Below are 57,671 nucleotides of genomic sequence, written 5' to 3'. Positions count from 1 at the left end.
TGATCGGCTTGGTGCTGGCATCTGTGGTCAATATCTGGCTGAAGAGCAGCGCCCTGACCTGGATCGTGACCTACGCCGGCGTGCTGATTTTCGTGGGGTTGACGGCTTACGATACCCAGAAGCTGCGTGTGATGGGCGAACAACTGACGAGTGATGATCGGGACGGTTTCCGTCGTTATGCGATCATGGGAGCATTGACGCTGTATCTGGACTTTATCAACCTGTTCCTGATGCTGCTGCGTATTTTCGGCGATCGTCGCTAAACGCACGGTAGATTACGCCCGCAAAGACGACCCCAATGGCCTTTGGCCATTGGGGTTTTTTGTGCGTTTTTGCCGCCTGACGCCCGTGCGGCGTAAGGGGTTGACTATACTTACTGTCTTATCATGTGCCGTGGGGGAGTCATGAAACAGAAGATAGCAACCTATCAGGCCGCCGCTGGCGGTTGGGACGCCGTGAAGGCGGTAGCGGATGCGCTGCGCCAGCAGATGGATCTGCGGCGTGAGGTGATCGCCATGTTTGACATGAACAAGCCGGATGGTTTCGACTGCCCCGGATGTGCCTGGCCCGATCCTAAGCACAGTGCCTCGTTCGATGTGTGTGAAAACGGTGCCAAGGCGCTGGCCTGGGAGGTGACGGATAAGCGGCTGGATGCTTCCTTCTTCGCCGCGAATAGCGTGCAGTCGTTGCTGTGTTGGAACGACCATGATTTGGAGGCGGCCGGCCGCCTGACCCTACCGTTGAAATATGATGCTGCCAGCGATCGCTACCAGCCATTGAGCTGGCAGCAGGCGTTCGACGAGATTGGCTCCCGCCTGCAAGGTTATAGCGACCCGAACCAGGTTGAATTCTATACCTCGGGGCGTACCTCCAACGAGGCCGCTTTTCTGTATCAACTCTTTGCCCGCGAGTATGGCAGTAATAACTTCCCGGACTGCTCTAACATGTGCCATGAGCCGACCAGCGTCGGTCTGGCAGCCAGCATCGGCGTGGGTAAGGGGACCGTACTATTGGACGACTTCGCCCAGTGCGATCTGGTGATCTGTATCGGTCACAACCCCGGAACCAACCATCCCCGCATGCTGACTTCGCTGCGGGCCCTGGTGAAGCGCGGGGCGAAGATGATCGCCATCAACCCCCTACAGGAGCGCGGTCTGGAGCGCTTCACCGCGCCGCAGAATCCGTTGGAGATGCTGACGGCAGCCGAGACTCAACTGGCCAGTGCCTATTATCGGGTACGCATCGGAGGCGACACCGCCTTGCTCAAGGGAATGATGCGTCTGTTGATCGAGCGCGATGAGGCGGCGCGTGCCGCCGGCCAGGCGCCGCTGCTGGATGACGCCTTTATCCAAGCGCACACCGCCGGTTACGCCGAGTTGCGCCGCGATGTCCTCAACACGCGTTGGTCGGATATCGAGCGCATTTCCGGCTTGAGTCAGGCTCAGATCGGCGAACTGACCGATGCCTATGCCAGCGCCGAACGGACTATCATCTGTTATGGGATGGGGATCACACAGCACCAACACGGTACGCAGAATGTACAGCAACTGGTGAACTTGCTGTTATTGAAAGGGAATATTGGACGTCCTGGCGCTGGCATCTGCCCGCTACGTGGCCACTCCAACGTGCAGGGCGATCGTACCGTTGGCATCACCGAGCAACCGTCGGCCGAATTTTTGGCACGTCTGGGTGAGCACTTTGGCTTTACACCGCCGCAGGCTCCCGGTCATGCGGCGGTGGCCAGCATGCAGGCGATTTGTCGCGGCGAGGCGCGGGCGTTGATCTGCCTGGGCGGCAATTTCGCGCTGGCGATGCCGGATCGGCAAGCGAGCGCCATCCCGTTGACCCAATTGGATTTGGCGGTACATATCGCGACCAAGCTTAATCGTTCGCATCTGCTGACCGCGCGTCACAGCTATATCCTGCCGGTCTTGGGGCGTAGCGAGATCGACATGCAACAGAGCGGGGCTCAGGCGGTCACGGTGGAGGACTCGATGTCGATGGTTCATGCCTCGCGCGGGGTGTTAAAACCCGCCAGCGCGTTGTTGAAGTCGGAGTGTGCCGTGGTGGCCGGCATCGCCCGAGCGACATTACCGCACAGTGTGGTGGACTGGGAAAATCGGCTGGCGGATTATGACCGCATCCGCGACGATATTGCGGCGGTACTGCCGGCATTCGCCGATTTTAACCAACGTATCCGCCAGCCAGGCGGTTTCCACCTAACCAATGCAGCGGCGCAGCGGCGTTGGTTGACATCGTCGGGTAAGGCCAATTTCATTCCCTGCGAGGGCCTCCTGGAAGATCCCGTCTCGGCATTTAACAGCGAGCTGGTGTTGGCGACGCTGCGTAGCCACGATCAATACAACACCACCTTGTATGGCATGGATGACCGTTACCGTGGCGTGTTCGGCCAGCGCGATGTGGTGTTTATCAGCGCCGAGCAGGCGCAGCGCAGCGGTGTGCGAGCGGGCGATCGTGTCAATCTGATCGCCCTGACGCCGGAGGGAAAGCGTAGCACGCGCCGGATGGACGGCTTGAAGGTGGTGATCTACCCGATGGCTGATCGCTCATTGGCGACCTACTTCCCCGAATCCAACCACATGCTGACCCTAGCGAATCACGATCCGGCGAGTGGGATCCCTGCCTATAAGAGCATTCCGGTGGTGCTGGAACGGGTCGACTAGAGATCCAGTTCAATGTCCTGCTGCACTTGGCAGCAGCAGGGCAGGATCTCGTCTTGTTGCAAGAAGGCCAGTGGCGGCTGACGGTAGCTGACCCGGCCACGTAACAAGCGACAGCGGCAGGCGCCGCAAAAGCCGGCGCGGCATTGGGATTCCAGTGCTACCTGTTGCCGCTCCAGGCTCGCCAACAGGGAGCCGCCGTCCGCCAGGTGTTCGACCTGGCGTCCGCTGCGCGTTAGGTGAATACGGTAACGCCGTGGTGCGTCGCGCTCCCTCTCGCTTGCCGCCGTTGCCGCGGCGGCATCTCTGGTCTGCGTTGTCATCAGAGTTGGAAGTCACTCAGATCGTCGGTGTTGACTTCGGCATCAATCTGGCCGACCAGATAGGAGCTGACCTCGACCTCTTGCGGGGCGACTTGCACATTATCGGAGACCAGCCAGGCGTTGATCCAGGGGATCGGGTTGGAGCGTGTCTCGAAGGGCAACGGTAGCCCGACGGCTTGCATACGGATATTGGTGATATACTCCACGTACTGGCACAGGATATCCCGGTTCAGGCCGATCATCGAACCATCGCGGAACAGATAGTTGGCCCACTCTTTTTCTTGTTGGGCGGCCTGAACGAACAGATCGTAACACTGGCCCTCACATTCGGCGGCGATCTCCGCCATCTCCGGATCGTCTTGCCCGGCGCGCATCAGGTTGAGGATGTGTTGGGTGCCGGTCAGATGCAACGCCTCGTCGCGGGCGATCAGTCGGATAATCTTGGCGTTTCCCTCCATCAGTTCGCGCTCGGCGAAGGCGAAGGAGCAGGCGAAGCTAACGTAGAAGCGGATCGCTTCCAGTGCATTCACACTCATCAGACAGAGATAGAGTTTCTTTTTCAGATCGCGCAGGTTGACGCTTACCGTCTTGCCATTGACCTGGTGCGTCCCTTCCCCCAGCAGGTGGTAGTAGCTGGTACTTTCGATCAGATCATCGTAGTAGACGGAGATGTCGCGTGCGCGCTTGAGGATCTCCTCGTTGCTGACGATATCGTCGAACACGACCGACGGATCGGTGACGATATTGCGGATGATATGGGTATAGGAGCGCGAATGGATGGTCTCGGAGAAGGACCAGGTTTCAACCCAGGTTTCCAACTCCGGGATGGAGATCAGTGGCAGCAGGGCAACGTTGGGACTGCGCCCTTGGATGGAGTCCAGCAGTGTCTGGTACTTTAGGTTACTGATGAAAATATGCTTTTCGTGATCCGGCAGCGCTTGGTAGTCGATGCGATCACGTGAGACGTCGACCTCTTCCGGACGCCAAAAGAAGGAGAGCTGTTTCTCAATCAGCTTCTCGAAGATCTCATGTTTCTGTTGATCATAACGGGCTACGTTAACCGGTTGACCAAAGAACATCGGTTCGAGCAGTTGATCGTTCTTGTTTTGCGAGAAGATGGTGTAGGCCATACCCTAATCCTAGTGTGCCCCGCGGCGCGGGGCGTCGAAAATCAAGCGGCGATACCGGCGCTCCCTGCGGGGAGCGCCATCAGGCGGGAAGGTCAGATCTTACAGGCGCCGCTTTCGCAGCCATCATCCTGTGCGCTTGCCAGATCCTCCTGGGCATCCTCCGCACCGTCGCGAGTGTTTTGATAATAGAGCGTTTTCACGCCAAGTTTATACGCCGTCAGCAGATCTTTTAACAGTTGCTTCATCGGCACCTTCCCTGAAGGGAAGCGTGACGGATCGTAGTTGGTATTGGCCGAGATCGCCTGGTCGATAAACTTCTGCATCAGACCGACCAACTGTAGATAGCCGTCGTTGTTCGGCATGGACCACAACAGCTCGTAAGCCTCCTTCAGACGCTCATACTCCGGCACCACTTGACGCAAGATACCATCCTTGGAGGCCTTGATGCTGATGTAGCCGCGCGGTGGCTCGATGCCGTTGGTGGCGTTGGAGATTTGCGAGGAGGTTTCTGACGGCATCAGGGCCGACAGGGTTGAGTTGCGTAGCCCGTCGCGAACGATATCGGCGCGCAGGGTTTCCCAGTCATAGTGCAGAGGCTCGGTGCAGAGGGCATCGAGATCCTTCTTGTAGTTGTCGATGGGCAAGATACCCTGGGCGTAACGGGTTTCGTTGAACCACGGGCAGGCACCTTGCTCACGCGCCAACTGGTGGGACGCCTTCAGCAGATAGTACTGGATAGCCTCGAAGGTCCGGTGAGTCAGCGCATTGGCGCTACCGTCGGAGTAACGCACCCCGTTTTTCGCCAGGTAGTAGGCGAAGTTGATCACCCCGATGCCCAAGGTGCGGCGCCCCATGGCTCCGCGTTTGGCGGCCGGGATCGGGTAATCCTGGTAGTCGAGCAGCGCGTCTAACGCACGCACCGCCAGGGTTGCCAGTTCTTCCAGATCATCCAGCGAATCGATGGCGCCCAGGTTGAAGGCCGACAGGGTACACAGGGCGATCTCACCCTGCTCATCGTTGACATCTTCCAGCGGCTTGGTCGGCAGCGCAACCTCCAGACAGAGGTTAGACTGACGCACTGGTGCGACCTGGGGATCGAACGGGCTGTGGGTGTTGCAGTGATCGACGTTCTGAATATAGATACGCCCGGTGGAGGCGCGCTCTTGCATCATCAGAGAGAACAGTTCGACTGCTTTGATCTTGCGCTGGCGAATGCTGCTGTCCTGCTCGTACTGTACATACAGGCGTTCAAACTGATTCTGATCGGCGAAGAAGGCATCGTACAGCCCCGGCACATCGGAGGGACTGAACAGCGTGATCTCGCCGCCTTGGATCAGGCGCTGGTACATCAGGCGGTTGAGCTGTACGCCGTAGTCCATGTGACGTACGCGGTTATCTTCGACCCCGCGGTTGTTCTTCAACACCAGTAGGCTCTCCACCTCCAGGTGCCACAACGGATAGAACAGGGTCGCCGCCCCGCCGCGGACTCCGCCCTGAGAGCAGGACTTCACCGCGGTCTGGAAATGTTTGTAGAACGGAATACAGCCGGTATGGAACGCCTCTCCCCCACGGATCGGGCTGCCCAGCGCGCGCAGACGCCCGGCGTTGATGCCGATGCCGGCTCGTTGGGATACGTATTTAACGATGGCGCTGGAGGTGGCGTTGATCGAATCCAGGCTGTCGCCGCATTCGATCAGTACACAGGAGCTGAACTGACGCGTCGGGGTCCGCACTCCGGACATGATCGGTGTCGGCAGGGAGATCTTAAAGGTGGAGACCGCATCGTAGAAGCGCTTGATGTAGTCCAAGCGCGTCTCGCGCGGATAGTGGGAGAACAGGCAGGCGGCCACCAGAATATAGAGGAACTGGGCGCTCTCGTAGATCTCACCGCTGACGCGGTTCTGCACCAAATACTTGCCTTCCAACTGCTTGACTGCCGCATAGGAGAAGTTCATATCGCGCCAATGATCGATAAAACCATCCATCTGTTCGAACTCATCACGGCTGAAGTCTTCCAGCAGATGGCGGTCATACTTGCCCATGTCGACCAGGCGTACCACGTGGTCGTATAACTTCGGCGGTTCGAACTGGCCGTAAGCCTTTTTGCGCAGGTGGAAGATGGCCAGACGCGCGGCCATATATTGATAGTCCGGGGTCTCACGGGAGATCAGATCGGCGGCGGCCTTGATGATGGTTTCATGGATATCCGCCGTGCGGATGCCGTCATAAAACTGGATGTGAGAACGCAACTCAACCTGCGAGACCGAGACGTTTTGTAACCCTTCTGCGGCCCAATCGAGGACTCGGTGGATTTTGTCGAGGTTGATGCGCTCTTTTCTTCCGTCGCGTTTAGTGACAAGCAGACTCTGATTCATAGGATGCGTTCCTGTCCGTGTGATCCCCGGCGCGGCGCGCCCAACTGGTCGCTGCCGCAGCGTGCCAATGCCCGCGGCGTTAGTTGCTTACACGGGGCATTAACACAATATATAGGGGGTTGGTGACGATGTGGCAACAAGATAGTGGTGTTTGCTGCGATTTGCAAGTGAACAAAATCGGCTCGGGTTGTGGATAAGTTGGGGGTGAAATGTTACGGAGTGGGCGGTAGGCGGCGTCGGCTCTGGCACCATCCCGCTGGGGGATAACAGGGTGGCGGATTTAAAAAAATTGATCGTCTGCCGCTTTATTATTCATTGCTAAAATCGTTAATCTTGATCTGCGCCGGGATCGGTGCAAACGTCACCGCTTAGCGAATGGGCCCGCCCAGCGGCGGCCCACCGGATGATCGCCGTGGCCTACGCTGTCTCACGTTGAGCGTGCAGTAGGTAGTTGACATCGACATTCGCTCCCAGGGTGAAACGGTCGCGTAGCGGGTTGTAGTGTATGCCACACAGATGACGCACCGTCAGCGGGCTGTTGTCTAGCCAGCCCATCAACTCGGCGGGACGGATGAATTTGCGCGCATCATGGGTGCCTTTAGGCACCATCTTCAGCAGGTACTCGGCGCCGACCACCATCAGCAGCCATGACTTCGGCGTGCGGTTGATGGTGGAGAAAAACAGCTGACCACCGGGCTTGACCAGCCGGGCGCAGGCATGCACGACAGAGCAGGGATCGGGCACATGTTCCAGCATCTCCATGCAGGTGACCACATCGTATTGTGCCGCGCTATCGGCGGCATGTTGCTCGACGGTCTCTTGACGATAATCGACCGTGACACCACTCTCTAAGGCGTGCAGGCGCGCTACCTGGAGCGGTTCGCCGCCCATATCCAGACCGGTCACATCGGCGCCGGCCAGTGCCATCGCTTCGGCCAGCAGGCCGCCACCGCAACCGACGTCGAGTACCCGCTTACCGAACAGTCCATCGGCGCGTTGCTGGATGTACGCCAGGCGCAGCGGATTGATACGGTGCAGCGGCTTGAATTCGCCCTCTGGGTCCCACCAGCGAGAAGCGACGGCTTCAAACTTGGCAATTTCCTGCATATCAACGTTTTGTGACACCTACGACTCCTTTAATCCGGCGCGGCGGTACGCGCAAAAAATCCCCGTTAGCGCGGATTATACCTTTTCCACGCCATGGGCAAAGGGGCAGCGGCCAGACGGGCAGGAATGGCGTGGCGCATTTCGCACAAGCAGTGCCTTTGTGGTATCATTGTCGTCTTTGTCATCGTGTATGCGCCTGGTTCTACTCGATGTATTGAGGGTAGCGGCAGATGAATAATTAGTAGAGGGATAGCAGCTCCATGAGCGACCTTGCCAGAGAGATTACGCCGGTCAATATCGAAGAAGAGTTGAAAAACTCATATCTGGATTACGCCATGTCCGTTATCGTCGGTCGTGCGCTGCCGGATGTTCGGGATGGCCTGAAGCCGGTACACCGTCGCGTGCTGTTCGCGATGAACGTACTGGGCAATGACTGGAATAAACCATACAAAAAATCGGCCCGTGTGGTCGGTGATGTTATCGGTAAATATCACCCGCACGGTGATAGCGCGGTTTACGACACCATCGTACGTATGGCGCAGCCGTTCTCCCTGCGCTATATGCTGGTCGACGGCCAGGGTAACTTTGGTTCCATCGATGGCGACTCCGCCGCCGCGATGCGTTACACCGAAGTGCGTATGGCCAAGATCGCCCATGAACTGTTGGCCGATTTGGACAAAGAGACGGTGGATTATGTGCCCAACTACGACGGCACCGAGCAGATCCCCGACGTGCTGCCGACCAAGGTGCCGAACCTGTTGGTGAACGGCTCGGCCGGTATCGCGGTGGGGATGGCGACCAATATTCCGCCCCACAACCTGACTGAGGTGATCAACGGCTGCTTGGCCTATATCGATGATGAGAACATCTCTATCGAGGGGCTGATGGAGCACATCCCTGGGCCGGACTTCCCGACGGCGGCGATCATCAATGGCCGACGCGGCATCGAAGAGGCTTACCGCACCGGGCGCGGCAAGATTTACGTGCGCGCGCGCGCCGAGATCGAAACCGACCCCAAGCATGGTCGCGAAACCATCGTGGTGCATGAGATCCCTTATCAGGTCAACAAGGCACGTCTGATCGAGAAAATTGCCGAGCTGGTGAAAGAGAAGCGTGTCGAAGGCATCAGCGCGCTGCGCGATGAATCCGATAAGGACGGCATGCGCATCGTCATTGAGATCAAACGCGATGCGGTGGGCGAGGTGGTATTGAACAACCTCTATTCCCAGACCCAGATGCAGGTCTCGTTTGGCATCAACATGGTCGCCTTGCATCAAGGACAGCCGAAGCTACTGACTCTGAAAGAGTGTCTGGAAGCCTTCGTCCGCCACCGCCGCGAAGTGGTGACGCGTCGTACCATCTTTGAACTGCGCAAAGCGCGCGAACGCGCCCATATCTTGGAAGGCTTAGCCATTGCGTTGGCGAATATCGATCCGATTATCGAGTTGATCCGTCGCGCACCGACGCCGGCGGAGGCCAAGGCGGCGCTGGTTGCCCACGCCTGGGCGCTGGGCAACGTGGCGGCGATGCTGGAGCGCGCTGGTGACGATGCCGCCCGTCCGGAGTGGCTGGAGCCACAGTATGGCATCCGCGAGGGCCACTACTACCTGACCGAGCAGCAGGCGCAGGCGATCTTGGATTTGCGTCTGCAAAAGTTGACCGGTCTGGAGCACGAGAAGTTGCTGGACGAATACCAGCAACTGCTGGAGCAGATCGCCGCGCTGATCTTCATCCTGCAAAGTCCAGAACGTCTGATGGAGGTGATCCGCGAAGAGTTGATCGCCATCCGTGATCAGTTTGGCGATGCACGCCGTACCGAGATCACCGCCAATACGGCGGACATCAACATCGAAGATCTGATCGAGCAAGAAGACGTGGTGGTCACCTTGTCGCATCAAGGCTACGTCAAGTATCAGCCGCTGAGCGACTATGAAGCCCAGCGTCGTGGCGGCAAGGGTAAGTCTGCCGCGCGTATTAAGGAAGAGGACTTCATCGAGCGCTTGCTGGTGGCCAATACTCACGACACCATCCTGTGCTTCTCCAGCCGTGGCCGTATGTACTGGATGAAGGTCTATCAGTTGCCAGAAGCCAGCCGCGGCGCCCGTGGTCGCCCGATCATCAACCTGCTGCCGCTGGAGGCCGATGAGCGCATCACCGCCATCTTGCCGGTACGTGAATATGCGGAAGGGGTTAACGTCTTCATGGCGACCGCCAGCGGAACGGTGAAGAAGACGGCGCTGACCGAGTTCAGTCGTCCGCGTGCCGCCGGGATCATCGCGGTGAACTTGAATGAGGGCGACGAGCTGATCGGTGTCGACCTGACCAACGGCAATGACGATGTGATGCTGTTCTCCGCCGCCGGTAAGGTGGTGCGCTTTAAGGAGGAGGCCGTGCGTGCCATGGGCCGTACCGCTACCGGGGTGCGCGGCATTAAGCTGGCCGACGACGATCGGGTCGTCTCGCTGATTGTGCCGCACGGTGACGGAGCGATCCTGACCGTGACCCAGAACGGTTACGGTAAGCGCAGCGCCGTGGCCGAGTACCCGACCAAGTCACGCGCCACCCAGGGGGTTATCTCCATCAAGGTTACCGAGCGTAACGGTAGCGTGGTGGGGGCGGTGCAGATCGATGATGGCGACCAGATCATGATGATCACCGACGCCGGCACCTTGGTACGTACCCGAGTCTCCGAGGTCAGCATTGTTGGGCGTAACACCCAAGGGGTGATCTTGATTCGTACCGCCGAAGACGAGCACGTCGTTGGCTTGCAGCGTGTGGTTGAGCCGGTAGACGACGAAGAGCTGGACAGCATCGATGGCAGCGCCGCCGAAGGCGATGAGGACATCGCGCCGGAAGTGGATGGTGACGATGAGGGGAGTGACGACGCGGAGTAAGCGCCGTCATCCCTGTGCCAACCAAGGCCGGTCTTGACCGGCCTTTTTGTTGTCTCCGCCCGAGTAAGTGCGCGCCATCGCGGCGCGACGACCCAAGGTGATCGGCGTCAGGTCATTGCGCCGCGCGGGCTTTGCCGCTACCTTAACGCCATTCCTCCTGTCATCACGGTTACGGGTGCCACGTTGAAATATTTTGTCTCCTTTCGCACCACGCTCCGCTTGTCGCGCTACCTGTTCCGTGCGCTGGCGTTGATGCTGTGGATTCTGGGCGCCCTGCTGACCACCTTCTACATCTTGAATCAGTTCCACCAGAAAGAGTCTGATATTCGCCAGGACTTCCACCTAAACTACGATCAGGCGGAGGCGGTGATCCGTCAGGCCAGCGCTACCATGCGCGACATTCGTTATATCGCCGAGAATCGTCTGGCTTGGTCGGGGGATGAGAGCATTCAACCCTACAGCGGAGGGTTGTTGGACATCCACGGCGAGGTGCCGCCGCTGCTGCCGGTGTTCCCCGAGTCGGATTGCCGTCGCGCCAGCGACAACTATCGTACCTCGCTGCGGGCATTGAGCGGCTTTATTCGCTACTGGAAAGAAAACTTCGTTGCCGCCTACGATCTCAATCGCATCTTCGTCATCGGCGGCACCAGTCTGTGCCTCGCGGATTTCAGTATTCGCAACGTGCCGTTGGAGGGCGGTAACACCCTGCGCCTGTTACAGCAGCGGGTTAACCATTTCCGCAATAGTAACGATAAGGAGCAGGTGCTGTACTGGGTGGTTCCGGGCGCACAACGGGAGGTCGGCGCATTGTATATCACCGCGCCGGTCTATGCCGCCACCCATCTGGAGGCAGTATTGGGGATCGAGCAGACCCTGCGCTTAGAGGAGCTGACCAACCCTTCGGTACTGCCCATCGGGGTAACGTTGCTGAGCGATAACGGCGATGTGCTGCTGAGTTATGCTGAGAACGGTGGGCCGTTGCCGCTGCTAAATGGCTTGCCGGAGGACGACAACTATTTTGGCTATAACAGCAGTTACGATACTCTGTTGCTGAAAAAGAAGTTGCGTCCTAGTGGCCTGACCATCGTCTATTCGTTACCGGTGCGGGTATTACTGGAGCGTTTTAACCTGTTGCTGATCAACGCCATCGTACTGAACCTGATCAGCGCGCTGGTGCTGTTCGTGCTGACCTGGCTGTTCGAGCGCAAGATGTTCCTGCCCGCGGAGAACAACGCGTTACGCCTTGAGGAGCACGAACAGTTTAACCGCAAGATCGTGGCGTCGGCCCCGGTGGGGATCTCGATCCTCCGGGTGAGCGACGGTAGTAATATCCTGAGCAATGAGTTGGCCCATAACTATACGCGCCAATTTACTCCAGAAGATCGCCAGCGCATCGTTGGTATCCTCAACGAAGAGCAGGTCAGCGTGCTGGATGTGATCACCGCACAGAATCAGAACCTGCAAATCAGTTTCGTTCGTTCGCGCTATCGCAACGAGGAGGTGGCCATTTGCGCCATGGTCGATGTGAGTACGCGTGTGAAGATGGAGGAGTCGTTACAGGAGATGGCGGCGGCGGCGGAGCAGGCTAGCCAGTCCAAGTCGATGTTCCTGGCGACGGTCAGCCATGAGCTGCGCACACCATTGTATGGCATTATCGGCAACCTGGATTTGCTGCGCACGAAGACGCTACCGGAAGAGGTGCAACGCCTGTTGGGGGCGATGAGTAACTCTTCCGGGTTGTTGCTAAAGATCATCAATGACATCCTCGACTTCTCCAAGATCGAGTCGGAGCAGTTGAAGATCGAGCCGGGGCGCTTCGTGGCGCGTGAGGTGATCCCGCATATCATCGGCAACTACCTGCCACTGGTAGTGCGTAAGCGACTGACTTTGTACTGTTTTATCGAGCCGGATGTGCCAGCGGAGATCAGCGGCGATATCATGCGTATTCAGCAGGTACTCTCTAACCTGTTGAGCAATGCCATCAAGTTTACCGATACCGGCTGTATCATTCTTCAGGCGCGGGTCAATGACTTTTACTTGGAGTTCCGCATCCGTGACACCGGAATGGGGATCCCGGCGCGCGACGTGCAGCGTCTGTTCGACCCCTTCTTTCAAGTGGGCAGCGGCGTACAGCGCCATTTCCACGGTACTGGGCTGGGATTGGCCATCTGTGAGAAGCTGGTCAGCCTGATGGATGGCGATATTGCGGTCGAGTCGGCGCCGGGGCTGGGCAGTATCTTTACTATTCGTTTGCCGATGTATCAGGCCGTGCCGGCACAGCCGATACAACCGGCCTTAGTGCAACGAACTCTGTGGCTGGCGATCCACAACGCCCGTTTGGAGCGTTATCTGCATGCGCTGCTGAGTGCCGCGGGTGCGCGGGTTCGCCTCTGCCCCGCCGCGCCAGAAGAAGCGGCACAGGCGGTGGTGATCAGCGATCATCCGTTGACCTCTCAGCTCCCTTTCGCGACCCGTATCCAGCTGCGTGCCGATTATCTGGGCCATGCATGTTGTCAGGCTGAAGGCGAATGGGTGCTGAATACCGCGGCGCCATTGGAGCTGTTGCAGGTGCTCAACCGTCTTTTTGCCGCGCCGGGCGATGTGGCCAGTGAGGCGGTGGTGCAGAGCGGCGGCGATGAAACGGCGATGACAGCGCAGGACTTCAGTGATATCGCCATTCTGATCGTCGACGACCATCCGATCAATCGCCGGCTGCTGGCCGACCAACTGGGTTCGCTCGGTTTCACTCAGGTCAACACGGCGTGTGATGGGGTGGATGCCTTAGGCATGTTGCAGCAACAGCCCGCCGATATCGTGCTGACGGACGTCAATATGCCGAATATGGATGGCTATCAGTTGACGGAACGCCTGCGTCAGCAGGGACGTACCCTGCCGATCGTCGGGGTAACCGCCAACGCCTTAGCCGAGGAGCGGCAGCGTTGTATCGAGGTGGGAATGGACAGTTGTCTTTCTAAGCCGGTGATGCGTGAGGATCTATTGGCCGCGCTCAGTGGTTATGCGCTCGCGATCCGCCGGCGCCGGGCGGCGGCACCCCGTGGATAAAAAAATACCCCGCAGGTTACGGGCCTGTGGGGTAGCGGCTCGCCGCCGTGGCGGCGGCAGGCGAGGGTTATGCCTTGTCATCGTTCGGCATGATATTGACCGATGAGAGGTAGTTGAGCAGGGCAATGTCGTTGTCGACGCCCAGCTTCAGCATCGCCGACTTTTTCTGGCTGCTGATGGTCTTGATACTGCGATTTAGCTTCTTAGCGATCTCGGTGACCAGGAATCCTTCGGCGAACAGGCGCAGTACCTCGCTCTCTTTCGGCGAGAGGCGTTTGTCGCCATAGCCGCTGGCGTTGATCTTCTCCAACAGCTTAGAGACGCTCTCCGGGGTAAATTTCTTGCCCTTTTGCAGGGCGGCGAGCGCCTTGGGCAGATCGGTCGGCGCTCCTTGTTTCAGGACGATCCCTTCGATATCCAGATCCAACACGGCGCTGAGAATGGCCGGGTTATTATTCATGGTCAGGACGATGATCGACAGCTCCGGGAAGTGGCGCTTGATGTATTTGATCAGGGTAATACCGTCGCCGTATTTGTCGCCGGGCATGGAGAGATCGGTGATCAGAACGTTGACGTCCAGTTTGGGCAGGCTATTGATCAGCGTAGTGGAATCTTCGAATTCCCCGACGACGTTCACCCACTCGATCTGTTCCAGCGACTTACGAATGCCGAATAAAACGATGGGATGGTCGTCAGCAATGATTACATTCAGGTTATTCATATTGTTGGTTACCTAGTTGAAGCAGTCGGCTGACAAAAGCGTCAATATGACTGATCAGGACTCGAGCCTGTGCCGCGTTGTGATGCTTCAGTGCCTCTTCCAGCTGTTCACACAACGTTTTACCGACGGGAAACGCCAGCATGGCGAAGACGCCTTTGAGGCGGTGCGCGGTGAGGGCTAGCGCGGGCCAATCCTGTTGATCTGACTCAGTATACAGTTTTTGTATATCAGCGGGTACTGTGTCCAAAAACAGTGAATAGTAATCCTTTGATTTAAAAGGATTCTCATCAATAACGGACGGTGCATTTTCAGCATTTTCAGCATATTCGCAATAGACGGGGGCTTCTGCGGCCGCCATTTGCCGTTCGATCAGCAGCAGGATCGCGTCGATTAACGCATCGCTCAGGTTAAAATTTGCGCGAATACGCTGTGGCGCATACTCCTCGAATCCCTCGACGTCCGCCGCCAACAGCAAGGTATTCGTCTGAACTTGAGCGGGATCGTCGGTCACCAACAAATCGCAGGACGGCGTGCCGGCGTGACTTTCTCCCTCGTCATCGGCGTTGATCAGCGTGGCGCCGAGCCCCTCCAGCCGTTGGCTGACTCGGGCACGGATTTCCTCGGCGGTGATGCGCAGACCGATGGTGATGCCGTCCAGCAGCTTCTCTTCCTGTTGTTCGCTGAGCGGCAACGGTTGCATACGGCAGCTGAAGCGATAGTGCGTGCCGATATCGGGGCGGCTATCGATGGTCAACTCACCGCCTAGGCGGCGGCAAAGCTGGGCGCAGAGATAGAAGGTGAGGCTAGAGCCGCGGGAGAAGCGGTCGCTTTGCGCCGGTGCCAGAGCCGGGTAGTGTAGGTTACGCAGCTCGCTGCGCGTGAGCCCCGCACCGGTGTCGCTCAACTGGACGTGTAATCGGTCGGGGTGTTGGGCATCGGGGCTGAGGGTCAGGCTGATCTTGCCGTAGGCGGTGGTGACGATGGCATAGTGCAGCAGCATTTCCAGCACCCGTTCCAGGGTGACGATGTCGCCGTCAAACTGTTGTGCCGGATCGGTATCGACCCGCCCCAGTAGCATTAACCCCTTGCGTCGCATGGCGGGGAGATTACGTAACAACAGGGCATCGATGCGTTCGTGCAGGCGGAAAGGGCGGGACTGAGGATGCCAATCCTGGCTTTCGACGGCGGTTAACAGAGTGATTTCATCGATCAGGCGTTGGGCGTGTTGGCTTTCCAGCCACAGCGCATCGAGCAGTGGCGCTTGATTCTCTGCGTCGCGCAGGGCCGTGCTCAGACGGGTTATCTCGCTCAGCGGCGCTTGCAACTCCTGACTCAGGTTGTCGGTCATGGTCTTGCGTGCCGTCAGGTTTTTCTCGTACTCCTCGTGAGCCAGCTTGAGCTTCTGGCTCATCAGCATCTCGGTATCCAGGTTACGGATCAGAAACAGGGCCGAGTGCGGCGTCTGTTGGCTGCGCACCATTTGCACTTCATACATGGCGTTGTTGATGCTGACCTGCACCTTACCATGATGGCGATCGGCCATCGCCGCGATCTTATGCAGGCTCAGGTGGGGCAGCAGTTGATCGGCCTGCTTATTGCTGGCGACCAGCGTGTTGTTGTCGAAGCGGTAGATCAGCAAGCCCATCGGCAGATGGGCGATGATCTCCTGATTCATCTCTTGCTGGGCGTTCAGCTGCGCCGCCATACGTTTGCCAGGACGAACATACTGATGGCGGACGATGTAGAAGGCGATGGCGGAGAGGGCCAGCAGCGCCAGATTGATCAACAGCACCCAGAAGTTGTTGCGCGCCAGATCGATGATCAGCGCCATCGTCGGGATGTGGAATTGAAGCGTCAGCGGCGTGTTATGGATCGGGCTATTGACGGTGATCCAGGGCCAGCTCAGTTGGGTGACGGCCCGCGGCGGTTCATCGCCCGCGTTCCATTCGCCATCGTTGTCTGGTTGCTCGAGCAGTTGGAAGCGCTGCGCCGGCAAGTTGTTCGGTAGCAGATCTTCCACCGGGAGATCGAAGGCGATCACGGTAGCCAGGTGGCCGGGATCGTTGAAGGTGGTACGTAGGGTAAAATAGTAGGCGTTTTGAAAACGGAACTTACGCAACCCGGAGAAACCTTCGCGCTGGTCGAGGGCATTCGACTGCTGGAGCATCTCCGCCTTACGCGCTTCCACCAGATTCCCCAGATAGCCATCCTTATAGCGTGCGGAGAGATCTTTCATCGGCATGGTGGAGATCAGGATCAGGCTGTTATCTTGTCCGTTGAGATAGTAAAGCGAATAAGGCTCAGTATCAGCGCTCCATAGGGTATCCAGATAGCGTGACAGGTTCTGTGCCAGTTCACTGGTGGCGCTGTCGTGTAGACCGAAGATTAAGGCATCGGTCTTATGACGTGTTTTATCCAGCAGGTAGATATCCGGGCGTAGGCGCAACTCATGCTGTGGTGTCTGGTTATCGCGCAGTTCGTCGTGAGGGGTGGTTTCGTAGATCTGATAGGTAATGAAACGGTAGGTTTCGATCCGTTGCTGCAACAGCCGGGCTACCGACGACAACATGTGTTGCTTGGCGCTGAGGTAGGCATTGACGTAGTTATAGCCGTATAGCAGGTTGCCCAGCAGCAATAGCACGATAAACAGCAGATAGCTGCGAGTGACGCCGGAAAGGGACATGGAGTTTGACGTTGGCTGCATAGCGCGCGGGCGATCCTGTCAGTCGAAAAAAACGCTGTGCGCAGTATAGCAAGGGGGAGCGGCGCTGGCATCGCCCATCGTCGCTCCCGGTGTCATCAGGCGATCTTCCGGCGGAAGATTGCGTAGGCGATGCCGCTGGTGGCCACGGTGATCACCAGTAACGGCCACAGGTTATGCCAGATGACCGTGAAACCGACGTTTTTCAGGTAGAGTTGTTTGGTGATGTCAGTAAAGTGACGGATCGGGTTAATCCAGGTCACATTCTGCAACCAGAGCGGCATGTTCTCTACCGGTGAGACATAGCCGGACAACAGAATAGCCGGCATCATGAAGACGAAGACGCCGATAAACGCCTGCTGCTGTGTGGCGCATAGGGCAGAGATGAAGAGCCCGAAGCCGACCAAGGACAGGCCATAGATCAGCAGCGTGAAGTAGAACAGCCACAGTGAACCGGCGAAAGGGATCTGATAGCCAAAGATACCGATCAGCAGTACTAGGGTAGCCTGAAAGGTGGCGACGATCAGGGCTGGCACCGCCTTGCCGATGAAGATCTGCCAGGTATTGAGCGGTGAGACTAACAACTGCTCCAGCGTGCCCTGTTCACGCTCACGCGCCACGGACAGTGAGGTAACGATCATCACCCCGATGGTCGCGATCAAGGCGATCAGCGAGGGGACCACGAACCATTTGTAATCCAGGTTAGGATTATACCAGTTGCGCACGATCAGACGGCTATTGACCAGCGAGGGTTGATGCAGTTCGCTACGCAGTTGCTGCTGGTAGTCGCTGACGATCTGCTGAATATAGTTGGCGGCGATCTGGGCGCTATTCGAGCTCCGACCATCGAGGATCAGTTGTAGGGTGGTCGGCTGGTTGCTGAGTAGATCGCGGCTAAAGTTGGCCGGGAAACGTACCAGCAAGAGGGCGCGTTGGTCGTTGATGGTTGGGGCGATGGCCTGCGGGTTATCCAGCAAGATCACCTGGGAGAAGGCGCTGGCCTTGGCCAAGCGCTGGGTCAGTTCGATGGAGGCCGGGCCGCTGTCTTCGTTGTAGATGGCGATGCTGGCATTGGTGACGTTGAGGGTGGCGGCGAAGGGAAACAGTAACACCTGCATGATCACTGGCACCACCAGGATGGTACGTGTCTGCGGATCACGCAATAGTGACTGTAACTCTTTGATAATCAGAGTTAGTAGACGGTGCAGCATGCTCTTTCCTCCTTAGTCCAACCGTCGCCGGGTTTTTAACGCCGTCAGGCCGATGAAGAACAGCGCCGATACCAACAGGAAGGCCAGGTTGACCAGCAGCACGCTGCTGATGTTGCCCGCCAAAAATAGGGATTGCAAGGTGCTGACGAAGTAGCGTGCCGGGATGACATAGGTGATCGCTCGTACGATGGCCGGCATGCTATCGATCTCGAATACGAAGCCTGAGAGCATCACCGCCGGCAGGAACGCCGCGTTCAGGGCGATCATCGCCGCGTTGAATTGGTTCCGGGTAACGGTGGAGATCAGCAGCCCCATCCCCAGGGTACTGGCCATGAATAGGCTGGTCATGGCAAACAGGATCAGCAGTGAGCCGCGAAACGGCACCCCCATGATGAAAACCGCCACCACCATGCACAATGCCATTGCCAGCATGCCCAGTACATAGTAGGGCAACAGCTTACAGAGCAAGAGCTCGCTACGGGTGACCTGGGTCGACAACAACGCTTCCATGGTGCCGCGCTCCCATTCACGCGCGATCACCAGTGAGGTCAGGATGGCGCCGATCACCGTCATGATGATGGTGATGGCGCCGGGAATGATAAAATGTTGGCTGATGGCGGCCGGGTTAAACCAGTAACGCATCTGAATATCGATGGACGGCTGATAGAGCACGCCGTGATCCTGGGCGCGTTGTTGCAGCCATACCTGCCAGACGCCCTCGGTGTAGCCGCGCACAAAGTTGGCGGTATTGGGTTCGCTACCGTCGGTGATCACCTGGAGTGGCGCGTTGTCTTGACTACGCAGTAGGCGATCGGCGAAGTCGACCGGGATCACCACCATCCCGCGGATCTGCCCGGCTTGTAGCAGGCGCGTCAGCTGCTGCCGATCGTCGCTGACGGTGGCGGCGATATAAGGCGAGCCGCGAAAGGTATCGGCTAGCTGACGCGCCTGTGGGGTTTGTTGCTCTAGCAGGATACCTACGTGCAGGCGACTGGAGTCCAGGTTGATACCGTAGCCGAAGATAAACAGCAACAGCAGCGGGATCACCACAGCGATCAGTAAACTGCTGGGATCGCGCAGGATCTGGGCCGTCTCTTTGCGGCACAGCGCGCGCAGACGGCGCCAGGAGAAGTAGGTTGCGTTATCAGCCATGTTCATGCTCCCGATCATAGGCCTGCACCAATTCGATGAAGGCCTGTTCCATGGTGGGATTTGGGATATCGGCGCTGGCGATACGCGCCTTGAGATCGTCCGGTGAGCCGGTGGCGATGATCTGCCCATGGTAGACCAGGGCGATGCGATCGCAGTACTCCGCCTCGTCCATGAAATGGGTGGTAACCATCACGGTGACCCCCTTATCGACCATCCCGTTGATGTGCAGCCAGAATTCACGCCGGGTCAGCGGATCGACTCCAGAGGTGGGTTCGTCGAGAAACAGGATGTCTGGCTCATGCATGAGGGCACAGGAGAGGGCTAGGCGTTGCTTAAAACCCAGCGGTAGGGCATCCGGCGTCTGCTGGAGGATCGGCGTGAAATTAAACGCCCGGGTCATGTCGGCGATCTTGGCGCGTTGGTGTTTGCCGCGTAAGCCATAGACCCCGGAGAAGAAGGCCAGGTTTTGGGCGACGGTCAGGTTGCCGTATAAAGAAAACTTCTGTGCCATGTAGCCCAGGTGCTGACGTGCCCGTCCCGAATCGGTCTTCAGATCCATCCCTAGCACCAGAGCATGGCCGCTGCTGGGTACCAACAGGCCGCACATCATCTTAAAGGTGGTCGACTTGCCCGCCCCATTCGGGCCGAGTAGACCGAAAATCTCGCCGCGCTTAACCTGAAAGTCGACGTGATCGGTGGCCGTGAAGCCGCCGAACTTCTTGGTCAATTGGCGCGCTTCGATCACTGTCTGTGCCGGATCGGCGGCGACCTGGGGCATGATGCCAGCCAGCGCCGAGGCCTGGTGCGGGCCGCCGCCTAATAGGTCGATGAAGGCATCCTCAAAGCGGGGTTCGGCTTCCAGCACCTCGGCCTGCGAGAGATGGAGTGCTGCCGGGAGCTGGCGGTGGTCGCAATCGGCCTGGAGGATCAGACGCAGGTACTGCCCCTGGATCACCGCATCGCTGACTGCCGGCAGGGTAATGGCTTGTTGCAGCAGGCGGCGATGGGAGACGCCGGGGGCGCGCAACAAGATGGTGCGACCGGCCATGCGTTGCGTCAGCCGCTGTGGTGGCCCGCTGTACAGTAGCCGTCCCTCGTTAAGCAGCAGCACTTCGCGGCACTGTTCGGCTTCATCCAGATAGGAGGTGCTCCACAGGATCAGCATCCCCTCGTCGGCCAATTCATGCACCATGCGCCACAGTTCCCGGCGCGAGATGGGATCGACGCCGACGCCTGGCTCGTCGAGCAGCAAGACCTGCGGCGACCCGAGCAGCGTACAGGCTAGCCCAAGCTTCTGCTTCATTCCGCCGGATAGCTTACCGGCCAGACGATCGGTGAAGGGGGCTAGCGAGGTAAAGGCCAGCAGACGCGCGAAGGTACTGGCGCGTGCCGCGCCGGTGACGCCGCGCAGCTCGGCATACAGTACCAGGTTCTCCATCACCGTCAGATCTTCATACAGACCGAACTTTTGCGGCATGTAGCCGAGGATGGCATGCAACTGGCGCTCCTGGCGCAACGGATCGAGTCCGACCACGCTGACCCGTCCGGCGCTCGGTTTCAGCAACCCGGCCAGGATGCGCATCAGCGTGGTCTTGCCGGCGCCATCGGGGCCAACCAGCCCCATCACGGCGCCGCTGGCGATACGGGTCGTCAGGCTGGCAACTGCCGGCCGATCCAGCCCGGCGAAGCGTTTCTCCACCCCCTCTAGCTCAATGTAATGGCTGACCATACGCTGCCCCGCTAGCGTTGTAGCGGCGATGTGGGGAAGCGCAGGGTGACCGGCATCCCCTGGCGTAACGCGTCATCGGCATCGTCGACGATCACGCGCAGGCGATAGACCAGCGCGGTGCGTAGCTCGGGTGTCTCGACGCTCTTCGGCGTGAATTCAGCGCTGGGCGAGACGAAACCGATGGTACCGTGATAGGGCTGGCGTCGACCATCGATATACAGTGCGATGGGGGTGCCGGGAATAGCGCGGTTGAGGTGGGTTTCATCGACGTAGGCACGCACCCAGACCGGGCGGGTTAAGGCGATGTTGAACACGGTATTGCCGGCGGCCAGCATGGTGCCCGGTTCGACGGCGCGGGTCATCACGGTACCGCGCGAGGGGGCGAACAATGCGGTATCATGCAGATTCAGTTCGGCCTGAGCCAGTTGGGCTTGGGCCTGTTGCAGTTGCGCCTGTGCCTGCTCGATCTGTTGCGGACGATTGCCGGATTGATACTGCGCCAGCTTATCGCGCGCCTGTTGCAGTTGGGCCTGCGCCTGGTTGCGGTTAGTGCGCGCGCTCTCCAGTTCGTTGGCCGAGACCGCCCGGCTGGCCCACAGTCCCTGCTGGCGCTCATAGAAGCGTTGCATGTAACGGTAGTTGGCTTCGGCCTGGGTCACGGCGGCTTGCGCTTGGGCGATCTCTTCGCTGCGATAACCGGCCTGTAACAGCGCCAGATTGGCCTGTGCGGCGGCGACGGCGGCACGCGCCTCGTTCAACGCATTGACATAAGGTGCATCGTCCAACCGACCGAGCAGCATCCCCGGCTTGACCGTCGCGCCTTCGTCGACCGTCAGCGAGGCCAGCCGGCCGCTGACGCGGAAGCCTAGATTGACGGTACGAATGTCAACATTACCGTATAGGGTCAGTGGTTGATCCTGTTGGCTGCGGTAATAACCATATCCTCCGGCGATGAGGGCTATCAGCACGATGCCGATAACGACGCCGGCGATTCGCCTGTTATTCATCGTTAATTCCTCGCGTTCCTCGCAATGCTGTGGGTTGCGCTGCGTCAACCTGTTGGCGCAGTCCGGTGAGCAGCAATTCGGTGTGACGGTGGACTACCTGATGGATCTGCTGAGCCTGTTCCATGCCGATCTGTGACCAGCCGGTACGGGTCAGCAGGGTTTCGCGCGCCATGCGAAAGGCCAAGACCTGCCCGATCAGGGCATGGGTGTGCAGTATCGCGCTGGGATGTGTGGCATCCAAGCCGACGTAGCGCGAAACCAGGCGGGTCATCAGGGTATGCAGCGGCGTAATAAAGTGTTGGTGCAAAATGGGGGAGGCGGCGCTGGGAAACATCTGTTCACGCGCGATGACCTGGCTTAGATGTAGGCTTTGCGGCTGGATCATCAATTGGCATAGATGGGCCAGCGCGCGTTGGATCAAGGCCAGCGCCGCTTGCGGCGTGGCATCCGCATCGGCAAGATGGCGCTCGCACTCTTCGCGCAGCGGGTTGAAGCTGTGGCTGAGCGTTTTGGCGATCCAGTGGGCGACCGCCAGATACAACCCCTGTTTGGAGTGAAAATAGTAGGGAATGGCGGCGATATTTTGCCCGCTCGCCTGTGCGATATCGCGGGTGGTCGCCCCGTCTAATCCCTGTTGGGCAAATAGACGTAAGCCAGCCGTGATCAGTGCCTGACGCGCCTGGTCGCCGCGTGAGCGGGCATGCGCCCACGGCGGCGCGCGACGCAGTCTCTTCATGACGATGACCGTCTATAAAAGTTAATCATTTGATTGATTAACTCTAGGCGCTTTTTTCGCCACTGTAAAGTCGTGTCAGGCGGAATATCAGGGCAGACAGCGCAGACGCTTGCTGTTACACTAAGCGCTAATTGTGTACCCGCAGTTTGTGCCTGTCCTCGTGGTAATTCTCGCTTTGCCTCGTCTGATACGCCCGTCCGGAAACTGCATCCCTGGAAACCGGGGAGTGGGCGGGTTTGGAGTTTTTCATGTCTTTTGATTCCCTTGGCCTGTGTGCCGAACTGTTACGTGCGGTGGAAGAGCAGGGTTACCGTGACCCCACCCCGATTCAGCAACAAGCCATTCCGCTGGTACTGCAAGGTCGCGATTTGATGGCCAGTGCCCAGACCGGCACCGGCAAGACGGCTGGTTTTACCTTGCCGTTGCTGCAATTGCTGCACCAGAACCCGAAGAACAGCAAAGGCCGTCGCCCGGTGCGCGCCCTGATCCTGACACCGACCCGTGAGTTGGCGGCGCAGATCGGCGATAACGTGCGCGAGTATAGCCGCCACCTACCGTTACGCTCGCTGGTGGTGTTCGGTGGGGTGAGTATCAATCCACAGATGATGAAGCTGCGCGGTGGGGTGGATGTGCTGGTGGCGACGCCGGGACGCCTGCTGGATCTTGCGCATCAGAACGCGGTCGATCTGTCCCAGGTTGAGATCTTGGTGCTGGATGAGGCCGATCGCATGCTGGACATGGGCTTCATTCACGATATTCGCCGCGTGCTGGCGCGCCTGCCGGCCAAGCGTCAGAACCTGCTGTTCTCCGCGACCTTCTCCGACGAGATCAAGGCGCTGGCCGCCTCGCTGCTGCATAATCCGGCCGAGGTGGAAGTGGCGCGCCGCAACACCGCCTCGGATTTGGTCACCCAACACGTGCATCTGGTGGACAAGAAGCGTAAGCGTGAGCTGCTCTCTTTCCTGATCGGCTCACAGGATTGGCGCCAGGTGTTGGTGTTCACCCGCACCAAGTATGGCGCCAACCATCTGGCCGAGCAGCTGAATAAGGATGGCATCAGTGCGGCGGCGATCCATGGCAACAAGAGTCAGGGCGCTCGAACCCGTGCGCTGGCGGACTTCAAGAGTGGCGACATTCGCGTCCTGGTGGCGACGGATATCGCCGCCCGTGGCTTGGACATCGATCAACTGCCTTACGTGGTGAACTATGAGCTGCCCAACGTTCCGGAAGATTATGTCCACCGTATCGGACGTACCGGGCGTGCGCAGGCGACGGGCGAAGCGCTCTCACTGGTCTGTGTCGACGAACATAAGCTGCTGCGTGATATCGAACGCCTGCTGAAACGCCCGATTCCACGTATGGCGATCGCCGGTTATGAGCCGGACCCCAGCATCAAGGCCGAGCCGATCCAGAATGGTCGTCAAGGCGGACGGCAGAATGGCCGTAACGAACGGGGTACGCAGGGACAAGGACGACGCGGCAATAGCGCTCGTCCCAACGGTAATGCGACGGGGGAAGAACAACGTAGCACGACGTCCCGCCAGAGCCAGCATCGTCGTCCGCGTCGTCCGGCGGCGGAGGCGAAAGGACGCGGCGTAGCGCGTTAAGCGCTAGACGCTAACCGGAAAACGACCCGCCGCTGGGGCAGTCGGGAGACTGCATCCGCAGTGGGTCGCTTACCCGCAGCGCTCAGGCGGCGCGCTCGAAAGACTTTCCTGCCATTCTCCCTTTCTTCCAGACGCCCGGCGTCACATCGAAGCGGCGTTTAAAGGAGCGGGTAAAGGAGCGTTGTGAATCGAAGCCCATCGATAACGCGATGTCGAGGATCGAACCTTGGCACACCTTCAGACGGCGCGCCGACTCATCCAGCTTCTTATTACGAATATACTCACCGAGGCGTATGCCGGTGTGCGCTTTAAACATGCGTTGCAGGTGCCACTTGGAATAACCCGCGCGCGCCGCCACATCATCAAGGGATGAGATGGTCGCAACATTGTTATCGATCCAGGTACGGAGCGCGCTGATAAAATCGGTATTGTACATGGCAATCCCCTTACTCTTTTTGTGCGATGGTTAGTGACACAACGCGTTGTGTGGCCGTTTAATCCACACAGCAGGTGCGTTTTAGTGTCATTCTGGTGACGATCGCGGTGATGGTTGCGCCGGGCGCACATCGTATGAGTTCATTATCTTAACGATCGTTAATTTAATGGTAATTCCGTCGCCGGAGTGCCGTCAATGTTTTTTATTAACGACTATTAATAAAATTGTTAACTCTATGTTTGTTAACAAGATATTATTCAATTCCCGCGCGGGGTGGGCACGGTTCCGCCGCCGCCTGCACCAGCGGTGCGCCACGGTTTGCATATTCGTGGGGGCAGGGCTACCTTTAGCGGGAGATCCAGTGAGTGAGGTGTAGATAAAGGGAATGGTAACAGAACATACATCCTGTAAACGCGCCGGGCGCGGCCGTCCAAAGGTGTTCGATAGGGAAGTCGCGTTGCGCAAGGCGCTGGAGCTGTTTTGGCGTAAAGGTTACGAGGCGACCTCGATGGCCGATCTGGTCGAGGCGACCGGGGCGAAAGCGCCGACCCTGTACGCCGAATTTGAAAATAAAGAGGGATTGTTTCGTGCGGTGGTCGAGTATTATACCGCCTGTAACGAAGACAAATACGATCGCCTGTTGTTCAACGTCAATTTGCCATTGGTCGATACGCTGCGTGACTACCTGAATGTCACCGCGTGCTGTTTTACCAGCGACGATACGCCCAGCGGCTGCTTTATCATCTGCGCATCAATGGTGCCGACCAGCTGTTCGGATAAGGTTAGCCAAGTACTGAAGAGTCGACAGCCGATACAAGAGGCGATGCTGACGCGTTTTCTCCAGCAGCGCCAGAGCAGCGGCGAATTGCCGGCCTATAGCGATGTCCAGGGGCTGGCACGTTATCTCTGCTGTCTGATCCAGGGAATGTCGGTACGCGCTCGTGAGGGCGCTGAGTGTGGCGATCTTCAGGCTATCGTGGAGACCACCATGGCACTTTGGCCAGCATTGTGCGAGACCTGCCGTCTGCCAGCCTAAACGCGTAGATGTAACGTGATAGACATGCTTTGCAACACACTGCCGCTTGCCATCGATTAACGAAACTGGTTAGCTGCCAAAAAGGGTGATGGCGTGCCACCCGTGATAACCAACCGCCGTAATCCACTTACGGATGATGACGCCTGATGATTACCGTTCCTGGAGAGCGGGGCATCAGCGTCATCGTATTTTCCCGCGCTTATCCCTGCACTCCCCGTGGTTAACCACCGCTAACGGAGGAGAGATGATCTACGTTTTTGGCCATAAGAACCCCGATAGCGACTCAATTTGTAGCGCACTGGTCGCCGCTCAGTGGCTTTCGGCGCGCGGCTTGCCTGCACGCGCCTGGCGTCTGGGCGCGATCACCCATGAGACGGCTTATATCCTACGCCAAGCCGAGTGCGAGCCACCGCCGCTCTTGACCGTATCGTTGCAGGATAAAGCAACCTGGGTGGTGGACTTCAGCGATGCCGAGCAGGGGCCGGATACGCTACCGCAGAGTCGTTTATTGGGGTTAATCGACCACCATCGTTTGGGTACGCTGACCAGTTGCGAGCCACTCGATGCTTGGATCCGCCGGGTCGGCAGTACGGCAACCCTATTGTGGCAGATCTTGACCCAAGAGTACGCAATGCCACCCGATCGCAGCCAAGCCATCTTGTTGCTGGGGGCCATCTTGAGCGATACCGTCGGCTTGATCTCGCCGACCACCAGCGAGGTTGATCGCCAGGCGGTCGCCGCCTTGCGTGCGGTCTGTCGTCCCGACTATGACACTTTCCTTACTGGCCTATTGGCAGCGAAGACTTGCCTAGCGGGCTACAGTGCGCCGGCGTTGTTGACCAAGGATCTGAAGCGTTTCGTGATCGGTGAGCATACGCTGGAGATCGCGCAACTGGAGGTCGCGTCAGCGCAACAGGTTGACGCCCAACTGAGGCCACTGCTGGCCTGTATGCAACAGCGTTGTCATGAACAAGGGGTGGATTACGTTATGTTGGCGATCAGCGATATTCGGCGACGTCATACGGTGCTCTATCGCGTCGCCCGCGATGGCCGCGTTTTTCCTCCCCAACCCTTACCCGGCATGCTGAGCCGCAAGAAAGAGATCTTGCCCTGGGTCAGCGCCCACCTGATTTGAGATGAGGTCCCCGATGAAGATCTATCGACACGTTTTGGTATTGGTGCATGGTCGCCACGATGGCGAGACGTTATTACCGCACGCCTGTCAGGTCGCCCGCCAAAATGAGGCCCAGTTGACGCTGGGGCATATCAGTGGCGATTTGGCCGCCATGCGCGGCATGTTGGATGTCAATCTGACGCACATGGAGCAGCAAAGTATCAATGAGACGCGCCAGTTACTGATGTCGTTAGTACACCAGCAGGCTTATCCGATCGATATGCAACAGATTGTGACCCTCGATGCCCTCGACGATGTGCGCGCTTTCGTCACCCGTCAACAGGTGGATTTATTGATGCTGGGTCATCATAACCGCACGTTAGCTAAGTTTGTCTCCAGTTCGTTTGACTTTATCAATGGCCTTGAGACTGACGTTCTAGTGAAACACCTGTAAACCTAGGAGTAGAACATGAGCTTTGTGATCGATGACATTGTCGCTCGCGAGATCCTCGACTCGCGTGGTAATCCTACGGTAGAAGTGGATGTGCACGTAACAACGGGAGAGTGGGCGCGCGCGTCGGTACCCTCTGGCGCTAGCACCGGTTCGCGCGAGGCGGTCGAACTGCGTGACGGTGATAAGGCGCGTTTCGGCGGGCGCGGCGTACAGCAGGCGGTAGCCCATGTCAACGGCCCGTTACGTGAGGCGCTGCGCGGTTATGATGTGCGCCGGCAGGCGGCGATTGACGGTTGTATGTTGGCGCTGGATGGCAGTGACAATAAGGCGGTACTGGGGGCTAACGCGATTCTTGGCGTTTCGCTGGCGTGTGCCCGGCTGGCGGCTCAGCTGACGCAGCAACCGCTGTATCGCTATATCGGTGGCCTAGGAGCCACGCTGTTGCCGGTACCCTGTATGAATATCATCAACGGTGGGGTGCATGCGCGTTGGCAAGGGGCCGATTTCCAAGAGTATATGATCGCGCCGTGGGGAGCGAGCTCGTTGCGCGAGGCGGTGCGCTGGGGCAGCGAGGTCTATCAGACGCTGCGTCAAGTGCTGTTGGATGCCGGTCTGAGCATCGGTGTTGGCGATGAAGGGGGCTTCGCGCCGCATGTGCGTAGCAACCGTGAGCCCTTGGCGTTGATCGTGCAGGCCATCGAGCAGGCCGGCTATCGTCCCGGTGAGGACATTGTGATCTGCCTCGATCCGGCCTCTAGCGAGTTCTATCAGGATGGCGTCTACCACCTGCGCAGCGAGGATCGTCGTCTCAGTGCCCAGGCGATGACCGACTACTATGCGGCATTGCTTGATGACTTTCCCATCGTGCTGTTGGAGGATGGCTTAGCCGAGGATGACTGGCCTGGCTGGCGCCATCTGAACGCCCGTTTAGGACAACGGGTCGAACTGGTTGGCGACGATCTGTTGGTCACCAATGTGCGCTATATTCAGCGCGGCATCGAGGAACAGGTGGCGAATGCGGCATTGATCAAGCTGAATCAGATCGGCACGTTGACGGAAACCATCGCGGCGGTCCAGCTGTGTCATCGTCACGACTGGGGCACCTTCATCTCTCACCGCAGCGGAGAGACAGTGGACAGCTTCATTGCCGACATGACGGTCGGGTTGTGCGCAGGCCATCTGAAGACCGGGGCGCCTTGTCGCGGTGAACGCATCGAGAAATATAACCAACTGATGCGCATCGAGGATCAACTGGGGGCGGCGGCACAGTTTGCCGGCAAACACGCTTTTAAACGCCGTTAAGCGCTCCTGATAGGCTCGGCGCGATCCTTTCACCAGGTTCGCGCCGTTTTTTTACCCCGTGTTTCCCCGTGTTTTCCCTTGTTCGTCGAACTCGTCCGGCCCTGTTTTGCACCGCCTTCTGGCCCCAATAGCGCTATGCCACGGAGAAAAGAAGTTGTCAATCTGAGGCCCGCTAACTATAGTTAGTATGATGAGAGTTTTCTGAATATTTATAATAATTTCAATATATTATTTTTATTATCTGACGGTGAGTCCAGTATGAGGCCACAGGGGAATGATGGATCTTTTTGGCGATGAGCGACAGCGCGCAATGGCGTTGTATGGCGATCCGGTGCAGCCGCGGCGGCGTTTTACCCGTCGGCGGGCGTGGTTTCTTGCGCTGCTCGGGATACTGATGGCGGTGATTACCGTCTTGCATTTCGCTTACCTCCCCCATTACGCCTTGCCGCGTTTCAATGGTTTCGCCTTCGTGCTGGAGTTAGTGGATTATTTGACGGTGTTGCTGATGTTAGTGGCGGTGCAATATTCGGCACTGGATCGTCCGGCGTATCTCTGTCTAACCTTTGGTCTCTCCCTATGGCTGTTGAGTGGTTTGCTGAATTTATTGGATGAGATTGTGGTACAGCCAGTGCTCTTGGGCGATTTGGAGGATGTGTTGCACAGTCTGGGCATGTTGATCGGCGCCTGGGGCGGCGGGTATACCCTACGTTACCTGGCTCGGGTGCGTGGTCGTTTACGTTACTTGGCAATGTTCGACGATTTGACCACGTTACCGAATCGGCGCCATTTCTACTCCTACCTGATGTCGCGTACACAACCGCGCCAGATCGGGCTGTTGATCATCGATTTGGACCACTTCAAACGGGTGAACGATGAGTTTGGTCATAGCGTCGGCGATCGGGTGTTGTTCCAATTTGGCCGCCTGTTGCGCGCCGAGTTTTCCCACCATGCGTTTCCCGCTCGTATCGGCGGCGAAGAGTTCGCCTTAGTGTTGGAGCAGACCGATCGCACGCGTTTGTTGGAGAGTGCGCAGCGCCTGTTGCAGCGCGCCAGTCTGATCCGCATCGCCGAGGAGCGGATGCTAAGTGTCAGCATCGGGGTCGGGATCAGCAGGCCCGGCGAGATGTTGGAGCCGTTTATCCACCGCGTTGACGATGCGCTCTACCAGGCGAAACGGGCCGGGCGGGGAACTTACCGTTGGAGTCCCGATGCTACACCGTACGCGCACTAGGCCGTGATGCTAGATAGAGGGCGAGGCCACGCCGGGCATGGTCATTCTCTAACCCTCAGTGGGGGGTTGGGCGGGGGACCCCATCCGCGATGTGGCGCTCAACGGCTCCCCAAAAAAACGAAGCACCGGGCCCCGCCAGGTGCTTCGTGAGAGAGAACGGTTCAGGTTAGTTAACCGTTAGTGTGAGTTTTCTCGTGGCGTTGGAGCCGGTCTTGCTATCCGAAATGGTCAATGTGTATTCCGTCTCAGGGGTTGATGCTGTCGGCGTCCCTGCTAAGGTGAGGCTGGACGGTGTTCCGCTGGGGAAAGAGAATGTTAATCCGGCGGGCAGATTCGGTGTTACCGTGACAGCATAGCTACCACTTCCCCCGGTAAAGTTAATCACCTCGAAGCTTGTCGCCTCGCCCACTTTTAGCGTCTTGCGGTAGGCCGTTTGGGTATAGGCGAATGCGCTCACCACCCCGAGGGTAAAGTTTTTGCTAACCTCGGCCCCCGACTTGCTCTCCTTCACCGTCATGGTATAGCTCGCCTCTGGGCTAAGCCCCGATGGCGTTCCGGTAATGAGGCCATTGGTGGAGTTTAGGCCCAGTCCCGTTGGCAGCGCCGGTTGTACGCGATAACTCAATGTACTACCACTGCTGGCGGCCGTTGCCGTTACCGGCGTGTAGCTAACGCTCTTACCATCCTCCGCTGTTTTACTTGGCGTAGCGACAGTTACGGTAGGGCCTTGTACCGTCGATAAGGTCAGGGTCAGCGTTCTCAGCGGGAAGGCGTTAGCATCCGTCACAGAGAGTGTATACTGCTGTGCAGTAGTGAGAGTAGCCGTATTCCCCGAGATCTCCCCGGTAGCTGGATTAATGGCTAACCCGGTCGGTAAGGTCGGAGTGATGGTCACCTTAGGCATTACCCCACCGGTGATCGTGATAGGCGAGATGCTGATCGCGTTGTCGATGGGCAACACACGGCTATAAATATTCTGAGTCACCGTGAGGGCAGCGGCCACCGCCAGGGTAAAGTTGGCTGAACTTTCTGCCCCGGTTTTGCTGTCCCGCACCGTCATGGTATAGGGCGTTGCGGTTGAACTGGCGGTTGGTGTGCCGCTGATAACGCCATTGGTTGAATTCAAGCCGAGCCCGACAGGTAAGGTGGGAGAGACGCTATAACTTACCGGGCTGCCGACAGGTGAACTCCCCGTCACCGGGATATAATCTCCAGCGGCGACGGAGGCATTCTGTGTCAGTATCTTATCCGGAACTGATACCGTGACTGTTGGCCCCGTGACCACGGATAGCCGCAAGGTGACGCTGACTGCTGGCATGCTCGTGGCATCCTTGGTGCTAAGGGTATAGCTCTGCTCCGCTGAGAGCATCGTCGGGGTGCCGTGAATGGCACCGCTGCTGGCATCAAGGGTTAGCCCTGTCGGCAAGGACGGAGAAACGCTAACGACAGGATTAAGCCCCCCGGTGATCGTGATTGGTGCAATATTGATCGCATCATTTAGTGACAATACTCGATTAAAGATATTTTGCTTAACCGAGATCGGTTGTACAAAGGTGACATCCTGGTTTTGGCTTTGCCCATTAAACGCCGCCGTTACCTGAGTCGTGCCTGCATTGCGATTGGTGAGTTGAACGCGGATCTGCCCTTGGTCATCGCTTTTCAGCGTGGTGCTCGTGAGGCTGGCGTTATTAGTAGCACTAACGGCGATATTCTGACCCTCGATCGGGTTGTGATGGGCATCTTGGAGCGTGAAGGTCACTGTGATCTGCTCGGTGCCATTCGCCAGGGCATTGTTGCTGTTGACCTGTGGCGTGCCTATAAACTTAGCCGTGGCGATATCGGCGATAAACATCACATCCTGACTCTGGCTCTGACTACCGTAGCTGGCGGTGACGCGACTGGTGCCAGCGGTGGTACTCGTCAGTGTGAACAGAGCGATCCCCTTATCGTCGGTCTTGACGCTTGGAGCCGCCGGGGTGGCTCCCGCACTGGCGCTTAACGTGACATCTTGGTTTGTCAGCGCATTGCCCTGCGCATCTTTCAAAGTAAAGGCGATACCGATTGCCGTCGTACCGTTGGCCGGAGCGTTATCATTAGTGACCGTTGGCATCCCATCAAAATGGGCTGTGCTAGGATCGGCAACAAATGTCACATCTTGACTTTGGCGCTTACCATTTATCGAGGCCGTTACACGACTGACGCCAGCAGAAGTATTGGTGAGAGCGATCTGCACCGTTCCTGCTGCATCCGTTTTAAGGGTCATCGTCGACGGTATCGCATTATTGGTGGTTGTGATAACGACATCTTGATTAGCGATCGGATGATTATTGTCATCTTTCACTGTGAAGGCGATGCGAATCTGAGCGTTACCATTCGCTAAGGCGTTATCGTTCGTCACCACTGGCGTTCCGGTAAATTGTGCGGTGCTGAGATCGGCCATAAACGTCACATCCTGGCTTTGACGCTTACCGTTGAACTCCGCTGTAACCACAGAGATACCGACAGTGTTATTAGTGAGTTCAATTTGTGCCACCCCTTGTGCATCGGTCTTCACAGTGAGGGTGTTGGGTGTCGCCCCGTTAGTGGTATTAATGGTGACATCCTGCGCCGTAATTGGGTTAGCGTTGGCATCCTTAAGTGTAAAACCCACGCTAATCTTACTGCTGCCATTTGCCAGCGCGCCATTATTGGCGACGATTGGCGTACCGACGAAGGCTGCGGTGCTTGGATCGGCGTTGAAGGTGACGTCGAAGACTTGGGTCTTGCCGTTGACGCTGACCTGGATCGCAGTCGTTCCCGCCCGGGTATTGCTCACCGTGAAGAGCGCCTGACCTTGCGCATCGGTGTCCACTGCCATGCTGGCCGGTGTCGCGCCATTGTTAGCATTAAACACCACTCGTTGATCTGGAATGAGGTTGCCGATGGCATTCTTGATCACGACGGCCATGGTTATCTGATCCTTACCGTTGGCTAATGCATTGTTATTGCTAATCGTCGGTTTACCCGCGATGGCGGCGCTGGCTCGATCCACGGCAAAGTTCACGCGCTGTTTCAGCGTGTGGCTACCGATGCTCGCCGTAACATTTACCGCGCCACTGTTTATGTTGCTGAGGGCGATCAGGGCGATACCCTGGCTATCGGTTTGTACACTGCCTTGTGTCGGTTGCGCTCCATGGTCTGTCGTGAAGCTGACCGTTTCCCCCATGAGGGGATTGCCGTGAGCATCGCTGACCGGGAAGGCCAGCGTGATCTGGCTGGTGCCATCCGCCGGTGCATTATCGTTGGTGATGGTTGGAGCCGCCGGGAAATGGGCCGATGCGCGATCGGCGACGAATGTCACCGCTTGACTCTGGCTGGCGCCATTCAGTGTCGCGGTCACCGTGGTCGTGCCGGCGCGAGTATTGGTCAGAACCATCCGAGCCTCGCCATGCGCATTGGTCTTTACCGTCGCTTGCGGCGGCTGGGCCTGGTTATCGGCGCTGATGTTGACCTCTTGAGCACTAACGGGGTCACCATTGCTATCTTTGACGCTAAAAGTGACGCCGATCGGGTCGCTGCCGTTGGCGATGGCACCATTACCGTCGACGCTCGGGGTTCCCGTCAGCGTCGCTTGGGGTTGTTGTACCCGGACGATCAGGGGGACATCATGCGACTGGTTACCCTTGGTATCAAATGCCACCGCATACAGGTAATAAACGTTGTCCACGCGATTACCGTTGGCGCTGCGGTTGGGTGTTCGGTAGGGCGGCAGAGTGAGGCGGAAATGCGTCTTGTCTACAGCATCAATGCGGCCGCCAGCGGCCAGCAGGCTGTCGCCGGAGAGCATGACACGGTCTAGCCCATACTTGCTCTGTATGGTTGTGGTGAGCAGATGGCGACTTCCCGGCAGCCCTTGGATTACTGAGCTAGAGAGCGCTAGCTTAATCACTTGTTGCTTCTGATACTCTAGTACGATGCTGTTATTGCGATCGACCAGATCGTAACGGCTCTCTGCTACCTGGCGTGTCGCCGCCAGCGCACTGGGTGAGATCTGTGATAGCCAGCTTTCCCCTGGGCGATAGGTGAGTTGTAGGTTGAATTGGGTATCGTTTTGACCACTTTTACCTAGGCGCTCATCGACGCCGATGGTCAGCAGCGGGAAGGGGGTATAGTTGACGCCAATAGTCAAGGCATGCGGGTTATGTTGCAGGTTATCCTTACCGAACAGTGCCACATCCTCACCGAAGTATTTCTCGTAGACCAATTTGCCACCTAACTGCGGCAAGGCTGGTAGCCAACCATTGGCTCGAATATCGAAGCCATTGGCGGGGCGTTCATTATAATCGGCGAAGTCACGCGATTGATGCCAGTTATTGAGTCGTAGGTAGCCGTTGAATGCCAGTTGGAAATAATCGGTTCGGGCCTCTATCCCCATACCGAGGCGGTTATTACTCCCGGTCAGATCATAGTCATAAAACGTATTGGCTCCCCACAGCCAGTTGTTGTGCAGGGTGCGTGCACCGACCCCGATGTTGATCGTGTTGCGTTGATCTTTGTTGTGTGCCCCAAGCTGGCTGAACAGGGTGAGCGCGGGGGTATCATAGAATGGCAACAGCCAGTCGAGCGCGCTGCCTTCTAGAGAAAAGCGAGGATCGACATTTAATTGTACCCGTGCCGTACCATATTGACTCAACCATTTTTGCACTTCTTGTGTTGCCGCGCTGGTGGTCAACGAACGCAGCATGCCGGCGGCCGCATCATAGGATTGCGAGCCTGTACTGGGCATGTTGGCCTGCGGGAAGGCTTCGGGCGAGGAGGATGTGCTACGCGCGGCGGTATGCGCCGGTACCGGGGAGGATGGCAGCGCCGGTTTTTGCCGCGGAATATCGATCTCGTCGCCGGGTTTCACCTGCTCGAAGCCCCGAGCGAAGATACGATATTGATTGACGCGTTTTAATTGCGTCACGCTGAGGCCCAGCTTGGCAGCGACTGTCTGCACGTTTTCCCCAGCCGCCAAAACATAGGGTTGTGTGGCGACCGACGATAAGGCGGCATCGTTTTTATTGTGCATCGATGCCGCCATCGCCGGGCTAAAGGCGGTGCTCAAGGGAAACAGCAACTGACAAGAAATATTTACCCAAGCACTAATTTGGTATAGCCGAGCTCGGCCGGCCAAAGTGCCAGGTGGCCTTTTATTGGGCTTTCTTAATCGATATGACACCTTTATCTCCTTACTAACGGATATGAGGGAAGTGACCCAGGGGGTAATGCGGGTAAATGGCATCGGCTATGACAATAAGGCCGACGCCAATGGCATTACGCTTTAACGAACGCGTGGGTTTCACATAGGTTCATCGTGACTGCTTACCTCGAAGGCAGTTTCGCTCGCTAGCAGGCTCAATACAGCTGCCTCGCCATGGTCGGTTGACACGGCGGGGGCGGAGTTCGAGACGGAGACGAGGGGCGCGCTGTCGTCGGGGACTAATTTGATGGCGTTGGTCTCTTCGCTTATCTCACCGGCGGCGTTGGTCATCTTAAGGCAGTACTCATAGTCGCCGGCGGGGTAGGGGGCGGTGAGGAGCGACCAGTTGCCGTTCTGATCCGCCTGTGTGCGATAGATAGCTTCATCGAGAGTGATTTCGATCTGGGCATGCGCCTCGGCAACGCCAGCTAGCTCAACGGGAGAGGTGCTCTCTTCGGGCTGAGAAGGCGTGCTAATGTTGCTGACAACCTCAAATGTGCCGCTGGTTGTGCTGCTGTTTCCTGCGATGTCGCTAATCTCGAGCGTGTATTCATGACTGCCCAAGGGAAATGGCGTGTTGTGTTGGTAATGCCAACTGCCATCGGGATTGAGCGTGACATCATATTTTTGTTCGTCACCGGCGAAGGAGATGGTTATTTTCACCTCCGTCTCGCTAGCCGTGCCGCTGAATATAGGTATTGAGGTATCGGTGATATCACTATGATCCGCGTTGGCTACCGTAATATCCTCCACCTCCGGCGCTATCGTATCGATCACAAGATGGCCCGAGGTAGTCGCCTGATTACCGGCGATATCGCTCACGGTGATGGTATAGGTGTTATTCCCGTTGGGCAGCGCGTCACTGATCGTCAATGACCACGTCCCATGCTCATCGGCGCGGGTAGCGTAGGTATAGTTATTGATGACCAGCGTGACTGTTGCGCCGGGTTCCGTGCTCCCGGTTAATGTTGGGGTGGCGACATTGGTGATATCGTCGCCGACATTGCCGCTGTCATCGGCCGGACGTAGCGTGGCCGAGGCGTTGGGGGGGAGGGTATCCAGGGTGATATGGCCCGTGACGGCGCTTGAGGTGTTGCCCGCGCTATCGATGATGCCGATCGAATAGGCGTTATCCCCTTCGGTCAATGGCGTGGGAACAACGAACGACCAGGAGCCATCGTTGCCCGCCGTGATGGTATGGGTGATGCCATTGAGCGTTAGCATCACTTTGGCATTCGGTTCGCTGATGCCCGTTAGTGTCGGCGTGGTGACATTGGTGATGTAGTCACCGATGACTCCGCTGTCGCTGTCAGTGGCGAGGTTCAGCGTGGGGGGGAGTGCGCTGGTGTCGATCACCACCTCTCCCGCGGCATAGTTGACTTTATCCCCTAAGGTGGCGCTTACCGCATAGTGATAAGTATTGTCTGGCAGCGTGCTGTCCAGCGTGATGGACCACTTACCGTTACTGTCCGCCGTCGTAGTATATTTTTCGCCATTAATTACCAGGCTGATCTCCGCATTAGCGGCGGTATTTCCAGCAAAGGTCGGCAGGCTGACATTGGTGATATTATCGTGCGGATTGCCCGAGTTACTGTTGATGGCGAGATCGGCGCTGACGTCGATGGTATCAATCATAAAACTGCCATTGATGGTCGTTTTATTGCCGGCCGCATCGCTGGCGGTGACCTGGTAATTAATCGTGCTGTTGATGGCGAATGCGCCGTTATCAAACGTATAAGACCAGTTGCCGTTGGCATCGGCGGAAGTCTGATAGGTGATGCCGCCGATTAAGATGGTTACTAGAGCCAGAGCCTCGGTTTTTCCCTGGAGCGTGACGTCGGGATGGTTGACGACGTTGTTGCTGCCACTCGCCGGGGCCAGTACTTCGGCGGTCAATACGTCTGGCGTCTTGCTATCGACGATGAAATGGCCGTTGAAGGTATTGGTAACCCCGGCGGCGGTCTTCTCGACTAAGGTGAAGGTATATTTGCCGTTGCCCAGGGCATCAGGCACCTTAAATGTCCAGGTGCCTAATGCCGTGACGGGCACATGATAACTGTGGTTGTTGATATAAAGGGTCAGCGTAGAGCCAGCTGTTGCCGATCCCGATAAGGTTGGCGAGGCATCGGCTGTCTCCGTCATGGAGTTTTCGCCGGTGATACTGACGGCATCCAGCTTGCCGGACAGGGTATTAATGGTCACATAGGAGGTATAGCTATTGGTGTTACCGACAAAGTCGGTCACGCTGACGGTGTAGTTATAGCTGTAGCCCGGCGATAGGGTAACCGGTAGCGTGAAGGACCAGGAACCGTTGCTATTGACTGCTATGCCGGAATAGGTGATGCCGTCGATAGTCAGCGCGACTTTAGACTGGGCTAACTGAGACGGGGTGAGTGCAGGGCTCGTCACCCGTCCACTCAGCATTGGGCTGGTGTCGCTGGTCGTTTTGTCGCCGATGATGCCGGTATCGCTGCCCGCGGCGATATCGGCAGAGATATCCGGTTTATCGGTGATAAAATGAAACTTGATTGTCGTTGATGTCGTGTTCCCGGCCGCATCGGTTTCTTTGAAGGTGATGTATTGAGTGGTATTCCCCGCCTGAATAAATCCGGCTGGCACATAGAAAAACCACTTGCGCGATTCCGGGATAGTGATGGTGTATGAGCGGCTACCGATGGCGATGTTTAGCGTTGCCCCAGCCTCTCCCCAACCCTCAATGGTTGGAGTATAGGTACTGCTGTAACGTCCCCCGTAGCCGTCGGAAAACTTGATCCCGGTTAGCGGTGCGACCTCTGTATCGAGGGTAATGCTGCCCGTTGCGCTGGCGTTATTTCCCGCGACATCGGTGATGGTTACCGTGTAATCATTTTGGCCTTCGCTCAGGGCGTGGGTGATGGCAATGCTCCACTCACCTGCACTGTTGGCCGTAGTCTGATATGCGCTGCCATCGATCGTAATCACGACGGTCGCATAGGGTTCGGTGAGACCGGTCAGGACGGGCTGTTTGACGTTGGTGATCTCGTCGCCGACGATGCCGGAGTCGGACTGGGCCTCTAGATTCACGGCGATACTGGGGGCGATGGTATCGATGGTGAAAGAGCCAGAGTAGAGCCCCATCGTACCGTCCGGCGCCGTAGCCGTGACGCTGTAATCATGTACGCCGTCTACAAAATCGTTGGCGAAATCGATCGACCAGTTCCCATGACTATCTGTGGTTGTGGTGTAGGTCACCCCGGCCAAGGTGAGTAGGATGACCGCATTGGCCACTGAGGTGCCCGTCAGGATCGGGCGCGGGTTACTGGTGATGTTATCGCCGAGGGTGCCAGAATCGGTGCTGGTATCAAGTCCGGCGGTGACGCCGATCTGCGCCACGGCATCTTTATTTTGGATAATTACCTGATCGTGGATGACGGTTTGATTGCCCGCGCTATCCGTTGCGCTGATCGTATAAGGCCACTCCTTATTGGCCAGAGCGACCGGCACAGAGAAGCTCCACTGCCCGTCTGGATTGACGATCAGAGTATAGGTGGCATCGGCGATGCTGAGGGTTATCGTCGAGCCCGCTTCGGCCGTGCCGGAAAAAATGGGTTGGCTATTGCCGATTACGTTATCGCCATAAAGGGTATTGCTCAAGTCGAGTTTACTGGTTAGTGCCGGCGCACTGGTGTCAATGGTCAATGCGCCGCTGTAGCTGGTGTGATTACCGGCGACATCGCTGGCATTCACGGTATAGTCATATTTCCCCTCGGCCAGCGCACTTGGCAGGGTGAAGTGCCAGTTGCCTGAGGCATCGGCGTTAAAGGTATAGGTGGTCCCATTGATAACTAACGTCATGGCGGCACCCGCCTCTGCCGTTCCCGTCAGGGTTGGCGTGGTGTCATGTGTGATGAAATCGCCTTGCACACCGCTATCGGACTGGCCGTCCAGCGTGGCGGTAATGGTCTGGGCGACGGTATCAATCACGACCACGCCATTGATGGTCGTGCTATTACCGGCGCTGTCAGCGGCGCTCACCGTATAGCTGTTTCCTCCCTCGGCAAGATCGTGAGTGACGGCGATACTCCAATTGCCCTGCGCGTCGGCCGTGGTAGAGTAAGTCGCCGAGCCGATGGTCAGGGTCAGTTGTGCGAACGGCGCAGTAGTGCCGCTGAACAGGGGGGATGTGACGCGGGTAATGTTGTCACCGACGATCCCGGTATCGCTGTTTGCGCTCAATGCGGCGGTTAACGGTACATGTTGGCCTAACGTAACCTCATGCTGACCATTCCCGGTGGGAGAGGGCGGTTCGTTAGCAGGGGAGGACGAACCACCGCCGCCATCGTCTAGCGGTTTCTTTTTCTTTGCCGGGGCCGTTCCTGGCGGCGGTGCCGGCTCCGGCGTTTGAGGCTCAACGAGCGTTTCATTAGCGCACAGCGTCGATTTCTCGACTTGCAGTTGCACTTTCTCCTCATGCGCCGCCTGCTTTTCGCTCTCGCTCAATTGTTCTCTGAGCTGCTTATTCTCGGCGAGTAATGCGGCGAGTTTCTCGGCCTGAGCTCGCTCTTGTGCGTTATCGGATGTGGTAGGATCGGCAGAGGTTCCTGCTGCGGCATCGACCGCGCTTTCGACATCATTACCGTCGAGCAAGGAGCCGAGTACGGCGACATCGAGTCCCAGCTTAGAGGCATCGATAGAGTTGACGATCGCTGTCGTCTCGATTCCTTGTCCATCACTGTTTAAGAGTTTAAGCGTACCGGTCAGGATATCGGGTAAGCCATCGACAATTCTTATCCGCTCACCTTGTGTATCGGTGACGATGACATCGAACCCAGAGACCTTCAGCTTTTCAACACGGATATTTTCTGAATCGAAATTGTTTACATTAATTGATTTCATATCATCAACTCATCTTAATAGAATAATAAACGATGCCAGGCTGTCCCCAGGCGACAGCACGATAGTGTTGATACGTTATTCTGCTAAGCCTCCTTGTGGCTTTACCGTTATTGGCACTGTTGGACGTGGTGTGTTAATGAATATCTTTTTATGTTTTCCAGTGTTGGAAATATTGATAAGTGTGGTTGCTATGCGATTCACGTCGGCATTATGGCTGGCAATGATAAAAATGGCGTCATGATGTTGCGCGATTAAATGACGCAGAAAGTCTAGGCCCTCATCATCAGACATGAATGAGGTCGGTTCATCTAAGATAATAAGAGACGGCTGTTTCTCCAATAACATTGAGATGATGATCTTTTGCCGCTCTCCTGCCGAGAAATTAAGCGCATCGGCATCAACATCATCCAGAATGTTGATATCTACGGTCATCGCTGGACAGCAGTATTTGATAATGGCGAGAATGCGGCCAGTATCATGTATGCCGTACAAATTAAAGTTAAAGCGTAGCGTCCCCTTAAAAAACTGTAAGGCTGGTTGGTAGTAAGCTATTTGGCGTTGGAAAGTTAACGCATCAATGTTATGGATATTCACCTGATTGTAGCGAATTGCGCCATGGGGCAAGGCAGCTTGCGCGATGATTGCGCGGAGCAACGTGCTTTTACCAACGCCGACTTTACCCACTACGCCGACCACATTCCCGCGGGTAAAGTTGGCGTTATAACCTGCTAGGGTCGCGTGACCATGTGGTTCAATGGTAATATTTTCCAGCGTTAACTGCTCGATTTTATCTAAGTGGAGCTGGTTGGCATTGGCCAAAACGATATGCTGTGTCAGCTTTGTTAGGCTTGCTTTTATCTGGTGGAGATTGACTTTGACACTATAGCAACCATTGACCGAGGCTATCATTGCGGCAGAGAGACGAGAGTTAATGATCATCACTGCGATGATCGTGGCGATCGATAAACTTCCTGTGTTGATTGCTAGGTAGCAAGCGATATACATCAGGACCATAGAGATAAAAGTATTTAACTTAAGGATCTCCGCCCAACGATTATTATGTAAATCTAGTTGATGGCTCAGTTTTTCGCTGGCCAAGGATTTTACGTAGAAAGCATGACGTAAGGTGTCAAAATTAGTAAAGCGGACTTGCTGCCGATTATTGTGCAGGGAGATGCTATCAATTAAACGGTCATTGTTTATGGCGATACTTTTGAGGCTGCTTTCATAGGACTGAAAGCGTGCATAAACGCAGAAAATGGCAAACCCAAGGTAATATAAGAAGAGGATGATACTATATTCTCCGAGGAGCAGGACAATACAAATCAGAAAGACCAAGAGTAAGGCGACGTCAACCATGAGCGAGGAGATAGCTTTCCAATAGCTTACGCTGGAGAGCTCGATGGCTCGAGTGGTTGATGGGGCGCTATCATCGCTAGTTATCGTGAGAATGTACATAAGCAACTTGCTGATTTTTATTGAATTATCATGAGTTGCTCTTACGACAGTCTTATATACCGAGGTCTTCAGGAAAGCTTCCAGTAGAGCGAAGAAAATAAAAAAAATCGTAATGTAAAGCACGGATGTCAATGATGAGCTGTAAACCAGTCTAGAGTTAAATAAGTTACTGTAGAATGGCAATAAAAGGGAAAATGCCACCAGTGGTAGAAAAAATAAATTCGCGCCACTGATTCTTTTCTTTATTGTGGCGTAGAGCGCTTCAGCCTCTAAGGTTTTCGGTTGTTCTCTTAATATGATGATCTTCTTGCCAATGAAAGACTGGGGTGCCTGCTGTTTATGTTGAGATAGACAACAAAAATCACTGATGATACGCTCATAAACAAGAAAGTCATTACCCTTCTCCTCAACGATGAAGATCTCTGGTAATTCAGCATGACTACGGCAGATGAAGCTATGCAACTTATAGTTGAAATAGTCATCGGAGATGTAATCATGAGGATGTTCAAAAAAATCGGCAGCAAGTGTTTTATCTCGCGTAGATAATTGAATGCCGTTTTTTTGACAATAAATACGGATGGCGTCTATTAACATAGTTATTACTCCCGATCCTTAGTATTCACCCAGCAATCGTTGATTCCATTTTCATCATAGTTCGGTTTCTGAATATATATTTTCACATCGCTGGATGCATAGGCTTTTGCCAGAATAATATAATTAAGTGCCGCGAGTTTTGAGGCGACATCGTAACTAAAGTTATTACCGTAAGAGCATCCCGTCTCTATTTCGGCGAGGTTGGACTGCGCCGGTGGTAGATCTTGAGGCGAGATGACATATTTACTAATCATTCGTTGCGGATCACTATTGTCTCTGCCCGTTCCTGCTCCGAATTTATCGGATTGCCCTTCTTGATCTCTATTCTTTCCGCCATTTTTTCCGCTCGGCTCACTATCGATAATTCCTGAAAATTTTATCTGAAAATTTTGCTTGCTCTTCTCTAGGCTGACAGATAATAAATTAACGAGCATGACAGAGGCGATCAGTACAATGATCGCGAGTGTCGCCGATAAAGCAGATACAAAACCAAGCATACAGTTACCACACGTTAAAAGTCATATCGGATTTGAGTGTTGCGATCATGTATTCGAGAATAGAAACTTTTTTCGAAGTGGCAAATACATTGACTTCGATGCCTTCGGGTAGTTTGCTAGTATCAATATCCTGAAAACTATCAATGGTCACACTATAATAACGGTATTCAGTATTGCCACGGGTATTATCCACGAATGAATCTGGGCTGATTTTCGCGATACGCGCAGAAAAATTCTTTTTAAAAGCGGTCGAATTAACGGAAATCTTGACACTGGCGCCCTGATAGAGATATGGACGATACTTGGTATCAAACTTTGCTTCGATAACCTGGCCGTTGGTATCCTGTTTCACGGTCATAATGCTCTGGTATTGCTCTATAAATGATCCTTGTTTGAGGTTGTTTTCGATCTTTAAAATTTTACCGGAGAAAGGAGCTGTAACGATATTGGTGGATACCTTATCGTTCATCAACTTAAGTTCTCCCTGGTTCTCTATATTGTTTTTTTGTAGCGTATCTATTTGCTCACGGATACTATTGATTTTATCGTACAGTTTAGTTTTAAACTGTGTCTTGGCGTTCTCTAAATCATTACGCAAGGTGAGAAAACTCATCTTTACATTAATTAGTTCAGTCTTTTGTCGATCGATATCAGAGAGGTTATTAATGATATCAATATCGCTGGCACCACCTTTTTTCAGGAGGCTATCTTTGCGTTGTAGATAGGAAATTTGCTTTTCCCGTAACTGTACTTCCTGCTGGAGTAATTTCTCTTTTTCGTTCAGGCTCTGCTCATCAAGCAGGATGGCATCATATTCTGCTTTGAATGAAAAATAGCTCAGATCTGCATAACCGCTGGATGATAATGTTTCTTGTTGTTGTGGCGATGACGTTGAGGTGATGAGCAAACTCTTGAGCAGCGCGCTGTCCTTTTTCAGGTAGTTAATTTTGTCACGATTGAAATCAATAATATCCTTTAAGGTCAATCCCTTATATGTATAGTCGAGGTTAGTATAGGAAAACAAAACCATTCCCTTCTCGACGCTATCGCCTTCATGCAGGTTGAATTTATTAATAAATCCAGAGTTAGGACTCTTTATCTCCACCTTATCATTTTCACCGGTGATCACGCCTTGACCGGGAGAGACGATATCGATCTTGCTGAAAGAGATATACAGCAAGACCGCAACGCCGACGGTGCCGGCGAGCAAGGGTTTCTGCACGGCTTTAACGCTTAGGTAAAAATGCTGTTTAGTCATCAACGGAAATTCTCATTAATAAAAAAAATCAAGTACCTGGCCATACAATTGAAGTAGGCCGATTTTATTTCTCGCTTCAGAGACCTTGATGTCAGCAATCGATTTATCGAGTTGAAAGAGGTCGAAACGAGTATTTAACATCTCATAGACCGAAACTTGGTTGATGCTATATTCACGCTCTTGATTTTTTACTAACTCCTGGGTTGTGGCTAATTGTTGCTCAAGGTTGGTGATCTCGCGTGTATTGGCTTCGGTTGTCAATCTAGCCAACCTAACTTGGTTCTTTAGCCATTTATATCTATGGTCATAGTCGAATGAGAGTGAACGGTATGTTGCCATTCCCGCGGCTTGCGCTAACTTATTGTCAAGGTTAAAAAGATTTAATGAAACTTTAACCCCAATATAAGAATCATCTTTGACCAAGTTGCTGTTGGCGTACTTGTTTTCTGCGAGCAGAGTGATCGAGTACAAGGAATCTTGTGCCGCGGCGTTTTCTTTACTCTCATATTTATTCAACGCGATTTTTTTTAAGTCAAAGTTCTGGATTAGGTTTTTGTCTTTACTGGTAAAGGTGAGTAAACGCTCGATTTTTACTCTACTGATCTCTACGCCCTCGGCAGGGTAGGGATACAGTGCGTTAGATTCAATATTTAGCTTCAGTCGATCGATAACCCTATCGATATTATCGATTTCATTGTTGATTTTTTGCACTAATAGTTTAGCGAGTTTGACATCACTTTCTTTGATGATGCCGAATTCATATTTAACATTGATCCTCTGATAGAGTGCCTCAGATTCATACTTTAGTTTTAGTGCATTTTCACGTAACTGTTCATAGAGGGTGATGTTAATCTGATCACTCATTATCGCTACCGTGATCCGTTCTTTTTCCCTATCGAGATCGACCAGGGTCGCGAGCAGTTTATAATGCTGTGCGCGCAACGAATTGAACGTCGCATCATCAAATAACAGTGCGCTCAAGGTGATCTTGCTTTCAACATAGTTACTGCTACGTTTGGCCCTGGTCGACTTAGGTTGAGCATAGGCCGAGAGCTTAGGGATCGCGTAAAGTTGAGCACTCAGTTGATTTAACTCTTCGGCATCAACCAGAGCCTCTTTTGCTTTAACGCTCTCAGTATTTTCAATGACAGTATGTAAATAGTCTTGATAATTATCGGCTAACGCGAAGCACGGTATCGAGGTAAAGGATAACAGCAAAAAACACAGCCAATGACGGATCATTTTGTAATAAACTCCAACATTTTCCGTAACTTATCCTTGAATCGAAGAACGTTGTCTTGCAGTTCCTTCACGTTCTCTTGACGGAGTCGTTCGGCGTCCGCTAACTGCTGTTGGAGCCTATCCATACTATGGGCAACATGCGTTAGTGCAGATAGCATCTCTTGATGTGCCTGCCGCGTTTGTTCGCCGAGCTGTAGCTGGCGATCTAATTTGTCATTGAATGCAGTCAACTGCGTATCGACTAAGTCGAAATTAGTCCGAATACGCGCGTCATAAGTCACCGTGAGATTACGTGCCTTGGTTGCCTTTGATGTGGCATTATCCTTAAAGTAGAACAGCCAAAAATTGAGACTGAGTAGCAAAAGTACCGAAATCGTCACCCCGAGGATTGAGGTCAAAAACGCGTAAGACATCGCGGAAAGTGCAGAGGATATCGCGCTTAACATCGCGTTCATTTTCTCGGCCATATCGCTGCTACCGCCCATGGATTTCGCGATGGAGGCGACCATTGCCGTGAGTCCTTGAAAGGTACCGATGAGGCCGAGAGAGACCGAAACAGACGCCGCCAGCTTTGTCTGGGAATCGATGAGCTTTTTAGCTTTTTCGTTTTTTAGCGAGCATGCACAGATAACGATAAATATCAGTAGAGGGTAGAGATAAAACGCCCCCATGATGATCGTTAACGCTTGCGCCAGCAGGTATGACTGATTAATGATCTCATATATCTCATCGACAAAATAATAGGAAAAAACTATCAGCGCATAGAACAAAAAACCGACAAGATACATTAATTTACACTCCACTTAATACATGATGATCGCGTTTTGCAAAAGTCATCATTGGCTATCTTCAATGTCACACGCATATTGTTGAGATTGAGATATTTCTTAAATTCCAGCAGGTTATAGGTTAAGTCGCGCTTGACTCGAGTGGCTGCGCTACTATTAATAGCTGGGTCTGAAGCCTCGATGATGATATTTTTTTTGGTGCTGCGGCGAATACCATCATTGATCCGCGCATACTCTTCCTGCGATAGCGACAGAACGCTAACGAAATAGACAGTATTGTTAAGGTAGTCCACTCGACTTGCCTGACCGGTATAGGCTCTACCGATACCAGTGACGACGCTATCTATACCGCTAATCATAAAAACCGTAGTAATCAGGATAAAGATACACAGCGCACCGCTTAAACCATCAACCATTGGCGCCAGTTCTTCATCGCCAGTCTGTTCATTGTTATCATTGCTTGACATATTTAATTTTTGGCAATTTTATAAAAATGTTATGTGACGTTTAGCGAGCCACTGGTACATAATAGTCAATGTTAAACTGATAGGTTTCAGGATGGTGGATCTCACCAGAGTAGAATATGTGTTCGATGTCGCGTCCTTTGGCTCGTTTAAGTTTATGTTTGGGGAGAGCCTCGAGATATATTCTCTGGGAAATATCGGCATAGGTTTCCCAAGTGCCAGAATAAGAGAACTTAGCGTACAGCCCCGCAGGAAGATGTAACTCTTTGGCCATCTTGCCCGTCGTCATCTGGCTCCTTTTTAGCCCTGTAATCATCTGTATCACCACCTTGTTTTCGCTGTTAGTTGAAGGAGAAACCCTCGATATAAGATAGAAGTCGGCGTGATAAGAATTTATATTTTTTATGATGATATCCAGTTTTAGCTTTCCGCCCCTAGGGGGAGACCCAGTGAGGTTTTCGCTATATTTGAATTCATCTCCTACATATGACAGTGCCTCGCGAGCGACCAGTTTTAATTCGGGTAACGTTGTCTGGTTCAGCTTCAATGGGGCATGGATATTGCTCATATCCCAGTCATCTTGGCACCGGTATGCGCGTGGTGACAGGCCAAATCGTTTCTTAAACTCGCGCGAGAATGACTGAATAGAGTCGAAGCATAAATAATGCGCAATTTCTGTTATTGATTGTGAACTTAAGCGTAGCCTGACTGCTGCACAGGAAAGCCGTCGGTATTGGATATACTTTCCTGGTGGTAGTTTTGCGTAATTATCAAACAAGCCATAGATATATCTTCTAGAGTATCCTGAGTATCTTACGATATCGTCTGGTGTAATCTGTGATGATAAGTTTTTCTCGATCCACTCAGAAATTGCTTCAATTATCTGCTCCTGCATTTATACCCCAATGCACTCTTCTGATGCCGAGCGAGGCTAAATCATTAGAAACCATAAAACTTAGCTTAGGGTGCAAACCTGACCCTTTTAAATCTCTCGCTATTTCCCTCCTAGCATTATCGATGAACTATTTTTATGTTTTTTATAAAAAGGCTAAGAATGATAATTTTCTTTCGTGCTGCTAGATGAACAAAAATGGTATTTAGTATCTTTAGCTAAGTGAGAGAAAAATATATAAAAATTAGCGCTAAATAATCAGTATATCGTTTTAATGGCAGCGTGCTGAGGATCATTGGCGACGATATAAAATGGATAGTATAGAAGGGAGCCTTAGCGATGTCGGTGTTTTCACGCTGGGTGTAGGTAGCAAGAGGCGGAGCGATGCTGATTGTTTAGCGACCAGCTCACGCTTGCAGAGATAGCGATGCGCAACTATCTGTCATCAATGGCGCCATATAAAGCTGATGGCCGCTGGAAAGACGGTGGATGAGCGCTGCTAGCGCGCGGTATGGCCACAGCATTGCCGGTCGTTGACGAAGGTAGCGCAGAAACAGCCTGGCATCCGCGCCATCGGTTGCCGCCTTGAGTTTAATTCAGTGGCAATGAGGCGGAAAAGTCAGCGTGAGCACTGACATCGTTATCCTGCGGGCTGGTCGATGTGGACGGCGCTGGCGTTTTGATTTTACGATGGCGCGTTGCGTATCACATTATTCCGGGCAAGTCACCATGATTTGGTCGAGCAAATAGGCTATGCAGCGCTGAACCTGGCTCCCTCATTTGTCCTGGAGCGGGCACCTCGAGGCGCGTGACGACGGCTACCCCGTCGGAACGGCGAGCCACCAGTATGGACGCTAGGGGCTTATCCCCGTCACATGCCCATGCTATGTGCATGAGTCTGGGACGCAATCTTTTGCATATGGCGAGCCAGGATATCCTGGCAAGGTACGCGAGGTGGTGAGTCTTTAACCTATTGCCATCCGCTAATGATGCTCAGGGCTGGTGAAAACGATTGCCTGCGTGAGGGGGAGTCTGCTCGCGCGACCTGGGTATTGGCCACGAGCATGCCAATGAGAGGCGGTACGAGGGCGAGGTGAGGAATGGCGTGTTGATACGCTAGCTGGCGGGCTTGATGATGGTGGGAGGGGAAAAGTGCTTGTTATGCTTGGCACGAACCTGCGTTGAGCGTTTGTTAGCAGCAGGCTTGGCGCCGTGATAAGGGAGTAACACCTCGCAGAGCGGATAATCATTGAATGACTACAGCGGGGGAATTAGCTATCGGCGTACGCCGGAAACAAAAAAACCAACCATAACGGTTGGTTTTTTAGGGAATTTTGGTCGGCACGAGAGGATTTGAACCTCCGACCCCTGACACCCCATGACAGTGCGCTACCAGGCTGCGCTACGTGCCGAACTGGTTTTGTATACTACCGTTTTCCTCACCATTTGCAAGCCATAGCGCGATTGATCGCTGTAGTTTTAGGCAGTTAGTTGGCAATAAAGCGTTTTACGTCGGTCAGCACTTGCAACAACAGCGGAAGCGACAGCCGTTCGCCCGTCAGTTCGCGATCATCGGGGCCATAGGTACGGTAGCTACCGTTGCGGTTGAGTACGATAGTCTGTTGCGGGGTGATGATCACCAGATCGCGGCCATTACCGAGCGTCAACCAATCATGGCGCCGACTGGCGGCGAACAGATCTTCACCCTGGGTGTAGTTGAGCGCGCGGCTGTCGACATGCAGTAGGCGTTGCATCAGGGTCGCCATCACATCCTCGTGGCTGGTCATTTTGGCGATCGACTGCGCGGTGGTGCCGGGCCAGTGGACGACCAGGGGGACCTGTAGCTGACGACGGCGATAGGGGGGACTCGTCTCCTCATTGTCAGCGCTTAAACCGTGGCTGGCGGTGATCACCACCACCGTGTTATCCAAATCATGACGTGCCCGTAGGGTATCGATCATCGCCCCGATCTGCTGATCGAGTTGCTGGGCGGCGCGCGCATAGCGGTTGGCGGTGCTCCCGCCTTCGGCGGCGTTACTGGTAGTGCCGTTCAGGTTGACGTAGGCGAACCATGGATGTTGCGAGGTTTGGGTGTCCAACCAACGCTCCCACTGACGTACTGTTGCCGCGTCACTCTGCTTTTGTGGCGTGGGCAAGGTAAAATCGCTAAACAGCGCCTGGCGGTATAAAGGGGCATTGAACCCATCGGAAGAGAACAGGCCGAATTGATAGTGTTGGTGTGCCAGCGCGCTGATCAGCGCCGACGACTTACGCCCGGCGAGGATGCTGTCCAAGTAGTTAGGCGAGATACCATAAAACAGGCCAAATAACCCGCTATCGACGTCGTTGCCGGTGCTGTAGTGTTGGCTAAAGTTGAGACTCTGATTAGCCAAAGTCGTCAGGTTCGGCATGGTCTGCGTCAAATCATCGTTGCGTAGGCCATCAGCGACGATCATCAGTAGATTCAGCCCAGCGCCCTTGTCGCTGTAACTCAGCTCACCCAATGGGTATTCGATGGCGACTGCCTCAGGATCACCGGTACGGATCAACCGTTCTTGGTAAGCTTGGGCGTTCAGCAGGCCGTGTTTCTCGAGGAAGCGTCGTGCCGTCATCGGATAAGAGAGCGGCAGATTCGCTCGCTGCATGGTGATCGGGCGATAGAAGTTGGCGTCCGCCCAGATATAGATCAGATGTGACGCGAGAAACGAGACGATGAATAGCGCCGCGAGCGGTTTACCGAAGGTCTGCCGGTTCAGGCTACGTAGCTTCTGCCAGCTCCAGGTTCCGAAGAGCATTTCGATCAGAAACAGCACCGGGACGCAGATGAACATCAACTGCCAGTCGCGGGATAACTCTCCCTGCGCTGGGTTGACCACCAACTCCCACACTAAGGGATTCAGGTGGAGGTGGAAGCGCGTGAAGACTTCGCTGTCGATCAGCAACAGCGTAAGTCCGGCAGTGGCGACCGCCGCCGAGAGAAAGCGCAGCAGACGCTGCGACATGACGATAAAGGTTAACGGAAAGAGCGTCAGCAGGTAGACGGCGAAACCGAGAAAGCTGAAATGCCCCAGCCAACTGACAATCGCGTAGACGCGTCCCGCCAGGGTGGCGGGCCAGTCGGCGATAAACAGATAACGGCTGCCCAGCAGCAGCGCCAGCAGAATGTTAAAGAGGGCGAACCAGTGCCCCCAGCTGATCATCTGGGAGACTTTTTCACGATAGCGCTGACGGTTGGTTACCATAAACTCTGTCTATTTCCGTCGAATCCATACCCGGTGGGTTTAGTGGGCGTTGTCTTCCCGAATGGAAGCTTGCAATGCCTCGGCAAAAGAGCGAGCGATCATACGGCGTTGTGCGGGCGCAACGCTGCTGTTAATCAGATTGGTTACCATGTTGCCCAGCACCATCAGCGACAGATCGGTGGGGGCATGTTGCGATTCTAGTACGTTGACCAGATCAGTGAGCAATTGTTCAACGCGTTGATCGCTGTAACGGGATGATTGTGGCATAAAAAAGACCATCGATGACTGACAAAGTCACACATATTACCCGATGGACGGCGGATTTTCCGCAGTTTTCTGCATCTGCCGCCGTGATGAGGCGCGAGCCCCTTGCGGGTGCCGGACAACGGTGTTTGAATACGCGCCTATATCAGGCTGAGGATAACAGGAGTAAACAATGAGTCTGGATCTGGAGAGCATTGCGCTACATCAATTGGTGAAGCGTGATGAACAGCAGTTGGAGGTCGTGCTGCGCGACTCGTTGCTGGCGCCGAGCGCCGTCGTCGACGAGACCATGGCGGAGCTGCATCGGGTCTACAGCGCTAAGAGCAAGGCCTACGGCACCTTTACTCCCGACAGCGAATTGGCGCAGGCGCTGGCCAACTACCGTAAAGGGGAGGATACCTTCTTGCAATTCAGCCGGGCGGCGACCGGACGGTTGCGTGATGAGTTGGCCAAGTATCCGTTCGCCGAGGGCGGGATTGTGCTGTTCTGTCACTATCGCTATCTGGCCGTGGACTACTTACTGGTAGCGGTGCTCAACAACTGTAACAGTATGCGCGTCAACGAACAGTTGGATCTCAGCGCTACCCACTATCTGGACATCATGCACGCCGACATCGTCGCACGCATCGATTTGACCGAGTGGGAGACGAACCCCGCATCCCAGCGCTATCTCTCTTACCTGAAGGGGCGAGTCGGGCGTAAGGTCGCTGACTTTTTTATGGACTTTCTCGGCGCGCAGGCAGGACTGGATGCCAAGGCGCAAAATCGCGGGTTGCTCCAAGCGGTGAGTGACTACTGCAATGAGGGACAGTTGGACAAGAACGAGCGTCAGGCGTGTCGTCAGCAGGTGTATGACTACTGCAACGAACAGTTGCAAGCTGGCGAAGAGATTGCCTTGGAGGCGCTATCCCGCGAGATCCCGACCGTCGGAGAGCAGAGTTTCCAGCAGTTTACCACCGAGCGTGGCTACGAGTTGGAGGAGCATTTCCCGGCGGATCGTAGTACCTTGCGTCAGTTGACTAAGTATGCTGGCAGCGGCGGAGGACTGACAATCAACTTCGACGCCATGCTGTTGGGGGAACGCATTTTCTGGGACGCGCAGACCGATACTTTAACGATTAAGGGGACACCGCCGAATCTCCGCGATCAGTTGCAACGTAACGGCGGCGGACGCTGAGCGCTCATGGAGGCGGACTACCGCCTCTTTAGGCGCGGATGACAGACGAAAAAAAACGCCGCAGAGCGGCGTCTTTTTTACTGACCGGAATCGGAACGGCGATTAAGCGCGAACGAAGTCGATGTGAGTCAGTTTCGGCTTGTACGGATGACGCTGTACAGCCTGGATTTTTACTTTGATTTCTTTGCCGTCGACCACCAGGGTCAGCACTTCGCTGTAGAAACCGTCTTTTTCAGACATGTTCATGGTGGAGTCGTGGTCCAGTGTGATGGACAGCGCGGCTTCTTTACCACCATAAACGATTGCCGGGAATTTGCCGGCGCTACGCAGGCGGCGGCTCGCACCCTTACCCTGCTCGTTACGTACTTCTGCGTTGATAGTGAACATGGTTCTATCTCGATAAAAAAATGAAGTCCGCCACAGGCGACCCAGCAGCAGACGGGATAGTGTGCCTTGCCTCGGCAAAGCGGGCGGCATTCTAGCCGATCTACGCCGGGACGGCAAATAAATTAGCCGCGCAGCTGGTAGGCCTTGCGATAGCGTCCTTGGTAATCAAACACCTTCTGCCGTATTTGCCAGAATTGCCCCTTGCGGCGAGCCACCACAAAGTCAGGTGCACGCAGCGCGTCTTGTTGGGCGATGATGTCTGCCACCTGGCGCCAGACCAGCTCGCAGCCCGGAGCTCGCTGGTGAGGGCGTAAAAACAGTTGGGCGAAGGCGGTGCGCTGAGCCGGCGTCGTCAGACGGAAGCGCTCACTGACATCGGCGCCATCCTCGTCGTAATAGGTGATGTGGAGCCACTCGCCCTTGGTGTCTTCGCCACTGCGCAGTTGCATGCCGGCGCAACGCAGCACCAAGGCGTCTTTGAGCTTCAGCGCCGCCTTGAGCATATCGTCGGCATCCACGAGCAACGCCGCGCACTGATGGCAACGCCGGGCGGCGATGTCATTTTCCGCGTTGCACTGCGGACACTGCTTGAAGCGGAAGCGGTAGTCGCACTGCTCACGCCTCCCCTCGTCATCCTCGAAGTAGCCTTGGCAACGGCGTCCATAGTGCTCGATGATGTGTCCCTGAGCATCGCATTTGCCCCAGAATGTGTTGGCGAAACCGCAGGCGGGGCAGAACACCTGCACCGGTTGACTGTCTGCGTGCGGTTTGTGGCTGCCCACTTCGGGGGTGTACAGGTCGTGCGGGTTGCCGGCGTAGTCGAGGATCAGACAATCTTGCTTGCCCTCGCACAGGCGCAGCCCACGGCCGACGATCTGCTGATACAGGCTGACGGATTCCGTCGGGCGCAGGATGGCGATCAGATCGACATGAGGGGCGTCGAAGCCGGTGGTCAACACCGCCACATTGACCAGGTAGTGCAGGCGCTGCGCCTTGAATGCAGCGATGATCTCATCCCGTTCCTGATGGGGCGTGGTGGCGCTGATCAGCGCCGCGCTGCCCGTTGGCAATAGCCCCAGCACCTCTTGGGCATGTTCAAGGGTGGCGGCGAAGATCATCACTCCCCGTCGGCTGGCCGCATATTCTTCGATCTGGCTGACGATGTGCGGTGTGATGCGTTGTTGGGCGCGCAGCTCGCGGTTGAGATCGTCCTGGCTGAATAGTCCGCTCTCCGAGGGTTGCAGGCGACTGAAATCGTACTGCACTACCGGCATATCTAGGCGTTCCGGCGGCACCAGGAAGCCGTGGCGGATCATGTAGCGCAAGGGTAATTCGTAGATGCACTCCTGAAACAAGCAGGCGGCATCGCCCCGCACCATGCCATGGTAGTGATAGCGGTAGATCCAGCCTTTACCGAGACGGTAGGGGGTGGCGGTTAGACCGAGTAGGCGTAGCCGCGGGTTATACTGCCGCAGGTGTTGCAGGATCTGCTGGTACTGTCCCTCCTCGCCGTCACCGATCCGGTGACATTCGTCGACGATCAGCAGCGAGAACGTACTAGCAAAGTCGTCCAGGTTGCGGGCGACCGATTGCACGCTGCCGAATACCACCTTGGCTTGGCTCGCCTTTTGGTTTAGTCCGGCGGCATAGATATCGGCCTCTTGCCCCCAGGCCAGGTATTTGGCGTGATTTTGCGCCACCAGCTCCTTGACGTGAGCTAGCACTAACACGCGTCCTCGTGCCAGGCGGGCCAGTTCGGCGATCACCAAACTCTTCCCGGCGCCGGTTGGCAAGACGATTAGGGCCGGCTCGTCATGCCGTCGAAAGTAGGCCAAAGTGGCTTCGACGGCTTCGCGCTGATAGGGGCGGAGCGTAAAGGCCATCAGTGATGGCAGATCTTATTCGCTTGGGTGGTGAATCCCCCGTCGGCGGGAACGAACTTACCGCGCGCCGCCAGCAGATCTACCAGCTCGGCGGCGCTGAGATCGTGCGCGGAGCAGGTGTGGAAGCGCGCGTCGGCACCGAAACGCTGTGCGATGGCGGCGATCAGCGAGTCGCGGGTATAGGGCGTCGCGCTGGCGAGCATCATATGCATGACTTCGTGGCCGTGGATGGATGCAGTCATTGGATAACCTCGATAGTGGCAAGAAGCGGTGCCCTCGCAGGGCTGGGCATATCCAGTTTACTCATGGCGCGCGCCAAATCCAGTCGTATGACCGTGAGGGGCGATGGCTGCCAGGGGGCGCATTGTGTTAGACTGAACGATCTGCGTTCGCCGCGATGCCTGCGGCCCCGCTTGATCCTCGCCGTAGGCTTACGCTTACGCCGGAATCGGTTTTTATTCGCCTAGCAATAACAGAGCAGACTTAATGAGACTGGATAAATTTATCTCCCAGCAACTGGGGATCAGCCGTGCGCTGGTCGCGCGGGAGTTGCGCGCGCGTCACGTCACCGTCGACGGCGTGGTGGCCCGCAGTGGTTCGCTACAGATCAGCGCGGAGCAGGAGATCGCCTACCAAGGCAATGTGTTGACCTTCATCAGCGGGCCACGCTACTTCATGCTGCACAAACCGGAAGGGTATGTCTGTTCGACGAACGATCCTGATCATGCCACCATTCTCTACTTTATCGACGAGCCGATGGCCGAAAAGCTGCATGCCGCAGGGCGCTTGGATCTGGATACCACGGGCCTGGTGCTGTTGACGGACGATGGCCAATGGTCGCACCGCATCACCTCGCCGCGCCATCATTGCGAGAAGACCTACCTGGTGACATTGGCGCGGCCGTTGGACCCCCAGACGGCGGTGCAGTTTGCCCAGGGCGTGCAGTTGCACGGAGAGACGGCGCTGACCAAACCGGCGCGTCTGGAGGTGTTGGATGCGCAGCAGGTGCGCTTGACTATCAGTGAGGGGCGCTATCATCAGGTGAAGCGCATGTTCGCCGCCGTGGGGAATCACGTGGTGGCATTGCATCGTGAGCGCATCGGTGCCATCGCGCTGGATAGCACGTTGGCGCCGGGCGAGTACCGGGCGTTGAGCGATGCCGAAGTCGCCAGCGTACTGGCTCCTGGAGCGTAAGGATGGCGGAACGTAAGGGATCTTATCTGGGATTGATCTTGATCTTAGGGCTGTTGTCGATGTTGATGCCGTTAGCCATCGACATGTATCTGCCCAGCCTGCCGGTGATCGCCGCACAATTCGGTGTGTCCGGTGGCGAGGTGCAGATGACGTTGAGCGCCTACACCTTGGGTTTCGCCGCGGGTCAGCTGCTGTATGGGCCGCTGGCTGACAGTGTGGGGCGCAAGCCGGTGATCCTGTTCGGTACCTTGTCGTTCGCTTTGGCCGGGGCCGCCTGCGCCCTGGCGCAGAGTATCGATCAATTGATCGTGCTGCGCCTATTGCACGGGCTGGCCGCCGCTGCCGCCAGCGTAGTGATCAACGCCCTGATGCGCGATATGTTCAGCAAGGATGAGTTCTCGCGCATGATGTCGTTCGTGGTGCTGGTGATGACCATCGCCCCGTTACTGGCACCGTTGTTGGGCGGGGCGTTGATGTTATGGTTTAGCTGGCATGCTATCTTCTGGGTGATGGCGGCGGCGGCACTGTGCGCGACGCTGCTGGTGGCACGCTTTATTCGAGAGACGCTGCCGCGCGAGCGGCGCCAACCATTTCGCCTGTATACCACGCTGACTAATTTTGCCACGCTGTTTCGCCACCGTCGGGTGTTGAGCTACATGTTGGCCGGCGCCTTCTCCTTTTCTGGCATGTTCTCCTTCTTTAGTGCTGGTCCATTCGTCTATATCGAACTACACGGCGTTTCACCGCAGCATTTTGGCTACTACTTTGCCCTGAACATCCTGTTTCTGTTCCTCATGACGACCTTTAATGGCCGCCATGTACGCCGGCGTGGTGCCCAAACGATGCTATGTTTGGGCCTGGCGGTGCAATTCATCATGGGACTTTGGCTGTTGGCCTGCGTCTCGCTGGACTGGGGTTTTTGGGCACTGGTTCTTGGCGTGGCGGCCTATGTTGGCTGTATCGCTATGGTGTCATCGAATGCTATGGCGGTGATCCTGGACAGCTTCCCGCATATGGCCGGTACGGCTGCCTCGTTGGCCGGGACCCTGCGCTTCGGTCTCAGCGCGCTGGTCGGCGCGTTGTTGGCACAGTTGCCGATCACCTCGGCGTGGCCGCTGGTTGGGTCGATGGCATTGTGCAGCACCCTCGCGATGGCGCTGTTTCTGTATGCGGCGCGGGCACCGACGGCAGGATGACCCTTTACCCCGTGGGCGTTGGTAAGGTGAAAAGGTCGCTTCTGTTAGGAGTATGTAATTAAGTTCGGTCAATCGCTGGCGGAAAAATCGGATATTTGACAGAATTTACGCGATTCAGCATTTACGTTGTGATTTTTTTGTGAAAAAATTGTGCCGTGTTTCCGAGCAAGGTATCAATGTGAACAATTTCCAGCTTTCGATCGTTCATCGGTTGCCGCGACCTTACCGTTGGGCATCGGGGCGTGCCGGTGTCCAGGTGGAGCCGCTCTCCGAGCCGGAGTCGCAGAAGGCGGATGACCGGTTAATCGGGATTAAACTGCTCAGTCAGCGTGGCGAGGCGGCGTGGCAGGTGATGCGCGATTTGGATCTGTCCCTACAAGAGGTGCAGGTCGCCAGCACTATCGTTGCGCTGGAAGGTGAGCCATGTCTGTTTGTTCATGCCGACGATGAGAGCACGGTGATGTGCCGGCTGAAGAATGCCGGTGTGGTCATCGCCGAACCCGTCGTACAACCCGTCTTTCTCTGATCCTCATTGACTTCCCTCGCGAGTCGGCGTGCCTGAGGCGCGCCCCAGACAGGGGGATGGCGTCGGTGCCAGACGTGCGGCGCGATTCACATCATACCACCAGTAATCCCATTCCTCCCCCCGCAGTGGTGCCTGCGCCGGCATGGCGAAGCGATCCCAATAAGCGATGCGCCGCTGTGGGGCATACCACAGCGGTAGCATGAATGCATTCCAGGTTAATACTCGATCGAGCGCGCGGCCTAACGCCAGTAGCGCCGTCGGATCATCTTGCCGGGCGACGATGGCGGCGAGTAGGGCATCTACCGCCGGGTTGCGGACATTGGCAAGGTTAGCGCCGTCATCGGCGTAGCGCGAGCCCCAACGCGCCAGCAAGGCGGGCGAGGGATAGGGGGTGGCAGGATAGATGACGGGGAGCATGCCGAAATCATGGCGCCGAGCCAGCGCTGCGAACTGGCCGCGCGGGGCATAGCGGATATGCATGACTATCCCTAGTGTGGCCAGGC

General features: G+C 55.7%; 40 protein-coding genes, 1 tRNA gene, 1 pseudogene and 1 riboswitch (1 of these 43 running past the window's edge). Of the genes and pseudogenes, 14 read left to right on the top strand and 28 right to left on the bottom strand.

Annotation, left to right across the window (positions count from 1 at the left end; genetic code table 11):
• Together EHO01S_RS02545 and ydeP are read left to right on the top strand one after the other, a co-directional pair.
• A protein-coding gene (locus tag EHO01S_RS02545) for a Bax inhibitor-1/YccA family protein (protein ID WP_024522485.1) crosses the window boundary here: on the top strand, nt 1-263 show its 3' portion. It extends 448 nt beyond the left edge of the window; the window shows 263 of its 711 coding nt (coding positions 449-711); the start codon falls outside the window, past its left edge; the stop codon is at nt 261-263.
• A gap of 141 nt (nt 264-404) precedes the next feature.
• A complete protein-coding gene (ydeP, locus tag EHO01S_RS02540) occupies nt 405-2,684 on the top strand; it encodes an acid resistance putative oxidoreductase YdeP (protein ID WP_024522484.1) in 2,280 nt (759 codons plus the stop codon).
• Here ydeP and yfaE read toward each other — a convergent pair.
• The 4 genes from yfaE to ubiG all read right to left on the bottom strand — a co-directional run bounded on the left by yfaE (nt 2,681) and on the right by ubiG (nt 7,634).
• Nucleotides 2,681-3,004 (bottom strand): class I ribonucleotide reductase maintenance protein YfaE, encoded by a 324-nt coding sequence (gene yfaE, locus EHO01S_RS02535; protein WP_024522483.1) that lies wholly within the window; start codon nt 3,002-3,004, stop codon nt 2,681-2,683. The genes ydeP and yfaE overlap by 4 nt on opposite strands.
• A complete protein-coding gene (gene nrdB, locus EHO01S_RS02530) occupies nt 3,004-4,134 on the bottom strand; it encodes a class Ia ribonucleoside-diphosphate reductase subunit beta (RefSeq protein ID WP_024522482.1) in 1,131 nt (376 codons plus the stop codon). Before nrdB ends, yfaE begins: the two co-directional genes overlap by 1 nt.
• Nucleotides 4,135-4,226: 92 nt before the next feature.
• Nucleotides 4,227-6,509: a class 1a ribonucleoside-diphosphate reductase subunit alpha gene (gene nrdA, locus EHO01S_RS02525; RefSeq protein WP_024522481.1), complete on the bottom strand. Its 2,283-nt coding sequence runs from the start codon at nt 6,507-6,509 to the stop codon at nt 4,227-4,229.
• 417 nt (nt 6,510-6,926) lie between these two features.
• Nucleotides 6,927-7,634 carry a bifunctional 2-polyprenyl-6-hydroxyphenol methylase/3-demethylubiquinol 3-O-methyltransferase UbiG gene (gene ubiG / locus EHO01S_RS02520; protein ID WP_024522480.1) on the bottom strand — a complete coding sequence of 236 codons (708 nt, stop codon included), beginning with the start codon at nt 7,632-7,634 and terminating at the stop codon, nt 6,927-6,929.
• Nucleotides 7,635-7,876: 242 nt separating this feature from the next.
• On the opposite strand from ubiG, the gene gyrA reads away from it, so the two are divergent.
• Entirely contained in the window at nt 7,877-10,510 is a 2,634-nt protein-coding gene (gyrA, locus tag EHO01S_RS02515; RefSeq protein WP_024522479.1) for a DNA topoisomerase (ATP-hydrolyzing) subunit A, read from the top strand.
• 183 nt (nt 10,511-10,693) lie between these two features.
• Nucleotides 10,694-13,573, top strand: coding sequence for a two-component system sensor histidine kinase RcsC (rcsC, locus tag EHO01S_RS02510; RefSeq protein WP_024522478.1), 2,880 nt, complete (start codon nt 10,694-10,696; stop codon nt 13,571-13,573).
• 67 nt (nt 13,574-13,640) lie between these two features.
• Here the strand turns inward: rcsC and rcsB are convergent, their stop codons facing one another.
• The 7 genes from rcsB to EHO01S_RS02475 form a co-directional block, all read right to left on the bottom strand.
• Nucleotides 13,641-14,294, bottom strand: a complete 654-nt coding sequence (gene rcsB / locus EHO01S_RS02505) for a response regulator transcription factor RcsB (RefSeq protein ID WP_024522477.1) — start codon at nt 14,292-14,294, stop codon at nt 13,641-13,643.
• Entirely contained in the window at nt 14,287-16,998 is a 2,712-nt protein-coding gene (gene rcsD / locus EHO01S_RS02500; protein ID WP_024522476.1) for a phosphotransferase RcsD, read from the bottom strand. The genes rcsB and rcsD overlap by 8 nt, the downstream gene beginning before the upstream one ends.
• Nucleotides 16,999-17,093: 95 nt before the next feature.
• Nucleotides 17,094-18,206 (bottom strand): ABC transporter permease, encoded by a 1,113-nt coding sequence (locus tag EHO01S_RS02495; protein WP_024522475.1) that lies wholly within the window; start codon nt 18,204-18,206, stop codon nt 17,094-17,096.
• A 12-nt stretch (nt 18,207-18,218) separates the two neighbouring features.
• Nucleotides 18,219-19,358, bottom strand: a complete 1,140-nt coding sequence (locus EHO01S_RS02490) for an ABC transporter permease (RefSeq protein ID WP_024522474.1) — start codon at nt 19,356-19,358, stop codon at nt 18,219-18,221.
• Nucleotides 19,351-21,087, bottom strand: coding sequence for an ATP-binding cassette domain-containing protein (locus EHO01S_RS02485; protein ID WP_024522473.1), 1,737 nt, complete (start codon nt 21,085-21,087; stop codon nt 19,351-19,353). The genes EHO01S_RS02490 and EHO01S_RS02485 overlap by 8 nt, the downstream gene beginning before the upstream one ends.
• Nucleotides 21,088-21,098: 11 nt before the next feature.
• On the bottom strand, nt 21,099-22,094 hold the full coding sequence (gene hlyD / locus EHO01S_RS02480; RefSeq protein ID WP_024522472.1) for a secretion protein HlyD: 996 nt from the start codon (nt 22,092-22,094) through the stop codon (nt 21,099-21,101).
• Nucleotides 22,087-22,830 carry a CerR family C-terminal domain-containing protein gene (locus EHO01S_RS02475; RefSeq protein ID WP_024522471.1) on the bottom strand — a complete coding sequence of 248 codons (744 nt, stop codon included), beginning with the start codon at nt 22,828-22,830 and terminating at the stop codon, nt 22,087-22,089. Before EHO01S_RS02475 ends, hlyD begins: the two co-directional genes overlap by 8 nt.
• Before the next feature lie 248 nt (nt 22,831-23,078).
• Between EHO01S_RS02475 and rhlE the strand changes: the two genes are divergently transcribed.
• Nucleotides 23,079-24,437, top strand: coding sequence for an ATP-dependent RNA helicase RhlE (rhlE, locus tag EHO01S_RS02470; RefSeq protein WP_024522470.1), 1,359 nt, complete (start codon nt 23,079-23,081; stop codon nt 24,435-24,437).
• A gap of 82 nt (nt 24,438-24,519) precedes the next feature.
• On the opposite strand, the gene EHO01S_RS02465 is transcribed toward rhlE, so the two are convergent.
• On the bottom strand, nt 24,520-24,873 hold the full coding sequence (locus EHO01S_RS02465) for a helix-turn-helix domain-containing protein (RefSeq protein ID WP_024522469.1): 354 nt from the start codon (nt 24,871-24,873) through the stop codon (nt 24,520-24,522).
• A gap of 385 nt (nt 24,874-25,258) precedes the next feature.
• Between EHO01S_RS02465 and corR the strand changes: the two genes are divergently transcribed.
• The 5 genes from corR (at nt 25,259) to EHO01S_RS02440 (ending at nt 30,010) form a co-directional block, all read left to right on the top strand.
• Entirely contained in the window at nt 25,259-25,909 is a 651-nt protein-coding gene (gene corR / locus EHO01S_RS02460) for a copper stress response transcriptional regulator CorR (protein WP_024522468.1), read from the top strand.
• Nucleotides 25,910-25,984: 75 nt separating this feature from the next.
• A riboswitch (Fluoride riboswitch) is annotated at nt 25,985-26,062 on the top strand.
• Nucleotides 26,063-26,153: 91 nt separating this feature from the next.
• Nucleotides 26,154-27,044 (top strand): DHHA2 domain-containing protein, encoded by an 891-nt coding sequence (locus EHO01S_RS02455; RefSeq protein WP_024522467.1) that lies wholly within the window; start codon nt 26,154-26,156, stop codon nt 27,042-27,044.
• 13 nt (nt 27,045-27,057) lie between these two features.
• Nucleotides 27,058-27,477 (top strand): universal stress protein, encoded by a 420-nt coding sequence (locus EHO01S_RS02450; protein ID WP_024522466.1) that lies wholly within the window; start codon nt 27,058-27,060, stop codon nt 27,475-27,477.
• A 15-nt stretch (nt 27,478-27,492) separates the two neighbouring features.
• Nucleotides 27,493-28,779 (top strand): phosphopyruvate hydratase, encoded by a 1,287-nt coding sequence (gene eno / locus EHO01S_RS02445; RefSeq protein ID WP_024522465.1) that lies wholly within the window; start codon nt 27,493-27,495, stop codon nt 28,777-28,779.
• 274 nt (nt 28,780-29,053) lie between these two features.
• Entirely contained in the window at nt 29,054-30,010 is a 957-nt protein-coding gene (locus EHO01S_RS02440; RefSeq protein ID WP_081702225.1) for a GGDEF domain-containing protein, read from the top strand.
• A 166-nt stretch (nt 30,011-30,176) separates the two neighbouring features.
• Here the strand turns inward: EHO01S_RS02440 and EHO01S_RS17925 are convergent, their stop codons facing one another.
• From EHO01S_RS17925 to EHO01S_RS02380, 12 genes are all read right to left on the bottom strand, one after another.
• The gene (locus tag EHO01S_RS17925; RefSeq protein ID WP_162147376.1) at nt 30,177-35,060 is read right to left on the bottom strand and encodes an Ig-like domain-containing protein; all 4,884 of its coding nucleotides are present in this window, start codon (nt 35,058-35,060) and stop codon (nt 30,177-30,179) included.
• A 270-nt stretch (nt 35,061-35,330) separates the two neighbouring features.
• The gene (locus tag EHO01S_RS02430) at nt 35,331-40,106 is read right to left on the bottom strand and encodes an Ig-like domain-containing protein (RefSeq protein ID WP_024522462.1); all 4,776 of its coding nucleotides are present in this window, start codon (nt 40,104-40,106) and stop codon (nt 35,331-35,333) included.
• A 75-nt stretch (nt 40,107-40,181) separates the two neighbouring features.
• Nucleotides 40,182-42,158 carry an ATP-binding cassette domain-containing protein gene (locus EHO01S_RS02425; RefSeq protein WP_024522461.1) on the bottom strand — a complete coding sequence of 659 codons (1,977 nt, stop codon included), beginning with the start codon at nt 42,156-42,158 and terminating at the stop codon, nt 40,182-40,184.
• Between the two features lie 5 nt (nt 42,159-42,163).
• Entirely contained in the window at nt 42,164-42,655 is a 492-nt protein-coding gene (locus EHO01S_RS02420) for a hypothetical protein (RefSeq protein ID WP_024522460.1), read from the bottom strand.
• Nucleotides 42,656-42,659: 4 nt separating this feature from the next.
• Nucleotides 42,660-43,913 (bottom strand): HlyD family secretion protein, encoded by a 1,254-nt coding sequence (locus tag EHO01S_RS02415; RefSeq protein ID WP_024522459.1) that lies wholly within the window; start codon nt 43,911-43,913, stop codon nt 42,660-42,662.
• A gap of 15 nt (nt 43,914-43,928) precedes the next feature.
• Entirely contained in the window at nt 43,929-45,155 is a 1,227-nt protein-coding gene (locus tag EHO01S_RS02410) for a TolC family protein (protein WP_024522458.1), read from the bottom strand.
• Nucleotides 45,152-45,943 carry a hypothetical protein gene (locus EHO01S_RS02405; RefSeq protein WP_024522457.1) on the bottom strand — a complete coding sequence of 264 codons (792 nt, stop codon included), beginning with the start codon at nt 45,941-45,943 and terminating at the stop codon, nt 45,152-45,154. The genes EHO01S_RS02410 and EHO01S_RS02405 overlap by 4 nt, the downstream gene beginning before the upstream one ends.
• On the bottom strand, nt 45,943-46,410 hold the full coding sequence (locus tag EHO01S_RS02400) for a hypothetical protein (RefSeq protein ID WP_024522456.1): 468 nt from the start codon (nt 46,408-46,410) through the stop codon (nt 45,943-45,945). Before EHO01S_RS02400 ends, EHO01S_RS02405 begins: the two co-directional genes overlap by 1 nt.
• A 40-nt stretch (nt 46,411-46,450) precedes the next feature.
• Entirely contained in the window at nt 46,451-47,302 is an 852-nt protein-coding gene (locus EHO01S_RS18080) for a helix-turn-helix domain-containing protein (protein ID WP_024522455.1), read from the bottom strand.
• 1,332 nt (nt 47,303-48,634) lie between these two features.
• A tRNA-Pro gene (locus EHO01S_RS02390) sits at nt 48,635-48,711 on the bottom strand.
• 75 nt (nt 48,712-48,786) lie between these two features.
• Nucleotides 48,787-50,541, bottom strand: coding sequence for an LPS biosynthesis-modulating metalloenzyme YejM (gene yejM / locus EHO01S_RS02385; protein ID WP_024522454.1), 1,755 nt, complete (start codon nt 50,539-50,541; stop codon nt 48,787-48,789).
• Between the two features lie 39 nt (nt 50,542-50,580).
• Nucleotides 50,581-50,808, bottom strand: a complete 228-nt coding sequence (locus EHO01S_RS02380) for a YejL family protein (RefSeq protein ID WP_005288010.1) — start codon at nt 50,806-50,808, stop codon at nt 50,581-50,583.
• A gap of 169 nt (nt 50,809-50,977) precedes the next feature.
• On the opposite strand from EHO01S_RS02380, the gene yejK reads away from it, so the two are divergent.
• Nucleotides 50,978-51,982 carry a nucleoid-associated protein YejK gene (gene yejK, locus EHO01S_RS02375; RefSeq protein WP_024522453.1) on the top strand — a complete coding sequence of 335 codons (1,005 nt, stop codon included), beginning with the start codon at nt 50,978-50,980 and terminating at the stop codon, nt 51,980-51,982.
• 102 nt (nt 51,983-52,084) lie between these two features.
• Here yejK and rplY read toward each other — a convergent pair whose 3' ends face one another.
• The 3 genes from rplY to EHO01S_RS02360 form a co-directional block, all read right to left on the bottom strand.
• Nucleotides 52,085-52,369, bottom strand: coding sequence for a 50S ribosomal protein L25 (gene rplY / locus EHO01S_RS02370; RefSeq protein ID WP_024522452.1), 285 nt, complete (start codon nt 52,367-52,369; stop codon nt 52,085-52,087).
• Nucleotides 52,370-52,491: 122 nt separating this feature from the next.
• Nucleotides 52,492-54,252: a DNA repair helicase RadD gene (gene radD / locus EHO01S_RS02365; RefSeq protein ID WP_024522451.1), complete on the bottom strand. Its 1,761-nt coding sequence runs from the start codon at nt 54,250-54,252 to the stop codon at nt 52,492-52,494.
• On the bottom strand, nt 54,252-54,494 hold the full coding sequence (locus EHO01S_RS02360; RefSeq protein ID WP_024522450.1) for a YecH family metal-binding protein: 243 nt from the start codon (nt 54,492-54,494) through the stop codon (nt 54,252-54,254). Before EHO01S_RS02360 ends, radD begins: the two co-directional genes overlap by 1 nt.
• Nucleotides 54,495-54,738: 244 nt before the next feature.
• Here EHO01S_RS02360 and rsuA point away from each other — a divergent pair, with 244 nt between their 5' ends.
• The 3 genes from rsuA to EHO01S_RS02345 all read left to right on the top strand — a co-directional run bounded on the left by rsuA (nt 54,739) and on the right by EHO01S_RS02345 (nt 57,168).
• The gene (rsuA, locus tag EHO01S_RS02355; RefSeq protein ID WP_024522449.1) at nt 54,739-55,446 is read left to right on the top strand and encodes a 16S rRNA pseudouridine(516) synthase RsuA; all 708 of its coding nucleotides are present in this window, start codon (nt 54,739-54,741) and stop codon (nt 55,444-55,446) included.
• Nucleotides 55,447-55,448: 2 nt separating this feature from the next.
• A complete protein-coding gene (locus EHO01S_RS02350; RefSeq protein ID WP_024522448.1) occupies nt 55,449-56,642 on the top strand; it encodes a Bcr/CflA family multidrug efflux MFS transporter in 1,194 nt (397 codons plus the stop codon).
• Between the two features lie 178 nt (nt 56,643-56,820).
• A complete protein-coding gene (locus EHO01S_RS02345; RefSeq protein WP_024522447.1) occupies nt 56,821-57,168 on the top strand; it encodes a YejG family protein in 348 nt (115 codons plus the stop codon).
• Between the two features lie 3 nt (nt 57,169-57,171).
• Here EHO01S_RS02345 and EHO01S_RS02340 read toward each other — a convergent pair.
• Nucleotides 57,172-57,671: pseudogene (locus tag EHO01S_RS02340) on the bottom strand (ABC transporter substrate-binding protein); the annotation flags it as partial.

This window comes from Edwardsiella hoshinae NBRC 105699 = ATCC 33379 (assembly GCF_000474215.1).
Lineage (GTDB): Bacteria > Pseudomonadota > Gammaproteobacteria > Enterobacterales > Enterobacteriaceae > Edwardsiella > Edwardsiella hoshinae.
Note: the sequence above shows the minus strand (reverse complement) of the source record. Positions and strands in the feature narration are given on the sequence as shown.

What these genes read in the sequence shown, in the direction of transcription:
- rcsD (WP_024522476.1), bottom strand. Translation starts at nt 16,998, where the DNA reads ATGCAGCCAACGTCAAACTCCATGTCCCTTTCCGGCGTCACTCGCAGC.
- EHO01S_RS02475 (WP_024522471.1), bottom strand. Translation starts at nt 22,830, where the DNA reads ATGAAGAGACTGCGTCGCGCGCCGCCGTGGGCGCATGCCCGCTCACGC.
- EHO01S_RS18080 (WP_024522455.1), bottom strand. Translation starts at nt 47,302, where the DNA reads ATGCAGGAGCAGATAATTGAAGCAATTTCTGAGTGGATCGAGAAAAAC.
- hlyD (WP_024522472.1), bottom strand. Translation starts at nt 22,094, where the DNA reads ATGAATAACAGGCGAATCGCCGGCGTCGTTATCGGCATCGTGCTGATA.
- EHO01S_RS17925 (WP_162147376.1), bottom strand. Translation starts at nt 35,060, where the DNA reads ATGCACAATAAAAACGATGCCGCCTTATCGTCGGTCGCCACACAACCC.
- gyrA (WP_024522479.1), top strand. Translation starts at nt 7,877, where the DNA reads ATGAGCGACCTTGCCAGAGAGATTACGCCGGTCAATATCGAAGAAGAG.
- EHO01S_RS02380 (WP_005288010.1), bottom strand. Translation starts at nt 50,808, where the DNA reads ATGCCACAATCATCCCGTTACAGCGATCAACGCGTTGAACAATTGCTC.
- EHO01S_RS02360 (WP_024522450.1), bottom strand. Translation starts at nt 54,494, where the DNA reads ATGACTGCATCCATCCACGGCCACGAAGTCATGCATATGATGCTCGCC.
- radD (WP_024522451.1), bottom strand. Translation starts at nt 54,252, where the DNA reads ATGGCCTTTACGCTCCGCCCCTATCAGCGCGAAGCCGTCGAAGCCACT.
- yfaE (WP_024522483.1), bottom strand. Translation starts at nt 3,004, where the DNA reads ATGACAACGCAGACCAGAGATGCCGCCGCGGCAACGGCGGCAAGCGAG.
- rhlE (WP_024522470.1), top strand. Translation starts at nt 23,079, where the DNA reads ATGTCTTTTGATTCCCTTGGCCTGTGTGCCGAACTGTTACGTGCGGTG.
- nrdB (WP_024522482.1), bottom strand. Translation starts at nt 4,134, where the DNA reads ATGGCCTACACCATCTTCTCGCAAAACAAGAACGATCAACTGCTCGAA.
- EHO01S_RS02425 (WP_024522461.1), bottom strand. Translation starts at nt 42,158, where the DNA reads ATGTTAATAGACGCCATCCGTATTTATTGTCAAAAAAACGGCATTCAA.
- EHO01S_RS02450 (WP_024522466.1), top strand. Translation starts at nt 27,058, where the DNA reads ATGAAGATCTATCGACACGTTTTGGTATTGGTGCATGGTCGCCACGAT.
- nrdA (WP_024522481.1), bottom strand. Translation starts at nt 6,509, where the DNA reads ATGAATCAGAGTCTGCTTGTCACTAAACGCGACGGAAGAAAAGAGCGC.
- EHO01S_RS02495 (WP_024522475.1), bottom strand. Translation starts at nt 18,206, where the DNA reads ATGCTGCACCGTCTACTAACTCTGATTATCAAAGAGTTACAGTCACTA.
- EHO01S_RS02420 (WP_024522460.1), bottom strand. Translation starts at nt 42,655, where the DNA reads ATGCTTGGTTTTGTATCTGCTTTATCGGCGACACTCGCGATCATTGTA.
- EHO01S_RS02490 (WP_024522474.1), bottom strand. Translation starts at nt 19,358, where the DNA reads ATGGCTGATAACGCAACCTACTTCTCCTGGCGCCGTCTGCGCGCGCTG.
- yejM (WP_024522454.1), bottom strand. Translation starts at nt 50,541, where the DNA reads ATGGTAACCAACCGTCAGCGCTATCGTGAAAAAGTCTCCCAGATGATC.
- corR (WP_024522468.1), top strand. Translation starts at nt 25,259, where the DNA reads ATGGTAACAGAACATACATCCTGTAAACGCGCCGGGCGCGGCCGTCCA.
- rcsB (WP_024522477.1), bottom strand. Translation starts at nt 14,294, where the DNA reads ATGAATAACCTGAATGTAATCATTGCTGACGACCATCCCATCGTTTTA.
- EHO01S_RS02410 (WP_024522458.1), bottom strand. Translation starts at nt 45,155, where the DNA reads ATGATCCGTCATTGGCTGTGTTTTTTGCTGTTATCCTTTACCTCGATA.
- EHO01S_RS02415 (WP_024522459.1), bottom strand. Translation starts at nt 43,913, where the DNA reads ATGACTAAACAGCATTTTTACCTAAGCGTTAAAGCCGTGCAGAAACCC.
- eno (WP_024522465.1), top strand. Translation starts at nt 27,493, where the DNA reads ATGAGCTTTGTGATCGATGACATTGTCGCTCGCGAGATCCTCGACTCG.
- EHO01S_RS02440 (WP_081702225.1), top strand. Translation starts at nt 29,054, where the DNA reads ATGATGGATCTTTTTGGCGATGAGCGACAGCGCGCAATGGCGTTGTAT.
- EHO01S_RS02485 (WP_024522473.1), bottom strand. Translation starts at nt 21,087, where the DNA reads ATGGTCAGCCATTACATTGAGCTAGAGGGGGTGGAGAAACGCTTCGCC.
- EHO01S_RS02455 (WP_024522467.1), top strand. Translation starts at nt 26,154, where the DNA reads ATGATCTACGTTTTTGGCCATAAGAACCCCGATAGCGACTCAATTTGT.
- EHO01S_RS02400 (WP_024522456.1), bottom strand. Translation starts at nt 46,410, where the DNA reads ATGTCAAGCAATGATAACAATGAACAGACTGGCGATGAAGAACTGGCG.
- rplY (WP_024522452.1), bottom strand. Translation starts at nt 52,369, where the DNA reads ATGTTCACTATCAACGCAGAAGTACGTAACGAGCAGGGTAAGGGTGCG.
- EHO01S_RS02350 (WP_024522448.1), top strand. Translation starts at nt 55,449, where the DNA reads ATGGCGGAACGTAAGGGATCTTATCTGGGATTGATCTTGATCTTAGGG.
- EHO01S_RS02465 (WP_024522469.1), bottom strand. Translation starts at nt 24,873, where the DNA reads ATGTACAATACCGATTTTATCAGCGCGCTCCGTACCTGGATCGATAAC.
- EHO01S_RS02430 (WP_024522462.1), bottom strand. Translation starts at nt 40,106, where the DNA reads ATGAAATCAATTAATGTAAACAATTTCGATTCAGAAAATATCCGTGTT.
- yejK (WP_024522453.1), top strand. Translation starts at nt 50,978, where the DNA reads ATGAGTCTGGATCTGGAGAGCATTGCGCTACATCAATTGGTGAAGCGT.
- ydeP (WP_024522484.1), top strand. Translation starts at nt 405, where the DNA reads ATGAAACAGAAGATAGCAACCTATCAGGCCGCCGCTGGCGGTTGGGAC.
- EHO01S_RS02405 (WP_024522457.1), bottom strand. Translation starts at nt 45,943, where the DNA reads ATGTATCTTGTCGGTTTTTTGTTCTATGCGCTGATAGTTTTTTCCTAT.
- rsuA (WP_024522449.1), top strand. Translation starts at nt 54,739, where the DNA reads ATGAGACTGGATAAATTTATCTCCCAGCAACTGGGGATCAGCCGTGCG.